We start from the raw sequence: 55,215 nt of genomic DNA, 5'->3' as shown, positions 1-55,215 counted from the left end.
TCGAGGGGACTGTCCGCTGGCAGGCTCACGGTCTCAAGTGCCTGCACCGAGACGTCGATGTCTGTGTTTTTCGTGATGCGCGGGCGCGAGTGCCTCGTCGCGCTTTACGGCGGAGGACGACCTGTTGACCCTGCGCACCTTGCACTGGGCTGATGAGATCCGCAACCCCCACCAAGAGGTCCCCGCACCTGCCCAGGCGCGCCTCGGTCTGGTCCGTCGGCGGGGCCGTCAGTCGGCGACCGGCGGTGCGGCATGGGCTGCCGCCTGCTGCAGCGCGGCCTCCAGCTCGCCGCGGTCAAGGCCGAGCGTCTCCGCGTGGTAAGTCAGAGTGTCGTCCAGCTCCTCCCAGGGCACGCGCCAGTCTTCCCACGCGTTCTGCCAGACCACGTGCTGCTCATCAGTCTGGGGCCAGTACGGTCCGTTCTTGCTGAACTCCTCTTGAAGGCGCTCCACCACCGCGTGCGCTTCCTCCTCAGCTTCCTTCAGCTCGAGCAACTCAGCCAGTACCTCAGACAGGTCGATTTCCATTTCATGATCTTAGTGCTCGCTTCTCCTCCTCGAGCCCGCAGAAGGCGCCTCCGGCCCCGACCGCCGGGGCCGGACGGCTGGTGACCTGCGTCGGAGATCTCCGGGTGCACATCGCCGGGTGGCCCGCTCGGGGCGGCTTTCTCTGGCCCCACTAGCGGCCGCCGGGTGGTGACGTCGACAAGGAGGGTGCCGCAGGTGTCACCCCAGAACGTGCAGCCCCCGCATCCGAGGTGTGACCAGCGGCGGAAGCGGCTCCCGCAACAGAGGGGAGTACATCTCGCTGGTTCACCGGATCTCGTGAGGGCGTGGACCACCATGGGATCGGAGACCTCGACCGAAATCACCAGCACATCAGACAACTTCGGTTACCCCAGCCGCCAGTTCAGCGGCATGTCACAGGCTGCCCGTGCTGCGGACCGACCGACCGCGTCACCGAGATGATCTCCGGCTACGAAAATCCTGCCAGAGCCGCGTTCGGCCCAGGCACGCATTCCGTGAGCCGTCGATCAACGACGGGATGGTCATACGGCGTGCCCACCAGGCGGGATTCATGGCTGCGGGACCTATCGAGGGCTTCCGGGTTCAACATGACACACGACCGGTCTGGCGCCGTTGATGCGGACCATCTGACGCACGTCCGGAGTCCCGCTGAGTTCGCTCCGGATGGACCGTGGCACTTCGTCCTTGAGGTACTTGCCTATGCCGCCGCCCATGGAGCGTCAACCAGTCCAGCCGAGGGCACGCCTGATGCCGACATGTCGTGCGCGGTCGTTTTGGTCCCTTACAGGCTCACCCTCCGCTCCGGTACGCCGGGGGTTCCGGAGCCTACGCGCGAAGGCGGGCGCACAGCTCGTGCACCGAAACTCGCCCCACCTCGCCCCACGCGGCCCCGGTCCCGGCTGCCCGCTCGGCTCGAGAACCGGCGACGCGCCACGCGCTACGACGTCGGACGCCTCCTCGCCACCGTAGAGGCCTACACCCGCCCCGCACACCACAAGGCCGACCGCGAGTCCCGGCGAACCGGATGAGCGTCAGGCTGAGTCCGCGCGGCGGCCTCCGTACGAGGCGATCAAAGCGTCAGCAACCGCGGTCGCGTCTGCCTCGGCCACATCGGCCGGGTATTCGGGCAGGAGGTCGTCCCAGACGGGCAGCCACGACCCGTACAACTGGGCCTGTCCCTCGGGCCGGGCGAAGAACCACACGTGCAGGTGCGCGGCTCCGTCCCCGATCCGGTAGACGTGGGCGCGGCTGATGTGCGGCAGTGCCTGCACGTGGCGGACGACGTGAGTGGTGAGCACCCCCAGTTCGGCAGCGAGATCGTCCGGCAGATCGGCCATGTCGTAGTGGTCGCGCGGGTACAGCATCAGCACCAGTGGCACACCGACCCCCGGTATCCGCGCCAGTCGCCAGCGGTCGTTGAGCCAGATGCCTTCGTCGCGGGAGCGGCACTCGCCGCAATCCGCCGGGTCTTCGCCGTGCCGCCCCGGCTCGGGCAGAACGGGCGGCCGGAGTGCGGAGACACGCAGGCCGTCCGCCTCGAACGGACTGATGTCCCATCCGGTCATCCGTGCCAGCGGAAGCCGAACTTCAGCATCGGCAGCCGCACGTGCGTGGTCGTAAAATTCATCGGGTCGCAAGGCCATGATCCAAGACTATGCCGCAGCACTGGCACGGTTGCGCACGTCATCCACACCAGCGGAGCCCGCTGCCCTTTCAGGACCTGCCTCCGTGAACCAGAGTCGCTTTCCTTTGTACGCACGAGCAGCCTCCGATCAGCGCTCAGAGTGTGCTCGCGGACTTGCCGCGCGGGGTCGTGAGGAGGGGTCAGACGTTGGCTTCTTCCCCGATTGCCGCCGGTGCGGCCGGGGCCGTCTTCGGTGCCCGGCGTCCGGGCATCCACCAGTTCGCCTTGCCGCACAGTTCCATCACCGCGGGGACGAGGATCATCCGGACGATGGTGGCGTCGACGAGCACGGCGACCGCCGCCCAGACCTCCTGATGTAGACGTTCACCGCGGTGTCGTCCTTGCGCGCCAGCTGTCGGACGGCGGCGTGCCGCCCCAGGCTGACGCACGCCCCCGAGAAGGCCAGATCGAGCACCGCCGGCCGCGTCCCCGCGATGCGGCTCAGCACGGTGTCGGCCGCCTGCGCACCGAGGGGTCCAGCGGCATAGCCGCTCATCCGCAGGGGCCGGCCCGACCGTGCGGCGGCGTCCCCGGCGGCAACGACACGGTCGTCGTCGACGATGGTCAGCGTCTCGTTGGTGAGTAGACGGCCGAGCGGGTCGGTGCGCAGCCCGCTCGCCACCGCAAGATCCGGTACGCCGAACCCCGCGGCCCAGATGGTCAGCGCGCTCGGACGCACCGCACCGCCGGCAGGGCCGTCGGCGGAACCGTCGTCGAGGATGACCGCGTCCTGCCGCACCTCGCTCACCGACACTCCCGCGAGTACGGCGACACCGTGCCGGGACAGCCATGTGGCGATGTAGCAGCGACCGGCCGCGCTGAACGCGGGCGCCGGGGTGCGGCCGCACACCAGCGTGACCGCGCGTCCCCGCTCGGCCAGTTCGACGGCCGTCTCGATGCCGGTCAGCCCGCCGCCGACGACGACGGTGACCGGAGCGTCATGGGGCAACTCCTCCAGCTTGGCACGCAACCACGCCGCGTCCTGGAATTCGGCGAGGGGCAGGGCACACGCGGCCCCGGCGGGCACGGACGACAGTGTTGCCCCGGTGCTGCCGACCGCGTATAGACGAAGTAGTCGTAGTCCAGGGCACGGCCCGACGCCAGCCGCACGCGACGTGCGGCTGGCGTCGATCAGCGTGGCACTGCCGACGACCAGCTCGATGCCGTCACCAAGCAGGGTTCCGTAGTCGAGCGTGGCGTCGCCGCTACGGGCACACAGCAACCTCAGCAAGGTCGTTGTCATCGGCGGCGGCTACGCCGGAACGATCGCGGCCAACCGTCTACGGAAGCGCGCGGACGTCGACATCACGCTGGTCATGCAGTCGTGCCCGCAAGACACCGCGGGCCCGCCGAGACGTGACATCACGAAGTGCGATCCACGCCACCCACCCCCAGGCTGGATTCGATACCGGATCCATCACGGTGTTTCGGCCACGCGACGAAGCGCCGTGCCAGGCGGGTGGGCCCAGCCATGATCCACCGGACAGACTCACATGTCAGGTGGGGAAGGAGAAGTAGAGCGCCTCGCTGTAGAAGGACGCGAAGTGCCTCTGCCAGTCGGCTCGGACCGAGGCCAGCCAGTCGTCGTTCTGGCCGGCGATCGCCGCCTCGGCCTTGGTGACGGCGTCGGGGATGTCCTCGGAAGCCAGACGCCGCACGCTCGCTGTCGGATCGTCGCCCGACATCGAGACGATCTCCCCGGTCTCGAGGACGAAGTACTTCGCCTGCTGTTTCTCGAGGTGGGCCGTGGTCCTGGCAACGCATTCGGCGAACTCGGCATCGTCCTCCAGGCCCTTGCCGACCGCGCGCAGGAGCTCGCGGAGCAGGGCCGCCCCGTCGGCGTAGTCCGCGGCGATGCCGATCGGAGGGTTCCAGATCATGGACGGGACGATCGTCGTTCCGCGCCCCACCATGAGCTTGTGCGCGAGCGGGATGTCCCAGTTGTGCTCGGATATGCATCGGATCCGCTGGGGGAGCTCTGCCTCGCTCGGCATCGAGTCTGCGGAGTAGAGATATGAACGGTTTGCCATGGTGGTGACGCTAACACCGCGGTCCGACAACGCCGACGCCGTCCGACTCCTGCCGCGCGGTCACACCGCGCGGGGGCCTCGGGCGGGAGGGGCGGATGCCAGCCCACTCCTGTTGCGGCAACTGGTGGGCGGTGCCCCCAGGTGCCGTGCACCGCGTGGCGCCTGGAAGGCCGCCTGCCGCCTCGGCCTGCACGGGGTCGGCGGCTTCGCCGGATTCCTCCGGCACGACCTCGACGCCGTCACCGCCGATCTCATAGGTTCGCACTCGTAGCGAAGTTCGCAGTAAAGCCGTACGTACTCTTCGTGCTCGCCCTCGCTGTCAATGATGTCGAACTGTCGCGTGAAGTCCACAGTGAACATCGGTCGCTCGCTAAAGGCGTACGTGCCCGCGTGTATTGGAAGAGTAGGCCGTCTGAGTCGGGTGCGGGCGCGGCGGCAAAGCGCTGCCGAACCAATCCAGTCCTGACCAGCGAGGCAGCCACCCCCGGGGTGCAATGCTCAGTCACTGTTACACGGAACCTGAGCCACAGCCCTTCAAGCGGCAGTGCTTGTCCAGCAGTCCGGGAGGCAGTTGGTGATCCACTGGCTCGCCTAGGTTCACGAGAAATGGTTCTGGCTCAACTTCTGTGGAGTCGGGGTACCGCACCTGCGGTGGACGAGGTGCTCGTCTGGGCGAAGCGACGTTCTGACACCCTTCTCCCATGGACACAGCGGGCACGGCGAAGGACGTCATCGAGACCGCATGGACGAGGCTTCTCGCTTCAGACCGCGTGGACGCTGGTGTGGTGCGCGCCGCCTACGCCGAGCCCAGGCTGCGACAGCTCTTCCCCTGGGTGGGCATGTGGGAGCTGCACTTCAGCCGGTGCACCGGGCATCCCTGCACGTGGGACGTGCCCTACATTGCCCCACGACGGGGTGGGGGCTTCGTCGTGGCGGGGCCGTCCAGGGCGGAGTACGTCGGTGACGCTGACACTGCCGAGGCAGCCGTGGCCATGGTGGCGGAGCGTCTGCCTCCGGGCTGTGGTCGAGCGATTGTCGGCAACCGACACGACCTCGCAGTTTTGAAGGAGGAAGGCTGACGATCCGGTCGCGATCTTCCCAAGCGACGGCTCTCCTCCTGATCAGATAGCCCCAGGGTCGCGGATACTGGTGCAGTTGACAGGCCAGACGCAGGGGCCGGTGTGGCCGGGCACCCAGGTGGCGGGCTGGGGTCTGGCAAGGGTCGGGGCGGCCATGGCGGGCGCCTGGGCGATCTGAAGAGGTCGCTCGCATGAGATCGCAGGTTCGGATTTTCAGCGCGAGTGCGGCGCACGTCCTCCAGGGGCGTTGTGACGGCCATGAGTTGATGTCATCGAAGTCTCCTCGCTGCTCTTCACAGCTCAGCCGGGTCGACGCGGACCTCCTGTGCCGCGCGGCACAGGACAGTTGAGAAGCTGAGGGCGAATCCCGTGAACGGGCCGTTGTCGGCCGGGGTGTGTGGGAGCGGTGCGTTGGCATGGCCAAGGCCGTAGCTCAAGTCTTGCTCTGAGATGTCGGGAAGAGGGTTGGTCGCTGTGCTGTCAGGTGACACTGCCGACAGAGCAAGTGGGCCGAAACGGGGGCGGAACTGGTATGCGGGGGGTGTTCCGGTGGATCGTGAGGGGCTCGGGGGAGACGCGGACTCTGGATGTGTATGACATAGCGTTCCTGGCGGGCGGGGCCCGGCGGGTGGTGGACAGCGCGGTCATCGCGTTGAACCGGCGCGGGCTGCTCGTGGTGCACGCCTCTCAGGTGCGGACTGTGGACGTGGAGCAGCCCCTGCACGCGATCGAGCGCGCTGTGATCGCCTTCTGCGAGCGCACCAAGAGCATCGACACCGTAAGAGCCGGCCTGCAACGCTCCCCGGAAGTCGAACGGATCGGCCGTGGGCTGGCCGCATGGGGCCTGGTGGCGGGCGCGGACCGTCAGGCGACCCGTGCGGGCCGGCGACACCTTCAGCAGGCCGAGTGCGATCCGAACATGCCTGAGTACGTCCTTGGCGGGGTCGCCGGCCTCCTGGACGGGACGGTGCGACGTCCGGTAGGCCGCGCGCCGGCGGTTCCACCACGTCGCGGCCCCACTGCGAGGCGCAGCGGTCAGGGCCCGACGTCGGGGCGCAGATTCCCGCGCCTCGACGTCGACTCCGGTCCACACTTCGACGGAGGCGGAGGCGGAGGCGGAGGCGGAGGCGGAGGCGGAGGTGGTGGAGGCGGAGGTGGTGGAGGCGGAGGTGGTGGTGGTGATGGAGGCGGTGGCGAGTGAGTGCTCGGGCCAGTCCGCTACGCGGCGGCTCGTTCAAACCCTGATGGCATGTGCTCACGCCCCGCCGGTCGACTTCGACGCTGTTGAGCCGTTCGCCCGGCGGTCTACTTGACCCGACACCGCCACGACCGCTCGATCGCGTCCACGATGTTCCCCCCTGGGGCCGACGTTGGCGTACGCCTGGGGACTCCGTTGACCGAGCGCTCGTCGTCGTCTTCAGCCGTCGGGGAAGCGTTCTCATCACGTAGGCACGTCCGCTGCAGGGAAGGGAAGTCAATGAGCTTGATCAGCGCAGCGCTCCCCCTCGTCGGTGTCGTCGTGGGTGCCGCAACGTCGTATCTGGTCAGCAGCGCGAACGAGCGCACTCGATGGCGTCGACAGCAGGCTGTTCGCTGGGACGAGCGGCGGCTGACTGCCTATGCCGAGTACGGCCACGCGGTCAAGGCATTGGCACATCGCTACCTGCGCATCGCTGTCTTCCGTGGGATCGCGACGGGATCCGCCGCGTTGGAACCCACCGATGAGGTACTTGCCGAATTGGGGGAGGCCGAGAGCCATCGCTCGGCTCTGAGCGAGGGACTCTGGCTGTTGGGTGACGCGGCGACCAACACCGCCACGGTCCGAGTGAACCACTGTCTGTGGCATCTCGAGTGGCTGGCCCGTGGTCTGATCCCCGCGGACCCCGGAGCGTGGGAGACAGCGTTCGCGGAATATCGCACTGCCCGCCAGGAATACCTCGAACTGGCGCGAGCAAGTCTTGGCCTACCGACTGGGGAAACACGGTCGGATGTCGTCTGGCCGCCGCCTTGGCGGACTCCGCCGGACCCGGCCGTTAGGCATCCGAGACCATGACGCCCGTCCGGCGAGCAAACGATTCCGGCCGGTCGGTTCCGTCCGCCTCTCAGGTCTGGCCCAGCAGTCTGCGTCTGCGCTCCGCCGTGGTTTCCCCAGCACGTACGTACTTCCACTCACGTACCAGCTCGGCGGTGGTTATCCGGCAGAGAATTGCTTTGTGGTCGATTCCCCGGACCTCGACAAGCCAGGAGCCGTCGGCGACTCGGAACACCTTGCGTGCCGGCGTGTCCCCGGCCGAGCCCATGTTGACCTCTCTGGGGACGTACTCCATGGCGAGCTTGCGTGCCAGTCCGTCAGCCGCCGCACGACCTCCGTCCGGCACGGCATGCTTTGCGACGAGCTGCCAGCGGTGGTCCTCCTCGTACCCGGGGCAGGTCTCGGCCTCCACGAGGACGACCCACCGAGCTTCCTTCTGCGGAACCGCGTCATTGATCACCGCCGCAACGTAGCGCCTGGTGCCGTCGCAGGTGAAGGTGAAGGTGGAGGCCCGGCAGGGGCGCCGGCCTCGACTGCTGAGCAACTCACCTCCTACATGCTCGCGCCTGGCGCCGAGGCGGGCCGGTACGAGGCCTCAGGGAGGGGTCTTCGCATGCCCACCGCCAAACGAAGCGCCGTCCCTGGCGCTGGGCAGAGGCACCCCGGCCAGGGCCGGCCGCAGCCAGGCGACGTCGATCCGGCCCGGTGCAGCCCGGAGTACAGGGCGCCGTGGCCCCTCCTATGCTCGGGCACAAGGACCAGGTCCACGAGAGTACGGACCGGCCCATCGGAGCACAGCAGTGCGTCGCCCAGCTCAAACAGCGCGTCGCATCTGGAGACCATGCACGCGCACAGCTCCGATCGGAACTCCATCACCGTTGTGCACGAGTCTCGTTGCACCCTGAGCTCGACCGGTTCCGCGATCCCGGCCTCCGTGCCGCAACAACCTTGCCCGCGTGAACAGGCCCTGGCCCCTGCAACGTCCGGTGAACTGAGAAGATGCCGGACACGTTCGAGCCCGTTCGATGCCGGGACGACAAACGGAAAGCTCACCGGCCGCCGAGGAAGAAGCGGGCCGGGACGAAGACCTCGTGCCCGGTTCGGAAACGGAGGCGCAGCCCTGACTCCGTCCACGTGGCGGTTTCGACCCCCTCCCGCGCGACGGTGGTATCGAGGTCCACCCAGTGCCCGTAGGAGGGGGCCGGATACCTGCCAGTCACCATCCTGTAGGAGTGCCGCCCGGACGGAGTCCACTCGTGCACCACTCCCATGTGGTGCGGACCGTCCTCGCCGTAGGCGACCGAAGAGGGTGCGGTGCTGCGGTACACCACTTCGCTCCGCGGCCACCACAGTGCGGTCAGCACCGCGGCGGTCAGCAGCACCCCCGCCGCGCCGCCCAGCAGGGCGGCGCCGATCCGGGCCCTGCGGTGGGGGCGACCGGTGCGGGCGGCGGCGGTGAGCGTGTCGATGTCGGCCTCCGGGCTCCGGGCGCCCGCCCCACTCCGGTGCGGCGGCGGTCTCAGGGAGAAAGGACGCCGGGAGGCCCTATTCGGTTGTGCTGGACCGCTGCCAAGTTCGCGCGCCCGTGGCCATCGGCTCGGACCCGTCCAGGGTGGGCAGCGGCACCTCACCGCCGCCGGCGCCTCGAGGCCCACCGGGCCGTGATTGAACAGCCCGCAACCAGGTCCTCCTCGGAGAGCGCATCCCGGTCGAACAGCGACCAGCCTTGCGGCATGCTCTCCACAGTCGGCAGCGCCCTTTCGACTTCCTCCGCGGACAGCAGGCGAGGTCCCTGGCTGCCGCCCCGAGTCGTCGTCCTGCCGTCCGCCACCCAGGTCTGGGGCCTGCTGTTGCCGAGGGGCCGGGGAGTCAGGTGTGCCGGGCGCTATCCTCGCTCAGCACGGGCATTGCCCGGGTACTCAACGACCTGTACGCGGCCCCGGAAGGCCGACGTACCGGCGCCCGGCCGGGCGCTGCTGCGCGAGGTGTTGCGCCGGGCGCAGGAGGAGGCAGGGGCGACCGGGGTGCAGCTGGAGACCGCCTCCGACAACAAGGTCGCGCAGGGCAGGGCAGGGCAGGGTCGAGGCGGAGGGCTCCGTACGCGAGGAGTTCCACGTCTGCTTCCACGAACTCGGGTGAAACATTTCCGGGCCGTCGTCGCGTCGATGGGGTGAGACGACACGAGGGGGAGTAGATGCGGCAGGGTCGCAGAGACGGGTTCCGTGAGTTCGCGGAAGGCAGATCGGGGCACCTGTACCGGTCGGCCTGCCTGCTGGCCAGCGGAGACACCCATCTCGCGGAGGATCTGGTGCAGGAGACCCTGGGGCGGATGTACCTGCTCTGGGGGCGGATCTCCCGCATCGACAATCCGGCGGCGTACGCGCAGACGGTGTTGGTCCGGGCCTTCCTGACCCACCAGCGCCGGCGGTCGGCGAGCGAGCGCCCGGTCCGGGAGTTCCCCGATTCAGGTTCGATGGCCACCGGTTCCGGCGATCCGGCACTGCGGCTGACGCTGCTGGAGGCGCTGGGGCGGCTCGCGCCCAAGGACCGGGCGGTGCTCGTGCTGCGGTACTGGGAGGACCGCAGCATCGAGGAGACCGCCAACGCGATGAACACCAGCTCGGCGGCGGTCCGCACCCGGACCTCGAGAGCGCTCGGCCGCCTCAGGGAGCAACTGGGCGGCGACATCGGCGAGTTCGCGGACCTCTGAAAACGGAGATGGTCCGGCCCGGCCGCGGTGGGCGGCGTCGGGCCGGTTCGGTCCTCTGCACACTCCTGAGAACGGAAGGTTTAGTTCCCCATGTCCTTTGAAGACGAGCTCGGTGAAGCCCTCCGGCGTGCGGGGGACGGTTTCACGGCCGACCGGCACGCCCTCGTGGAAGCCGGTGAGCGGCGCGGACGGCGGCTCGTCGCCCGCCGCCGGGCTTCCCTGATCGGCGGATCGGTGCTGTCCCTGGCCCTGATCGGCGCGGCCGGCGCCTACGCGGGGGGCCTGCTGGGCGGAACGGGCCGGGTCGAGATCGCGACGCCGCCGACACCGTCGGGTGGGGGCGGGGACGGCGCCCCGGAGCCGCTGCCGCAGCCGCCCCGCGGTACCGGCGCGGTCTCCGCCTCACAGATGGTCGAGGTACTCAAGGGGCTGCTGCCGGAAGGGGCTCTGTCCGTAGAGCATGCGAACGGTACCGGCGGTGGCGGCGCGGGGGTCAGCGGCGTGTACGACGACGGCAAGGGTGGAGCGGCGATCAGGCTCGTCCTGAGCCGGGTCGACCCGAACGGCAGCATGGCCAACACCACGACCCTTTGTACGAAGAAGGCCACGCGGCCGGACGACGACTGCACGACGGAGCAGCTGGCCGACGGCTCCAGGCTGCTGATCCAGCAGGGCTACGCGGCGCAAAACCCCGACATAGACATCAAGGAATGGCGGGCCGCGCTCGTAACCCCGCAAGGGTTCCTTGTCGAGCTGTCCGAAAAGAATGCTCTGCCGATGGAGACCATGAAGGCCTCCCGCCCCAACCCGCCACTGAGCCCCGCCCAGTTGAGGGCCGTGGTCCTCTCGGACAAGTGGCACCCGGCGCTGAACGACCTGCCCGGGGCCGCGCAGCAACCGCGAGGCTGGACGCCCGCGAATCCGAACGCGCTGCGGGATCTGAAGGCCGTGGAGCAGCTGGAGAAATTGGTGACCAAGATGAACGTCCCGGTCATCTCCAAGGGCGGGGAATCAGGGTCCGGCCACGTCGTGGTCGACGACGGCAAGGGCAAGTCCCTGGTCCGGCTCGACGTCGTCAAGGAGACCGGCGCTCCGGACTTCGAGGGCAACGTCCCTTCGCCGAACGACGGCATCCGCACCAAGGTCACACAGGGTCCTGCGGAGAACGGCAGCAGGGTGGTCCGGTGGACCGTGGACACCCGGTACAGGAACGGGCTGCGGGTGACGGTGACCGCCTACAACGCCGCTGACCAGAGCGGCACGGCCACCCGTGAGACGCCTGCGCTGACGCTGGAGCTGCTGCAGCACATCGCCACCGACCCCATGTGGCATGAACTGGACTACTTCGCGTCTGCGTAGCACTCCACGACGGCCGTGGTGAACGGGGACCGGACCGGGGTGTCGCCGAAGGCGGTCCGCCCGGCCCGGTCCCCGGCGGCGCGGATAACCTCGGCGACGGCCGCCTCGGCCTCCTCACCCCGGGCGGTCTGGGCCCGCACGCCGGCGAGTGACTGCCCCAGGCCGGTGAGGAGCAGCAGAGCCCAGTCCACGCCGCTGCCCTGCACGACGAAGTTCCGGGCGAAACGGCCACTGGCCCGGAGGATGGCCGAGGCGTACCTCGGGGTCCAGCCCTCGTCCTGGTCCTGCCGGATGCCAACAGCTTCGCCCAGGTCCCGTCCGCTATTCAGCGGGCGAACCGCTCATAGACGGTCTGCCAGGGTCTGTACCAGCGGCGGCGGTGTCATCCTCCTGGCTTTCGCTCGCTGGCGCGAGAATCTGGCAGTCGGGGAACGTCTGGCTCCCTGGGTGACACCTCCGGCTTGATCGGTCTCGTCCCTGTGCGGCCGCCGTACCAAGGGCTTCATCCGAAGGCGGGAAAGCCGCGAATTCCTCAAACAGCCGCCGGTTCTTGCGGCAGTGGTAGAGCTGGCCGAGCAACCGGTTGAAGAGATCGAACCTGCGTCGTGGCGCCAGACGGCCCGAACGACGCAGCAGGCAGCTGCTGCCAGGGACCGCCCGACGTCGCCGCGTGAGGGGCCCTGCCCGATCGTGTGATCGGGCAGGGCCCCTCATCGTGTGCGGACCGGAGGATCAGTACGCTTCGTAGGCCCCGAAAATGTCGACGATCAGGTCGGCGTCTTTCCAGCCCTGGTTCCAGAAGTTCACGATGCCGTGCTCACCGCCGCTTGCCTGTACGAGGTTGGGGACGGTCTTGCCGGCCGTCCAGTTCAGCGTGGACGCATCCGGACGAGGCGGCACGGGTGCGTCGGGCCGGTCGTTCTGCAGCCAAGGGAACGGGCTGGGCGCGACGGAGAGGAAGCCGGCCTCCGTCGTGTTGGTCACGGTGGTGTTCAGGACGTATGCCTCGCCGCCCCTGGCCTCGGGGTTGGCCCACTGGGAAATGTACCCGCGGGCCGGCAGGTGCCCACCGGGCCACCAGCTGCCCGGATCGCGAGTGTCGAGCATTCGGTAAGGCCCGTACGGCCGGTAGGCCGCTTTGCCGTCCTTGGCGTAGTGTCCGACGACGTCCACCACGACGTCCGTGCCCGCCCAGGCGCCGTTGAAGACGCTGATCTTGCCGTCGGGGCCAATGGGCACGATGACTGCGTTGGCCACCGTCTCCCCGGCCGCGAAGTTCAGGCTGGACGCCGTCGGGGGCTGGCCGCCGCCCGGGTAGACCGACAGGTGACCGGCCTGCTTCGGGTTGGTCACCGTCACGTTCAGAGCGACTGCGGTGGCGTCCGCGGGCACCCCGTTCAGTCCACTGATCTGCGTGGAGAAGGTGCTCCGCGCAGCGAGCTGGCCCTTGGCGGTGCCAAGGCCTGCCCGGGTGTCGGCGAAGCGGGCCGGGGGCATGGGCGTGTAGCCGCTGGACGAGGACCGGGTGAAGTAGCCCGTGACGTCGGCGATGAGGTCCACCGGGCCCCAGCCGCCGTTGAACAGCTCCACATAGCCGTCGGTGCCGACCGGCACGATCACCAGGTTCGGCACGGACTGGCCGGCCGAGTAGTTGAGGTTTGACGTGATGGGCTGCGTGGAGCCCTTGCCCGGGAACACCGTGACGTGGCCGTCGGTGGTGGTACTGGTGACGGTGACGTTGAGGACGACCGCGCGGACATCGGCGGGGATCTGGGCGTTCTCGGCGATCTTCAGCCGGGTCGTGCCGCGGGCGGCGACCTTGCCCGCCTTCACGCCGGTGCCGTCACGCGTGTCGAGCAACCGGGTAGGGGCGTGCGGGGTGAAGTCGGAGCCGGGGGTGAGGTACATGAAGCCGTTCTCGGCTACGACGCCGTTGACGGCGTCGGTCACCGTCACCGACACCTGATACTCGCCGACCTCGGCGTAACTGTGTGCGAAGGCCGGCTCGGCGGAACCCTTGACGGTCTGCTTCTCGGTCTTCCCGTCGCCCCAGTCGACAACGACCTCCAGCGCGACGTCCACACTGGTGATCTTGGTGTTGAGTTCGAGCCCGAGCGCGGAATAGCTGGCGCCGCCCAGGCTGATGGCGAGGTCCGGGTTGCCTTCGCCGATGCTTGCCGCCTCCGGAGCGAAAGCCTTGCTCTTGGACGTGCTCTGCGCGGTGCGGACGGTTCGTTCGGCGGGGCTGTGCCAGGTCTGGACGGCAGCCCGCTCGGTCTTGCTCTTGCCTGCTCCGGCAGGCGTGGCCGGCCCCTCGGTGGCCGAGGCCATGCTCGGGACAAAGCCGAGACCCGCTGCCACGAGGGCAGCGGTCATTATGAGTCGGCGATTTCGCACCGGCCCCCCCATTTTGGTTATTCCTATAACGAACTGATCTGATCTGATCTGATCTTGATCAGAGTACTCGGAGTGACCAACCCCGCTGCCATGGCTCCCTGCGTACGCCCGGACACCGGCGAGCTGCCCCGGCACGACGAGCCATACGGCCGCGGCCGGCGACCGCCGCGGGGGCCGCACGCTCCTCGCCCGCCCCGCACCTCAACGCGGACGTCACGGGCGTCGCATTGCCGCCCCGTCTCTCTCGAGGACGCCCTTGCCGTCGATGCCTCCCAGCTCGGTGACATTTCCACCGCAGTAGCTGGGAAGTCGTGCCGGACCCGAAGGCCGGAGGCCCCATGGCGGAGCCACGAAGATCCTCGGAACCGCGACGCTCGCAGCCCTCGTCATCTGGCTCCGTGCATGATCGGCCGGGCACGTCCTGGCCTCGCTGGTGCCGGATGCGGTGGGTGTCAGCGGGTGCGTACGGCGGTGACGGTGAAGCGTTCGACTTCCGCCAGGTGGCCGCCCGTGGCGGCCACGACCGTGAGCACCGGATCGGTCGGGTGCGTGTACGAAACGGTCGATGTCCAGGGGGTGTGCTCGCCGCCTGCGGAGGTGCAGCAGGCGGTGCCGAGGGGGAGTGGCGACGACGGCTCGCGCACCTGGACGCTGATGCTCTCGTCCACGCCGGTGATGCGGCCCCCGACGGCCAGTGGGGTGCGGGCCGGGGAGCCGTAGGCGGGGGCGGTCAGGGAGAAGGTGGTGTCGTCGGTGCCCACCACTTCCCAGGGGGCGTCCGGTTCGGTTCCGTACCGCACCAGGTGGAGGACGGCTGCGGTGCCGCGGCGGGCCTCCTGCGGGTTTCCGAGGCCGACGCCGATCCGGGCATGACGGCCGCTGACGGAGTGTGAGGAAATCCGGTCCATCTCCCGGAAGCCCAGGTAGCCCTGGACGAAGGCCAGTGCGGTCTGGTCCGCGTCCAGGTGCCAGGGCTGGTGGCCGCCCTCCCGGTGGGAACGCTGCCAGGCCCGTGCCTGCTCGAGAGTGGTGAACGGCCAGAGCGGCTGGAGGCCCGGACCGAGTGCCGGCTCGGCGGCAGGGGGTGTCGAGGGGGCCACGGCGGGGCCGGTCGGGCCGGCCGTGGACCCGGGTGTGGGCGACGCGGTCCCGGCGCTCGTACGTACGGGGCCGGTCGGCCGGGCCGTCGACGCCGGGGAATCGGTGGTGGCTTCACAGCCGACCAGCAGCAGCCCGGTCACCGCCACGGTGGCGAGGAACCGGTGGCATGGGACGGGCCGGAGCCGGGTTTTCATGGGAACTCCAGGGCGGTGCTCCGTACGGGCACTCCCCCCTGTCGGTGGGTGCCGCCGGTGGGCACATGGTGCCACCGCCGCGGTCCGGTGGGAAGCCGCGGCGCCCCATGCCGTGCGGCGCGGACACGACGGTGTGGTCGACCCGTGGCGGGCCGGTCGGCACGGCTCAGTCCGATCACAGCGCGGCCGTGCAGGTGACCCTTCCGTCGGCGAACGTGCCGCCGTCCCCGCCCCAAGCCAGGGTGCCGGCGGGCTCGAGCACCTTGGCGCCGGCCTTCACGCCTCTGCCGTGGTCTCGCCGACCCGCGTCTCACTCCGCACGACGTACGTCAGGGCCAGCCCGCTGAAGGCGCTGCCCTCCTGGTCCGCGCCAACGCCGTGGCGGCGAACGACACATCCGGAGCGTCCGCGCCGGCGCCTTGGTGCTCGGGCTACGGGCGGTGCGGGGGAGGACCACCGGCGGGCCTACCGGGCCCGCGGCTGGTGCACGCCCTTCATGGTGACACCGTTGACTGCGCAGCCGGTGTGCTGCGTACCGGCATCCCCGCCTCCTCCGCGTCGGTGACGGCCCGATGTACTGTCCCGCGGCCGCTCGGTGCCCGCAGGGATCGGGCGTAGGCGGCGATGTCGTGGTCGACGACCTTGGGATGCCCGCCGTGCCGGCCGCGCTCGCGAGCGCAGGCTTGGCCCTCCAGGGACTTCTCCCGGATGTATTCGCGCTCGGACTCGGCTATGCCGGCGAAGAACGCGAACGGGTCGGCGCCGCGCCCGAAGGGGGCGTAGACCCCTTGGAGGGGGCCGGTCAGGAGTTCGAGCTGGATGTCGTGGTGTCGCAGGTCCTCGGCAATAGCCAGGAGCTCGGCGGCGCCGCGGCACATGCGTTTCATCTCGTGCACTGTGAAGATCACCCGATGGTGAGGGACGGCCTACTTGATGATGCGGGCGAAGACCGTCGCCTTGACGAACTCGGGCCGAACCCTGACGCGGGTGCTGGTCTTCTGGCGCGTGTGTCAGAAGTGTTTTAGGTTGGCTGACGTGAGTGCGAGGGGGCGGAGTTACAGGTATGTCGGACCGGTTGAGCTGAAGGCTGCGGTCCGGCCTGGCAGCGGCGGGTGCCGAATCGGCTCGGCGGCTGACTTCGACCGCTGGATCACTGAGCGATCTGCAGCAGAACTGACCGAACCGTTCACTTTCGTGGTCGGCATGGATGGTGTGCTTCGACTGGCGCCGCGGCGAAGCGAGCACGTGGCCTGCGCTGGCGGGGACATGGTTTTGAGTGCTGGCGAGATCAGCTTCATGCGCGAGGCAGACCGGTGGACCGTGGGCGAGGTCAGCAACCAGTCCACCGGATACTGCCCGGACCTCGCCTCCTGGTCGGCAGTCGCTCATGCTCTGGACGACGTAGAACTTGGGCGGCCCTCCGGCTTCACCCATGAGGTGGTGTTCCGGCGCTGTCCTGACTGCCAGGAGCACAACATCGTGCGCGAGGACGACTTCGTCTGCGTCTTCTGTGGTAGCGATCTGCCGGAGACGTGGAACGTGGATCCCGCCGTATGACGGCCGGGGGTTTTCTGCGAGCACGAAGCGCGGCGGCCTCCGGGCCATCACGCGGTGGAGTCGTCCCTCAAGTGGCTGCGCCGTAAGTCCTTCGGGGGTTGACTTCGAGGTAGGGCGTCGGCGTGCTGGTGGCCCGGGGGCCGGGTGGTCCGGCATGCGGTGCCGAGGGCGTTCTCGGGGGTCCGCTGGGACTGCTGGCGGGCAGGAGGGCGTCTGATCGAGGGCGGGCTGGCTCGCCCGGGCCCCGCCTTGTCCCGGCCGTGCCCGGGACGGGACGGCGGGGGATGTCATCAGCGGTCAGGCATCGGGCCGTGCTGCGAGGAATGCGAGGGCTCTGGCCACGAACGCGTCGTGGAACTGGAATATTCCGCCGTGCCCGGCGTCCGGGTAGAGGGGGACGAGTTCGCCCCGCGGCAGCCGTGAGGCGAGGTCTAGGGTGTTCTCGCTCGGCACCATCCGGTCGCTCTCGCCGTTGGCCTCCAGCACGGGGTGGCGGATGCGGGACAGGTCGGCCGGCGGCTGGAGGGCCCATCGGTGGATGGCCTTCAGTTGGGCACGGAACGACATCAGCAAGATGGCTTTGTCGCGGTGGTCCGTGCGCTCCATCAGCCGTTCCAGGAAGGCGCCTGCTTCGCGTCGCCCATGTTCGGTGTCGGTGAAGAAGAGGAACTGCTTGGGGTCCTTGCGGGTCAGGAAGGCCTTTAGGATGTACCGGAGGGTGAGTGCGGTGACTTGTCGATGCCCGGGCCTCCGGCGGGGCCGGTGCCCGCGAGGACGGCCCTGCGCACCAGCTGCGGTTCCTCGGATGCGATGACCTGGGCGATGAAGCCGCCCATCGACAGGCCGAGCAGGTCGACGTGGTCGAAGCCCAGGGCTCGGATGAACAGCACCGCGTCGCGGGCCATCGCTTCGACGGTGTCGGGGGTGGAGCCGCCCGACGCGCCAACTCCGCGGTTGTCGAAGGTGATCACCCGGCGCCATGCGGCGAGTCCGTCGATGACGCGGGGGTCCCAGTTGTCCAGGACCGCGGTCAGGTGGTGGAGCAGGATCAGCGGTACGCCGCCTCCTTCCGGGCCGAGCTGCGGGTATACGAAGTCGACGCCGCGCACAGACACCGGACGGGTCGGCACGTCCTTGTGCGACGGCGGGGCGGGCGTGGGGGTGGGGGAACTGCGCGGTGCGTTCATGACCGGTTCCTGGTGGTGTGGAAGGTAGGGGTGGTGGCAGGCTGGGTCCTCTCGCTGCCCGGGGTCACCGCGTCCTGCCTGTTCCGGGAACAGGGGACCCACGTCAGCGTCGCCGACATCATGAAGGCGGCCGGTATGACCCACGGCGGCTTCTACAAGCAGTTCGCCTCCAAGGAGGCACTCATCGACGAAGCCACCGCCCGTGCGTACGGCGAACTCGCCCAGCACTACAAGGACGGGCTCGATCAGTACGCCGGGCAGCGCGACGCCGCCCAGCGGGCGCTGATCGACGCCTGCCTCTCCGCCGAGCACCGCGACAGCGCGGCAGAGGGGTGCCCCGTCGCCGCACCCGTCACCGACATGGCCCGCGATGGCGGAGAAAGCGAGGCCCGCCGCGTCTACGCCCAGGGAGTGGGCGACTTCGCCGACTGGCTCGACACCAAGGACCAGGACGGTCCCACCCGGCTGTGCGCCATGCTCGGCGCACTCGTCCTGTCCCGGGCCACCAAAGGCTCGCCGCTCTCCGAGGAGATCCTCACCACCGGCACGCGAGGCACTGACGGCCACCAACTGACCGGAACCACCGTGCAGGGCGGCACGCCGCAGGGAAGGGTGCGCTTCTCGCACCCTGACGTCGTCCAATCTCGTGAACGGCGCTCCCGCGTTGCCTCTCGCTTCCGCACGCCCGATCTTTCTCACCGCCTCCGAGTACGAGCGGCTGAAGAAGACGGCCTACGGCCACAAGGCCGAGCACCGACTGCGCCAGCGCGCCCGGGCTGTCCTGCACGCGTCGCGCGGCCGCTCCGACGCAAGGGCGTCGGGGGGTCGCAGGGGCGCGCGTCCTGCGGATACCGGCGGAGTTCGAGGGGGTGGGTGTCCGGGTCCTGGATGTGGATGGAGGTGGCGGTGCCGCACCTCCGGCGCACGGCCGAATGGTTGCGGCTGACGACCGGGCGAGTGAGCCCCTGCTCAGGTCAGGGCGGCGACCAGCAGGGCGAAGGCGGCGATGAGGACGGCGACGCGGACGTAGTGGAGGCGCTCCCAGCGGTTCAGCTGCTGCTTCCAGTCGGCGGGCCGGTTGTCGGGGGTCCACGTCTTGTTCCGGTTGTTGATCGGAACGAGCAGCAGAAGCGACATGACCACGCTGAAGATCAGCAGCGCGCCGGCGGTGACGACGAGGCCGGTGCCGTGGTGGTTCCACCCGGCGACAGCCCAGATGCCGACGAGGACGAGCGAGCCGATGTACCAGACCGGCATCACGGCGCCGAGCATCCGGCCCCCGTGGGCGTGGCCGAGCTGGCCGCTGTCCTCCGGGAGGGCGTTGAGGATCCGGTTCATGACGAAGGCGACGGAGAACTCCACCCCCACCATCACGCCGACGACCACGGTGGTAACGACCTCGAGTGCGCTGAGCATGATGACCTTCTCGGTATCTAGTGCTGCTAGCTGACAAAGCAACGCTAGTACTGCTGCCGCTCTCTTGTCTAGCGGTGCTAGGATCGAATCATGTCGGTACAGCAACGCAAGGAACGCGAACGGGCGGAGCGCGAGCGCCTCATCGTGGCGACAGCCCGTGAACTCGCCGAGCAGCAGGGCTGGGACGCGGTCACCACCCGCCGGCTCGCCGAACGCATCGAATACAGCCAGCCCGTCCTCTACAGCCACTTCCGCGGCAAACGGGAGATCATCGGCGCCGTCGCCCTCCAGGGCGCCACCGAGCTGGCCGCGGCGGTGCGGGCCGCGACCGCCGCCGCGGACGGCCCGCGCGAGCGGGTCGCCGCCCTCGCCCGCGCCTACCTTGACTTCGCCGAACGCAACCCGGCGGTCTACGACGCCATCTTCCAGCTCGACGGCGGCCTCGCGTACGCACAAGAGGAAACCCCTGAGCCTCTCAAGGACGCTTTCGCCGCGCTGCTGGACTGCCTCGGCGAGGTCGCCGGGGACGGCGTCGCCCCAGGGCTGTTCACCGAGGTGTTCTGGGCGTCCCTGCACGGGGTGGCCACCCTGACCCGGTCGGGACGGCTGCTGCCGCAGGACGCCGAGCCGAGGGTGAAGCTGCTCGTGGACCGGCTTGCCATGGTCTGACACGCCATCGCGGCAGCTTCACGCAGCCGGGGGCTCTCGGGCCCCGCCGCTGCCTGCCTGCATCATTCGCCGGTGCCTCGACAACCTGCGCACCGCCCAGGCCGAAGCTTTGCGCTCCCTTCCCACCCCCATCACCGTCTTCTGACGCCGATTCCGCAACTGCTTCCGTTCCCCGTGCCTGTGGAGTCCACGGGCAGGGCCGCGCACCGGCTCACTCCTGCACGACGCCGTCGCCGTCCTCGTCCAGCTCGATCGCCTCCAGGACGCGCAGCGGGCGCAGGGCGCGGGCGGCTGGGGCCGAGACGGTGCAGCTGTAGCGGCCGAGCAGGTTGAGGTTGCGGTGCTCGAGCGGGGACGGGCGGGCGATGTCCTCCTCCCGTCCGGCCCGCCGTCCTGCTGCCCAACCGGGAAGCGACCGACGTCGCAGCCTGGCTGGCGAAGCCCGGCCGGAAGACCTCTTCGCTGACCAGTGGCACAACGAGACGTCCGCCCTGGACGAGTACAGGCCCAGGAGGAACTCGAGGTGGAGGCCGACGCCTTTGGCGGAGCGCCTGATCGCGTGGTCGTCGGTGACCTCGTGCAGCGTCCAGTCCATCGCCTGGCCCCAGAACCGGGCCATCGCTCGAGGGCCGGTGCGGTCAACCACCACCGCGGCAATCGGGCCGGTTTCCCGGTAGCCGGTAGATCGGGGGGAAGGACGCAGAACTCGTTGCCCTCCGGGTCGGCATGACCGTCCAGGGGACGTCGCCCTGCCCCACGTCGTATCGGGGGTTCCCTTTCGCCTGTGGGTACGGCGCGTTGGCGGTTGCCCTGGTACACCGCCGGATAATGTCTTGTCCGCATAAAGACCTGTATTGACCGCCGAAAGGGGCGGCGGCCGGCGTTCGAGATGAGCGCTGCGTGCCGTCGGTATGCGGGCAATGGAAGAGGAAGGACGCTACGTGCATCCGAACGGCTGTCAGCGGTCCTCGCGGCGTCCGGCAGGGCGGCGACTCGTGCGTGTCCTGACCGTGGTTCCAGTCCTGGCGGCCGCTTCCGGTTGCACGTGGCGGGACTTCCCGCGGCTGGGGATGCCGACTCCGGTCACGGAAGAGGCACCGCGGATCCTCTCTCTGTGGCAGGGCTCGTGGGCGGCGGCTCTGGCCGTCGGCGTGCTGGTGTGGGGGCTGATCATCTGGGCCGTCATCTTCCACCGGCGTACCAGGACCAACATCGAAATTCCCGCGCAGACCCGGTACAACATGCCCATCGAGGCGCTGTACACCGTGGTTCCTCTGATCATCGTCGCGGTTCTCTTCTACTTCACCGCTCGGGACGAGGCCAAGCTGCTGGACCTTTCCAAAAGGCCCGCGCACACCGTCAACGTGGTCGGCTTCCAGTGGAGCTGGGGCTTCAACTACATCGAGAACGTCGACGGCAGCAGCACCACGGGCAACCCCGCAACCGACCGGAACCTGGACGTCATTCCGGACCGGGTCATGCGGGCGCTCCCTGCGGGTGCCGAGGGCGTCTACGACGTTGGCGTCCCCGGCATGCGAAACCCGCAGACCGGCAACCCCGGCCCGACCCTGTGGCTCCCCAAGGGCGAGAAGGTCCGCTTCATCCTCACGTCCACTGACGTCATCCATTCCTTCTGGGTGCTGCCCTTCCTCATGAAGCAGGACGTCTTCCCCGGCCACAACGTCAATGTCTTCGAGGTGACGCCCACCGAGGAGGGCACCTTCAGGGGAAAGTGCGCCGAGCTCTGTGGCGTCGACCATTCCCGGATGCTCTTCAATGCCAAGGTGGTCTCTCCCGACCGCTACCGGCAGCACCTGAAGGAACTGGCCGACAAGGGGCAGCGCGGCTTCATCCGCGCCGGCATCTCGATCCCGGAGCCGGTCAAGAACCACGAGCCACGCAAACTCTAAGGCTCGTCACGTGACGTTCTCGTACAGGAAGGTCTCAAGCCGTTCGGCGAAGCCCGGTGCTGCGGCGACGAAGTGACCGGCGCCCGGATGCACGCTGCGCTCGCCCCTGAGCGCATCCGCGAGGGCGTCGCAGATACGCTCGTACGCGGCCGCGTGGTCTCCGGACGCGACGAGCACCGGCACGCCGGCGTCGCGGATTGCGTCGAGCTGCGGGCGCGCCTCGCTCGTCAGCCGGCCGCCGTGAGCCCGTCGAACGCCGGCGACCACGTGCTCGGGGAGCGGGCCGTCGTCGATGGGGGCCCCTGTGAGATGGAGGAACTCGCGCAGTTCGGTCCGATCTGTATTCATGCCCTGGGCAAGGACCTTGTCGCCGAGGCATTCGAGCCGTGCCACCGCGGGATCGTCGAGGACAAGGTAGTTGAGCGGCGGCTCGATCAGGGTGAGTGAGCGCACGCTGCCCGGCGCGGCAGCGGCCGCGATCAACGTGCCGAGAGCGCCGTACGAGTGGGCGACCACGTGCGGGCGACCGACGAGCAGCGGTGCCAGGTCCAGGGCGTCCACCGCGAAGTCCTGACCCTCCTGCGGCGGTGGGCTCGGCGGATAACCACGGCGGTGGACGTATGCCAGGGTCCACCGGTCGGCCAGTGGAGCGATAGCGCACCATGTCGTCCGCGGACCTGCACCGCCATGCACGAGCAGGACCTCTGGCCCGGAGCCATCACGTACCACCACGATCTCGCTCACGAGACGAGCGTACCGGCCCACTGCTGAGGCACCGTCCCACGCCCGGGAGCCCCGGCGAGCTCCTGCTCCGGCGTCACCCTGAACCTCGGTGCCGGCATGGCCGTCCGCCGCCTCAGCGGTCCGACCACCGTCAACCTCACCGTCGAACAGATCCGCTTCACCGCGCCCGTCCATCTCAATCACTGCGCTGATCTTCTCCAGGGGGAGCCACGAGAGACATGTCCGCCGGGGTGCCGCCCCCGCAGAAGAAGCCGGTGGAGGCTTCCAGGCCACAGCCGGCCACGAGGCCCACGACCCAGCCGAGTCTGCCCCGGCCGCGGATGCGGATCCGGAACCGTCAGACCGCGGCCCTGCCCTACGGGGCGGATCGGTGGGCCGCGAAGAAGGCCGCCGACCAGGCCCCTGACGACGGTGCGCGGCCGGGGCTACCCGGGACCGGGCGGGGCCGATCTGCGCGCGGCCGTGCGGTTCCTCGTCGACGCGGCCGTACGGGACTGCGGACACCGCGTCCGGACCGTGTTCGACGCCCCCGCGCCGCAAGTCCGCGGCGTCACCACATCGCCGCGACCAGTCCCCACGTCAGGGAACGTGCACCACACCAGGAGCTCGGTGCGACTTCCCGCATCCCGGCGGACGCACCGTCGGCCCGGCGTGGCTGGCGTCGCTCGCGCAGCCACACCGGGCTCAAAGCGAGAATTGGCGGCACCCTCACGGGGCGTTTACGCATACGTCGGCCCCTGAGTGCCGCGCTCGATGGTGAGTCCTACGGCAGGCGCGCGGTGATCACCTGTTGACGTGGTCCCGCACTTGCCCGTACACCGTCGGGTCGGAGCCGAGGGCGTTGTGGCTGAGGCAGGCGGTTTTTGTGTTCGTCGCGCCGCTCAGGGCGACGCTGCTGTCCGGATTGATGACCGCGTCGCACGGTGACCACCACGTGGCATACCTGGGATTTCCTGGACTCTCGTCGCCGGAGTTGAGTGCGCCGAGGAAGGTCGACCCGATGCGCATCTCCACGCAGGAGGCGTCGTAACACCCGTTCGCCCAGTCGGTTCCGTGGTTGGGGCCGCCCAGCGAGACCCAGGCGTCGATCTTCTGGCTGCCGCCCAGGTTCTTGGCGTAGTAGCGGCTCGACAGCCCGCCCATGGAGTGCGTGACGACGTCGACCTTGGTCGCTCCCGTGGCGGCCAGGAGCCGGTCGACCTCCGTTGCGATCTGCTGCGCCGTGGTGGCGTTGGACTGCCGGGTGTCGTAACTCCACTGCCGCAGATGCGTGTACGGCCAGCCGTCCGTTCTGAACTCGTCGGCCATGGCGTTCCAGTACGAACCGGAGGAGTTGTATCCGTGCACGAACAGAATGGGGTTGCTGGCGGGACCGAAGGTTCCGGTGGCCGCGTAGGCCGGACACACGGCGACGGAGGTGAGCAGGAGGCTCACCAGGGCAGCGGGAAACGCACTCTTCTTCATGGAATGCCTCGCGGGATCGGCGTCCGTGGGGGGCGGCGCACAAGGAGGCTACTGGCGAGTAGGGGCGCTGCGTCAAGGGGCGTGCGGAGATTCAACTCCCCTGTGACCTGCGCAGTTTCGCTCCATGTCGTAGCGATACGGTCCGAGCAGGCCTGTGGAATCGGCCGGACCCGAGGCGTTCGACAGTCCTCAGAATGGGTGGCGGAGGCGACGGTCAGCCCCGCCACTGAATGTCGCAGTCTTGGTTTAGTCACGCGGCGAGAGTGGTTCGTCCGCCCCAGCGGATTCCTTTCTCGCTGCGGATGGGGTGAGGTGGAATGGGGCGCCTCGCGCCGCGGGCAGTATGAGAACTGGGGTGAGCGGTGGGGACGATACTCAAGGGCATGAGCCGCGTTCGGTGGCACGAGCTGACGCACGCGTATGGATCGGCGGAAGAGGTTCCGGGCCGGCTGTCGCGGGTGGCGTGGGGCGATGCACCGACCAGCGCTTCAGCATTAAGTGATCTTGGGCTGTGGCTCGGGGAGCTGTCCGTCTTCGACGCGACTGCCGAGGCGGTTCCTTTCCTGTGGGATCTCGCGGTGACTGACTCTGTGGCCAGCCGCTCCGGTGTGATCCAGCTGCTTATGACGATCCTCGAGCAGGTCAATCCTCCTCGGCTCGACGTTCAATGCGCGGCCCACCTGGCCGTGCTCGACGGCAGAGGGCTGGCAGACAGGCTGGCCGGTGAAGGGGATCCCGCCGTGCAGGCAGCGGCTCAGGACTTGATGGCCGCGATGGACAACCACGTGTGTGAGGCCTGCCGTCCCGCCTGACCACACGCCCGTTGTTGCTGACCGGCGCTGCGCGGGTCCTCAAGAAACCGGGATTTGTTGACGGGATCCAGCGCGCCGCGCACGTGGTCGTGAAGCCCTACACCGGTGATAGACGGTAGCAATCGCGACCTTTTGATGTGGTGGAACTGGGAACATCGTCGCGGAAGTCGAAGTGGCCTCGCTGCCCAGCACTGCGAAAGCCCTTCACCGCCTGCTCTGAAATCTCCAGGCAGAAACCTGAGACCAGGGGCTTTGACTTGCTCGCCCGATGGAGGCTCAGCGACCCCTCGTACCGCCCGGGCCGGAGGTTCCAGTCGATTGCGTTGAACAGGATCGTCGGTTGCTGAGGCCTGTCCTGACTGACGATCAGCGGTACTGGGTCTGCCTCACGCCGGTAGGTGAGGTCGCGCCTCTCGTGGTCATAGGTCCAGGAGCCCGTTTCGTCCCAGAAGAACTTGGGCTCGTCGGAGCCAGCGATCGGGCCGGTGGGCCGCAGTCGAAGTTCCGCGTTCAACACCATCTCGAGGTCCTCGGTCTTGACCCGGGTGGACAGAGTCGGTTGAAGGTAGAGCCACACGTCCTTGCCCTGGGCGACTCGTACGAGGTGCGGCATGGCGACGTCCATGTCCGGCTGCTGTCGTAGCTCCGCGAGGTTGTACAGCGATACGAGCAGTGCGACCAGGCCGGTGGCAGTGCTGACCCACAGATGAGTCGACTCGAATCGCCACCTCCGCGGGCGGTGATTGGTTCGGGTGTCAGGAGCGTCAGGGCCAGCGGGCGGGGCAGAGTTCACCATGTCAGTCTGAGCAGATTCAATGACCAGAGTGGCTCGCGACATACCGTTCGCTTCTCCTCCTCTGCGCCTGGACGTAATCCCGTAGGACGGCAAAGCCGGGCCGCCGCCCGCAGTCCACGAATACCTGTGGGAGCTTGCGGGCGTCGCCCGGCCGGTTCGGCGGATCGGGTTCGGCCCGGAACGTCGTGCACGTGCGGTCCGACCGGGTTCGGGCGGCGGAGTTGGGGGGCGGGTGCCTGTGGCGGGTATGGGACGGCCTGGGGGCACCCGAGGAGGGTGTCGTGCGCCACCTCATCCGAAGCCCCGGCTCGCGGACGCGTGCCCGTACGGTCGCCGTGGTGTGCGTCCTGGTCTTGGCGGGCCTCGGGGCCGCCCCTGGCCCGAGTCCGAGCCCGGCGCCGGAGATCCGCTGGGGCGCCTGCCCACTGCCCGCGAAGGCCGTGCTCGACGGGATACAGTGCGGGACCATCGAGCTCCCGCTCGACCACGCCGACCCGGCCAAGGGGAAGACCACGGTGGACCTGGCCTGGATCCGGGCCGTTGATCCCGACAAGCGCCTCGGCTCGCTGCTGCTGAACTACGGCGGGCCCGGCGCCTCCGGCATCGAGGACCTGGCCGCCTACCCCGAGTCCCTCGCCGTCCTGGGCGAGCGGTACGACCTCGTCGCCTTCGACCCGCGCGGGGTCGGCCACAGCGACCCCGTCACCTGCGAGGGCGAGAGCCCGGTCCCCGGCGGAGCTGGTCACCACCGGTGGCTTCGACGCGGCCGAGGTGCTGGGCGAGATCCGCGCCCACGCCCAGCGCTGTGCGAAGGACTCCGGCCCGGTCCTCCCGTACATGGGGACCGTCGACGTCGCCCGACAGCTTGCCCTGAAGGGCAGGATTCGGCCGCGGCCGCGGCCGCGGCCGCGGACTGCGCCGTCGCCGCCAAGCCGGTCACTGCCAGACCGCCAGCGAGTGCCATCGATGCCAACTTGCGCTTCAGCTTCACTACGCGCTTCTCGTGCCTGGTGAGTTCTTCCTTCTCGTGCGATTTGGGAGTCAGCCCGGCCGGTCAAGGATTTGGCCTGGGTTGGATTTCACAGGGTGTAGGCGAGTCCGTGGGTGGCTGCGATCTGTCCGCTGCCGTGGCCGGCGTGGATTTTGACGGGGTTGCCGTCGAGGTTCTTGACCTTGAGGGTGGTGCGGATCTGGGTGCAGCCGCCGAGCTGGGACTTGGTCAGCTTGAGCGTGTTGGTGGCTGCCTGGTGGTGGCGGGCGTCGGTGATGTTCCACCGGGCGACGGTGCTCTTGATCGGGCCCCCGCAGGTGGCTCCGTCCGGCATCTGCGGCTGCGCTTCGATCCAGGTCTCGGCCTGCGTGTATGTGTAGGCGGCCGTTCCGCCGGCACAGATCCGGGAGTCAAGGATGCAGGTGGTCAGGTTCGTGTCCTGGACCACGGTGATGTCCTCACCCGTCGCGGCGGGGGTGTAGGTGTAGCCGAGAGTGGTCGCCGTCGAACCGAGCGGAACGTCGACGGTGCTCTGCGCCGGCAAAGTCCACCGCGCCGCGGCCGGGGTGGACAGTCGGGCGAGTTCGGCGCCGGCGGGGATCCGCATGGTGACCTTCCGCCCGTCCTTGATGATGGTCGAGTAGGCGACCACGGACAGGCGGCAGGTGTAGCGAGCGGTGCTCGGTGCGGTGAAGAGCCAGCGCAGGCCCGGTGTCAGACTCTTCTCACCGGGCGGCACCAGATTCGCCGCCCAGTACGCTCCCGCCTCCACCCCTTCCGCGAACTGAGTGCCATCCCCATACCGGCAGCGGATCGCGAAGGTGAGCCCGATGTTGTCGCCCGCCGAGAGTGTGTTCAGACTGCTGGTGGTCAGATTCCGTGACCACAGATACGACTTTTCCCCCGCCGCCGCGTCGAACGTGATGTCCGTACCCGGTATGTCCCTGTACACGTCCGGTGCGCTGGCCGGGTCGACCGGGTAGTCGAACACTGGCGAAGCCGCTGAGGCGGGCGAGGCCGTCATGATCGCGGTCACTGCGGCAAGCCCGACGGCTGCCCGAACGCTCCCGTGTAACTGGTGCACTCGTACTCCCATTGTTTTGACGCAAAGGCATGTACAGGAGTTTCAACAAAGAATCATCTGCACAAAATTGAGTGTTCATCATAATTACGGCACTTGCGTGCGTCCCTGACACGTGGCCCCCGCGCCTACCTCGGCCAGGTGGGAGTCGGCGAGGCCTTCCCGTACTGAAGACCTGGACACCCGGGGCGGCGGTTCGCCGGAACAGCCTGCTTTCAGAGGCGGTCCCGACGAGACCCAAGTCAGCCGCACACCGTGACAGAAGGAGGCAGCGCCCCACCTAGATGCAGGTTCACGGGTTGCCGCCTCCTCGCTTCCAGTCGACGGTCATCCGCACGACTCACTGCCCAGCTCCGCTCAATACCGAACCTGAAGCACCCAGCGCTGCGCTTCTGCCAATGACCCGACTGGACGCCGGAGGGACGGTTCAGCTGCTACAAGCCAGCGTTGGGGTCGACGCCGCCGGTACACACGGCACCGCGCTCGCCGAACTGAGCGAGCGTCCTGGAGTTGCTGCTGGAACCGCCGGGGCGGATGGTCCCGTCCAGGTAGAACAGCTTCTTGTCCCCGTTGTAGTGGTAGACCACGGCGTTGACCGGCAGGTTGTTCACGTACGAGCCGATACCGTCGAAGAAGCCGGTCTCGCCGCGGTTACCGAGGAAGATGCAGGCCTTCGTGCTTGTCGAGGTGACATCCAGGTCGATGAAATACGCGTCCTCGTACAGGCACAGCTTGCCTGACGGGCATCCGCCCACGGCCGCGGCACTGCTTGCGGTAGCCGCCACGCCACCCGCTGCGAGCGCAACCGATGAAAGTATCACTGCTGCCATGCGCTTGAGGTTCACTGTTTCCTCCGAGATTCTCGTTGATGGTGTACGGAGCCTGTCCGTAACGACTGCGGTGGTCATGGCTGGACGGCCGAGCGGCGCCGCCGGTGTGCGAACGATCTGGGCAGTGATGTGACGCTGGTCGGGGTCACGGCCCGTTCGAACCGGCAGAAGGCCGATCAGCACGGCTACGTGGATGCCTGCCCCGGCGGTGCACTGCCGGTACATCGGCGAGTGGCTGCCGAGCCCGGTGGGGTCCGGCGGTGGACCAGGCCGAGCGTGAGACGCTGCTGCGGTACGCGGCCAACTGTCCCCGCGAACATGGCCTTCGAGCGGGCAGGCTGGCGGGCCCAGTCCATCCTGCGGCCGGCCCCTCGGCCTGAGACCCCCGGGACGACTGCGGCGCGGGCCGCCACCGCATCTGCTTGCGGCGAGCGGAAGAATCACGTCTACCGCCTCCACGCGGCGCGCTGACCCGGGCTCTTGCGCGGAGCTTGCGCTCTGCGGGGTTGGTGCGGGGTCAGTTCACGATGAGGCCTTGGGTGTTGGCGGGGCCTATCAGTTGACGTAGGCGACGCATTGGCTCGGGGTGCCCGAGCAGTTACCGCTCTCGCGGCCCGCGCTGCCCCCGCCGGGATTCTTGTAGCGCTCGAACGTCACCTCGGGGTTCACACCTTGCGACTGCGCTTTACGCAGAGCCGGGTTGCGACCACATACAACGGATGTTGACGTTGTCCTTCACCAGGCAAATCTTGATCCAGACCACCGTACCTTCTGCAACATTCTGTGTGTTGGTTCGACAATTCCCCTTCCCGCCCGCATACGCGGACTTGATGAAGGTGCCCGAGCCGTTGTACACAAACTTGTATAGGCCAGCCCAGACGCCCATTCCATCCGCCCTCGTATCGCAGACGTTCAATTCATCGCCATACGACCTGAAGCAGGACTTCCCGCTGACGTTCCACGAGCTCGGCATGTCCTGGTGATAGATGCACGTATCGCTGGCTGCAGATGCCGTTTGCGGCGCAAGGAGCATTCCGCAGACAGTGACAGCCGACAATGCCATTACCCGGCCGAGCCCCGCGAATATGCGCAAAGTGAGATCCCTTCCCATTCGAGTGGAACGCTGAACGTTCCGGGTCGATATGCAGCTGCACGGCCGGCAAGCCGCGTATCCGCTCAGCTCCTCGACGCAGGCCGTCCGCGCTGTGCTGTTCGCTTCGGAATAGATCCTGGCAGCTGGCACTCCGAGGGTCCAAGCCCTTTCGGTCGTGGCCGAAGTGGCTAGCGCGGTGGGCTCTTCACGGGAACTTGGCGGCATGTCCGCGTCGGACACGACTGATGTGATGACGGCGTCGTCCCGGACAATGTGAGTTCCCATCGAACCGCCGCTGCCGCCCGGTGAGGCTGCCGGAACCCGGCTGGCGACGGACGGCTGGGCTCGACGACGCCTTGACCGCTGACAGCAGGCCATGGTCTTTGGCCAACTACACCGCATCCTGCGCGCCGAGCTGAACGCTGGCGAACTCGTGCCTGCGCGACCATGATCGTATTACGAGCTCAAAGAGACCTTGGCGCGGTCTGATGGCGACAGAGAGGATGACACCCTCACGCCACATCAGGAGGGCATGCCGTGCTGCGCATCAACTTCACACCCGATGACTTGGCCAGGACGCGCATCGCTGCCACCTGGGGCCCGCTCGGTGAGACGTTTTGCGCCTTGACGACCATGCAGCAGCCTCAGGGAAGAGCTCTGTTCGGTGGGTGGCGCCAGAGAGTCCACTCCGTGTCAGCCGCTCGCACGCATCCAGCTTCTGCACTCTTCCACGAGGCGTTTCTGGATCTATTCACCGTGACGGGAGCATCAGCCTCGATCGAGGAAGGCATCGAAGCCCTGCGTGCAGCCCGGGCGGAGCACCTACACGCCGAACTCGTCGGAGCGGCACAGAACCACGCGCACTACTTCCGCAGCACGGAGCAATGGGCGGGTGCTGCATGGGGAGACATTGCTCACGACCGCGCGGATCGCAACGAACTGTTGGTCTATCTCCAGGACTCTCACCGAGCCGCAGTGGCCCCCTACTGGCCGCGCATACTGCCACGACTGCAGGCCGAGCAAACCAGTCACGCCCGCACACTCGCCGAGTACGGAGTCGAGGGGATGCTCGACCGGTTGCCGCCGGGGTTCCGCTGGCGGTCCCCGACGCTCGAGGTCGGCCGGGGAAAACACATCAGAACCGTCGAACTGGCCGGCAGAGGCCTGCTGCTGATCCCCTCCGCCTTCTACCAGACCAGACCCATGGCCTACACGAGCCCGACGGACGACCAGGCACCCGTCCTGCTGTTCCTCCCCGTCATTCGCAGCGTCACCGACGCCGCCACCCTGCTCACAACCCCGGAAGGCGGTCTGGACAAAGCCTTGTCCGCCTTGCTGGGCCGCACCCGGGCACACACCCTCGATGCCATTGGCGATGGACCCTGCACGACCGGGCAATTAGCCGAGCGAATCCGTGCATCCCTTCCCACCGCCAGCGAGCAGGCCACCGTCCTCCGCCGTGCCGGCCTCGTCACCACCACCCGACACGGCAGCGCCGTCATGCACACACTTACCCCCCTCGGCCACGCGCTGCTGACAGGCCAACACTTGTAGCCCTGATCGACATACAGGCGGTGGGGCTTGCGGCGGGGGCGGGCGTCCTCGCAGGCCCCGAATCGCTGGGAGGGCGTCCAGCAGCCGCTGGAACAACGGGCCAGGCGATACCGGCCCCCCAGCACGTACATGCGCCCGCGAGAGCCGCCCGGTCCGGAACACGCAGTCGACCCGGACGGCGGCAGCGGAGCCACCCGCTTCCACAGGTCATCCGGAACAAGGTCAGTGAAGTGAGGCCTGTAGCACCGATTGCAGAAGCTGCAGGTAGGGCCCGTCGGGCGCGTCGGGAGGGACGGGGCCTGTCGTCGGCTCAGTTGGGGATGGAGCAGTTGAGGTCGGGCGCGCGGCCCGCGGGCCACGCGATGCCGTCGAAGACGGCGGTCTTGGTCGTCGGGTCGAGATGGACGATGGAGACGGCCTTGTTGTACGGGTTGCCGTACTGGTCGAGGCAGATCCAGCCGCTGGCGCCCTCGACCCGGTTGTTGCCGTGCAGCCGCAGCCAGCTGTCGGCGACCTCGGAGAGGGACGGCATCTTCACGCTGCCCACGGCGTCGTTGCGGATGCCCGCGATGGCGGTGGAGACCGAGTCGTAGGTGATGATGACGCGGCCGTCGAAGAGGTTGGCGGGGCCGATCGAGTCGGGTTCCTTGGTGCCGAGCTTCTGGACCAGGTCGGTCAGCTCCTTCAGCGCCGCCTTGGAGCCGCCGGTCGGCGTCGTGCTTCGCTCCCCCCAGGCATCGGGGTGGGCCAGGCCCGGGTAGCGCAGGGTGATGCCGGCGCCATTGGTGAGGGCGCCCCACTGGTCTGCGAACTTCTCGTCGACCGTCAGGGTGGAGGCGTGCGAGCCGCTGATGACGGTGTAGGGCTTGTTGCACTTACGGTTGCTCAACTCGACAAGGAACAGTCGCAGTTGCACCGGACGGCCGGCGAAGTAGATGGTCTTCGCGTCGGAGGAGCAGATGTCCGGCACCATCTGGTGGAAGTCATTGGCGAGGTTGCCCTCGTCGTTGGAGTCGGGCGGCGACCGGAAGGTCTCCGGGGCGTTGGGCGCGCCCTCGGCCAGCTTTTCGAAGGTCTGGCGCAGGCTGGCCAGGTAGTTGTCGCCCTCGCGGATGTCCTCGACCACCAGCGTCTCTGCGGGCTTTATGTCCGACCCGTACGAGGCGAGGGCGTCGGCCTGGTCGGTGTTGCCGGGGGCGATCCGGGCCAGGCCCGGGTAGCGGTGCGGGTCGGCTGCGGTGTTCTTGATGTCGTCCGCGGTCATGGGGCCCGCGACGACCGGGATCCCCTTGTCCTTGGTGAGGTAGCGGACCGCCTCCTCGGTCTCGGTGATGCTGATGTTGATGCCGGCGACGGCGCGCAGGTTGTCCTTCTTGTCGGCCGCGGCCCGCGCGAGCTGGTCGGCGACGGTACGCCACTCCTTGTACCCCCGGCCGGGGTTGGCGAGCACCAGCCGGATGGGCGGCTGCTTGCCGTTGGCCTGGTGATTGGCGCGGTACTGGGCCAGATAGGCGCCCTGCACCTGCTCGACGTATTCCTGCTGCTCTGCTTGGCTGTCGGAGATCATGGGGATCATCAGGGCGATCGTGGCGGGCGACTTCCCGGCGACGCTGTCGTTCTCCGCCTTGATGCGGTCGGTGACCTGCTTCAGCGACGGGGCGAATACGTAGCCGCCGTCGGTGACGCCGACGCACTCGTGCCGCGGGCCCCGCTTCGCCACGCCGGGGGCGCAGGCCGGGTCCTCGGCGAGCCACTGGTCGTAGGAAACGTAGCCGCCGGTTGCCAGGACGACGGCGACGGAGGCGATGAGCAGGGCGCGGTTCAGCGGTCCGGCGGGCCAAAGTGTCATGGGCGGTGCTCTCCGTAGGTCGGCAGATCGGGTGCCTGGATCCAGCGGTTCAGAAACCGGGGCCACTCCTCGTAGGCCTGGTAGAAGACCTCCTGGGGGCCGACGGCGCTGTTCTGGGCCAGGGTGAGCAGCTGCAGCCGGACTGCGTTGACCTTCCTCGGGTCGGGGTGCGCGAGGGGGTGCGACTGCCGCCACAGGTTGAGGACGAGGAGCTGCACGGCCTGGCGCACCGGGTCGTTGTCGGCCGCGAGCCGGTCTTCCACGGGATCCGCAGCCGGGACGGCCGGGTGCTCCGGGGGATGCGGTGCGGCGCAGACCAGGTTGAGAGTGGCGAGCCACCCCGGCGCGTCCTGCTCGGCCAGGCGGCGGTGCAGGGCGCGCACGACGACGTCGGTGTCGCCGATCGCGAGCGAGTGGTGCAAGTAGCAGGCTTCGCGCGGGTCGGCGGCGCCCGGCGCGTACAGGAGGCGCAGCCGCCGGTGGCTGCCCCGCCAGTCCCCGCCTCCGGGCGCCACGCCGGTGCGGGTGCGGAGGTCGTGTACGAGCAGGGCCCGCAGGGTGGGATCACCGACGAAGGGCCCGCCGGTGCCCGGCCAGGGGTGATGGCTCCAACAGTCCTTCCGCAACAGGCGCTTGGTCTGCGCCACTGGAACTCTGCCGGTCGCCGCCACGGGCTGTCCGTCGGCTCCGTGCGGCACGTGGTCGGCATCGAGTGCGTGGGCGGCCGCGTCGTCGAGCGCCGGGGTGTAGGCGGCGAGGCGGGCCCGGGCCTCCCCGTCGGGGACCAGGAGCCGGAGCAGCCGTTCGTACACGGGCAGCGTCGGTCCGTCGTCGAGCGGCAGGTCGAGCGGCAGGTCGAGCAGCGCGCCGTGGTCGACGGGCTCACGGAGGCCGATCTTCTGCCGGACGGACAGCACCAGGGCGTGGGCTATCCCGGCGCGCCCGGCGCTGAGCCGGTGGATCACGTGGGCGGTGTCGGGCTCCGGACGGTCGTCGCCGAACATCTCCTTGACCTCGTCGAGGTCGAGCTGTGCCATCGGCAGCCTCAGCACCCAGCCGGCCGCCGTCTGCGGCCGGTCCTGCCGCCAGTACGGGCCCGCCGCACTCCTCGTCGACGGGGCGGTGCCCTCGGTGTCGGGCACGGCGGGCTCCTGGGCGAGGGCCGCCGCGACGACGCCGGGGTGCGTCCGCGTGGGCTCGTCGTGCCAGGCGCGGGTCAGCGCGTCCAGGACCGTCACACCCAGCGGGGTGTGGACGTTGTCCAGGAGCAGCAGCGGGCGCGGCACCCGGTTCTTCAGGCGCATCCAGGTGTAGTGGTCGGCCATGTCCTCCAGGAGGGCGGCCACCAAGTGGTGCTCCGCCCGCCGCCGGTCGCCCCCGTCGCCGCGGAAACACATGGCGAGATCGGTCAACTGGGCGTGTCCGTCCCCCTGGGGGCCGACCCGACGACCGGCCCACCAACCCAGGCCCTGCTTGTTGGCGCGCGGGCCGAGCAGTTCGGTGGTGACGATGTCGGTGAGCGGCCCGACGAGTTCGCTCACCCCGGGTCCCAGCCCCGCTGCGGCGGTGATGCCCTGGGTGACCTGTCCGATCCAGCCCGACACCCGCTGGTTGCGCGCCTGGAGGTCGGGCTGGCTCTCCCGTAACAGCCCCGCGAGGCGGCGACGGGCGGCCTGCAGCTCGGCGGGCTGGACGCTCTCGGACTGCCAGCTGGTGACCGCGAGCAGCCCCTGGGTGAGCCGGGGGAAGGACAACTTCCCGGCGAACTCGTTCGGCTTCCGGCTCAACCCGTCCATCAGGTAGAAGAGCAGGTCCGAGGTGCGCGAGGCGTTCGCCGTGGTCTCGTCGGCCAGGGAGGCGAGCCCCGGCTGGCCGAAGTCCGCCGCCCCGAGGTCGGCGTACGCCTGCGGTATGCGCTGCGCGTACCGCTTCGAAAGCTCCTTCAGCAGCGCGGTCTTGCCGGTGAGCCGCCCGCCGCCGCACTCGATCAGCAGCGGACGCCCGCCCGGTATCCGCAGCCGGGCGGTCCCCTGCGACTCGAGCCCCACCAATGAAGGCACGACGTCATCGAGCACCGCCGCCCGTCCGTACAGCGTCACCGCGACCCCCCAGTCAAGCGGCTCGATGGTGCACCGCCGCCGCATGGGAAGGAGCGTAAGGGGACGGCTACATGCCGCCACCGACATATGACCAAGCCGCACTTCTCAGTTATGCTTTCGTGACCCACAGTGGGCGGAACGCTCCTTTGGCCCCTTGTGTCGCCTCTCCGAGTTCGGGGGACCTTCGGGCACGGAGCCGCTGACGCCAGGCCCAAAGCCATCTGGAACGCGTCCCTTTGATGGTTGGTCAGTTGATCGATCGCGCCCCGCACGGTGACTCGAGATCGATAGTCGAAGGCGCATGTGCCCTTATCCGCGCACTTCCCGACCCACAGGGTGAATTGCCCCTTGCCGTGCGTTCCCGCCAGGTCGGTCATCGCTAGGAGCGCGGTGTCTCGGGGCGGTCCAGGGTGCCGGAGTAGTCCACGTCCGACTCGGAGCCCGCACCCCACCAAGTCGCCTACCAGCGCGGCGACGGCCGCGGCGGCCACGGCCCGGGCGGGACAGGGCGACGGCCGTTCCAGCGTGGCCGAGCCCGAGGCCGGCAGCGCGACGACGCAACAGACGGACCAAGGACCCCTACCGCGGACACCAGCACGATCCCACGCACCGGGCCGCGCGGTGCGTGAGACCCGCCGCTGCGGGAATCACCGTCCGCCTGAGGGCAACGTCATGGAAGTCCTGGGATGGAGCGCCGGGGGGAGGGCGACTTTGTCTCGGAGGGTGACGTTGCGGCTGGCGGATCGTTTCAGCCGATGTGAATGATGGGTTCCGTTTTGCTGCGGTCACGGGCTCCCGTGGTCCGGACAATGTCAGCCTGCGCGACGTGGGCCCGCCGATTACGCCGCCGCCCGCGCGCTGAGTCCGTGTGAGGGGGCGGTGGCGTGATGGGCCGGTCGTTCTACTGGTGTCGGTCCTGCCGCAAGCCGCTCTATGCCACGAGTTCCCTCGCGTTTCCGGCCGGCTGGGACTGGGAGATCGACCATCAGCAGCCCGGCGATTGCGCCAGCGGGTACCTGATGCCCCTGACCGGCATCGCCACCGTCCCGGAAGAGCTCCCCAACGCACCCCGTGTGCTCCGTGTCTTCGGATCCTGAGCGCCGGACGATGCCGACCACGGGGAAACACGGTCGCGGCCCCCATTGCGGAGCCTGGTGCTGGGGGGCAGCCCGCGACGGCGCCGGGGGTGGCGCCGTCGGTTTGCTCAGTGGCCGCGCGCCGTCTCTCCTGCGGGATCGAGAGAACGTCCAGCGGTGGGGGCGGCGGCGGCACATGCTGATGGGGCGGTGGACTCGGGAGGATGCCTTCCGTCACCCGCTCCGGTTCAAGCGGCTGGGCCTGGACGTGATGCTGGAGGATGCTCCCCATGGGGGCGGACGGCGGGTGGCTGAGTACCGGCGGAGAGGTACCAGCCGCCCTGGCACACGACATGGCGCGGCGCCGACGGGCCGGGCCGATCCAGACCTTGGGATCTCGCGGTGGCCATCGAACTGAACGACGAGCTGGTCCAGCTCCGGCGTGCGGCCGATCAGGCCGGGCCCGCGCGACGGCCGGCCCGTACAGCGCGGAGGGGTGGCGGCCGTGGCTGGAATCCGCGGCGGCGGTGCACGACGCGGTCACCGAGTAGGCGAAGGCGACTGGACAGAACCGCTATGAGGTCGAAAGGGCCCTGGTGACAACGGTGAAGACCGCACAGGCCACTCCAGGTCTGACCCGGTCCGCCCCTTGCCGTCTTCGGACGGAGTCATGACGTGGTGCGGGACGATGAAGTCGGGCAACGTGTTGAGGCTGCCCGCGTCCGTAGGCGCGGCTCCGTGCCCGTGGACGGTCAGGCAACCGGGGCGCGTGGTCTTGGTCGCGGCCACGTTCAGCACGACGCAGAGCTCCCCGGCCGGGAGGCCGCCAAGGGTGAGGTCCCGCTCGGGGCGAGAGGGTCGTCGCTTCGAAGAGCACGCTTGGCTGGAACTCGGGTAGCGCTTCGACGGCCTCGACCAGTTCGGCGAGGAGGCGGTAGTGGCGTTGCCTGTCCAGTGGCCAGGGGCACTGCCAGTCGGTTCGACCGACCGGGCCTGCTGGACTCCGTCCGTTCACGGGAATTCCGGGCGCTGGAGCGCGAGACGAAGTGAAACGACGCCACCGACATCTGTGTCCTGCTGGACTTCTTGTCTGCCCGCGGCCTCGAGTGACAGGCATCGAGCATGCGGACTGGCCGACTTCCGTGACTGGAGCTGCACGGCAGAGGCAAATCCTGACCGGAGCGGCGGCGCGAATTGGAACGGTGAGCTGGCGGCCTTCACGAGCAAGGGATGGACCTGCCAAATGGATCGAAAGAACCGTTTCTTCATCCCTTTGGAGTGACACAGTGGTATGGCTCCCAAACCTGGTGGAGACCACCCCGCGAAACTCGGATCATGCCTGCGAACAACTACGCGGAGATCGTGGTCCCGGTTGTCACCGCCTGCAGCACTGCTGCAATCGGCGCTGCAGGTCTCATGTTCAAAGACTACCGACGAAAGCGAGATTTTGAGCACCGCTACAGAATTCGCCTGGAGAAGGCCGGGCTCGAGGTGCAGTTCATCACCAACTGGATCCAGGCAAGGCAACTACTCGAGCCCGGAACAGCTCGTACGCAAGAGGCTGAAGAGTGGCTGCAACGCTGCTACCAAGTCGCCGAAAAAGCAGGGGAGGAAACTCCAGAGAAGCTCCAGCGGCCCACACTCCGACGGCTTCTCCTGCTACAGCCGCTGGCTGGGCCTGCAGCGAACACCACGCGCGCTGTGTACTGGGTTTCCTTCGCATGGCTGAACCTCCTCGTGCTGGCGTGGGCCCGAAAAATCGCTCAATGGCTAGCACCTGGCGGTAGCTCTGTAGGTGGAGATGTCGTTTTGGCATTGTTTGTGGTTGCGCTATTTGCATTTCTCGCCGCAGGTATTCGAAAGCTTAGCTTGAATCTCGATGCGGCAGCTCGACGAGGGTCAATCTCCTATCCGACCACTTGGCGTGTCGAACAATCAGGTCGCGGACAACAATGGCTCAGGGTTACCGGAATCGTTTTTGTCGTCCTTCTCGTGGTCTGGCTCCTAGCTGCCACGATCCTTGCCATGATTTACGAGAGCTCGTGACAACGATCGACCCTTCCTGCCGGTCCGCCCCATGTCAGTCCACTATGTGCCAGCGGCGCCAAGCCCGCCGGGACCAAGTCCATCCGCCAGCTCGGCGCAGCGTTCCAGACGGGCCTTGAGGCCACTCGCGCCGTCGTCATGGCCCGCGACGGGACCGAGAACGGGCACCGGGATCTGGAGCGGCAACCAGAAGGCGGGCCGCGACCGGCTCGACGCCGCCGAGTGGGTGAGCTGGCCGAGGCGCTCGTTGATGTCCTGACCAGCCCTGTTTCGAGCATGAATCCGTGTCAGTTCATTCCCAATCAGTTGTGACTGGGCCTACAGTTCGGGGCTGTGGATGAGAACTTGCGCGGGCTGGAGGAGTTGCTGCTCCCGCGATAGTGCGTGTTGATCTGCGGCGCACTGCCGCAGGCGCCTGGTGCCTGGGTCGCGGAGCGTGTCCGCGCGGGTTCACGGTTTCTACCTGCGGGCTGGAACGAGGCGTCGTACTCCAGTTGCCGATCCGCCACTTCATTGGCAGGAACGCCGAGCGTGGACGCCGCACGTTCGTCGAACCGATAACCGGCCTAACCCGAGGGCACGGACAGCGGATCGAGCGCTTGAGTTATCCACTGGCCGCGATCGGTCTCGCCCTCGCGGGCCGGGTCGGCGCCCGCCTGGCCGATGTCGTCGAGGTGCTCCTGGATCAAATCGCCGAGATGCGTACGCGAGACGCCGCAGAAAGCAGATGGGGCAAGGCCGCCGTACGGGCCCACTTCTTGGTCATACGCCAAGAACCCGTGCGGGCGCTGTCAGGTCACGAGACGGCAGTCTCTCGCACCGTTGAGAGGTGGTCATGCTTTCGCAGGAGCGCTCGCCATCGCCCCCGGCAGGCGCATCATGAAAACATCGATCGGATCCTGGGCCTCCACGACGAATCCGTGGCGCTCGTAGAGCCCACGGGCAGCACTGCCCTGCAAGACATTCAAACCCACCGTCATGCCGTGCGCGTCCGTCCGCTCCAGCACCGTGCGCAGCACAGCGGATCCGAGCCCTCGGCCCTGACAGTGCGGAGCAAGGTAGAAGTGCTCCAGCCACTCCCTGCCTTCGGCGGGCCGGACCGTGACGCAACCTGCCAGTTCACCGTCGATCACGATGATCGACGTGTGCTGCGGACAGAAAGAGTCCCGCAGCCGCTGCCGTACCCGGTGCTCGTCGTAGCGCCCAAGGCGTTCCAAGTCCGCACGCATGACCGTGGCCCGCAACTCCGCGATCACCTCAATGTCCGCTGCCAGCGCAGGACGCAGCACCCAATCCGCGGCCCGTGCAGGCGTGGCCCGCGCGGGCCACGTCATGTCCGATCGCGCACCGCTCCCCATCACCCCAGCACCCATGGCCGGAACATATCAGTCCGCCCTGACGAGGCATACGGACCCGCGCATCCCCGGGCGATCGGACGCGGTACCCGCGTCGTCGACGAGTCCCATTGGCGCGGCCTGCCCCCGGCAAGGGACGCCGCACCACTACTGGCGACGTCCCGGTCCAGCCTCGCCGCGAACGGCCACGGGGCGAGGAGACCGGACCGCTGCAGGCCCTGCTGAACCGGGCCGCGGCCACCCGGATCGAGGTCGGGCGCCGACCGTTGTCGGTCTATGACGGACTGACCGGCGCCCGCCCGTTCACCACCCATCGAGCGACGAAGGAATCGTCTTGAGCGAGCTGACCGGCAACCGCATCCGCACCACGGCCGGCAAGCTCGGCCTGCCCCACCTCGCGGAAACCATCAACGAGTTCACCCGCCGGGCGGACGAGGCGAAGATGGGCTACCTCGACTTCCTCGACCTGGTCCTCTCGGAGGAACTGGCCGTCCGCGACGACCGCCGCTTCCGCCAGGGCCTGCGACTTTCGCGGCTGCCGCACCACAAAACGCTCGATGAGTACGACTTTTCGTTCCAGCCTGACCTCGACCCGCGCAAGGGCAAAGACTTCGCCACCCTCTCGTTCGTCGAAGCTAAGGCGAACGCCGCTCTCCTGGGTACGCCCGGGGTGGGCAAGACGCATATCGCCGTCGCTCTGGCCGTCGCGGCCTGCCGGGCCGGCTACTCGGTCTACTTCACCAGCCTCGACGACATGGTCCGCAACCTCAAGGCCGCCGAAGCAGCCGGGCGCCTGGCCAACTAGCTGGGCACTTACCTGCGGCCGGGCGTTCTCGTGGTCGACGAGGTGGGTTACGAGATCCTCGAACGCGGCGAAGCGAACCTGGTCTCCCAGGTCATCTCAAAACGGTATGAAAAAGGATCGAGCATCCTCGCTTCGAACAAGATCTTCAGCGAATGGGGACAGGTGCTCGCTGACGAGGTCCTCGCCACCGCCACCCTCGACCGCCTCCTGTACCACTGTGACGTCATCTCCATCAACGGACCAAGCCACCGGCTCAAGAACCGACTCAAGGCCATCGAACGGGACACTGACGTGGCCTGACAGGCCACTTCGTGAAACCGACCGGGGCAGTACCTCTTAGGGTGGGCATCGGGAAAGTCTGTTGATCGGCTCGGAGGTGTCATGCCCTTGCAGATGAAGTTGAGCGCGATAACACTCGATTGCCCTGATCCACTGGCTCTGGCAGCGTTCTATCAGCAGGCCACCGGCCTTGAACCCCACCCGAAGTCGGACGCCGACTTTGCCGGTCTCAACCGTGAGGATGGACTCCTCATCGGCTTTCAACGAGTCGACGACTACCGTGCGCCGACCTGGCCTGATCAGGCCGTTCCCCAGCAGCTTCACCTTTGCTTCGACGTTGCGGACCTGGACGAGGCGGAGGCCCGGCTGCTGGAGCTTGGCGCAGGCAAGTCGGATCACCAGCCTCATGAGGACAGGTGGCGGGTCCTCACCGATCCAGCTGGTCATCCCTTCTGCATCGTCAGGGGCTGACTCGGCCGTGCTCCCGCACACGACATAGCTGGGGACGTTCATCCGCACGCGGTTGGGGAGGTTAGGTAGTACGCCGACACCAGGCCGAGCGGCTCGCGGCCGGCCGCCGGCAACGCCGGGTCCTCGCGGTCCCCGACCCCCTGCGACCTTTGGTGGAGGCCTTCTTCGACTTCATGATCCGCTCGCGTCAGTGATCCCGGCGTGCCGGAATGCTGCCCCGCACCAACGGCACCATCGACGCCGCACTGGCCATCGTGCGTGACCTCGCCCTGTTCCTCGCCAGCTGCCGCGCCCGTACCTGGAGTGCAGGGCACTCCTCGAGGAGGCGTTCACCGGGCACGGTCTGCCGGCCCCGTGGACCTGTGCCCGATGACCACCGTCCTGGCCACGGCGCGCGAATGGCTGGAGTCCTGGACGGATGTGTCCGGGGTCGAAGGCATCTTGCAGCCAGGTTTGGCATTGACCGATTGACCGCTATGTTGCCGTGTCGACGGTCAGCGTCGAGCTCAGGTCGATGCGGTGCGCGCGCGAATGCGGTGCGCGGTCCGCAGTCCCTGCTTGGCGGCGGTTGCCACGAGGCCGCCGAGGGTGGTTCTGGCGAGGTCGTGGGCGGCGAGGCGTTCCAGTGCCGGCAGGGCCCGGTCGTCGGCGGTGGAGCCGAGAGCGCGACAGGCCAGTGCTCGGAGGTCCGGGTCGGGATCGGTGGTGAGGGCGATCAGGTCGTCCACCACCGCCGGGCCGAAGGCAGCGATCGCTGAGGCGAGATGGCCGGCCTTCGAGTTCCGGCGTTCCATCATGGCCTGCCAGAGCACAGCGAGTGCCCGGTCGCCGCCGATTTGGCCGAGCGCCAGGGCGGCCCTGCTGCGTACCCGGGTGGTCTCGTCGTTCAGCCGGGCCGTCAGGGCGGGAACGGCGGCGTGTTCCTCAAGGAGGCCGAGCGCCTCGCAGGCACCCTCGCGGACCATCGGATCGGGATGCTCCAGCAGGGCGGTGATCAGCGGAACGGCCCGGCGGAAGCCGAGTTCGGCACAGGCGAGCGCCGACCACCGCACCCCGCGGTGCCCGGTGTCGGCGAGTGCGCGCAGTAGGCCCGGTTCGAGGCTCGCGTCGCCGAACAGGGCGATCCGGTTGAGTGCCTTGGTCCAAACGGTGACATCCCGCGTTTGGTGGTCGGAGGCGACCTCGGACAGGGCCGCCCGGGCCTGCGGATGGCCGAGCTCGGCCCACTCCAGCAGGGCATCGATCGCCCGCAGCCGGATCGTGCGGTTCCAGCTCAACTCGGCGGCGTGGACGGTGACGAGGGATGTCGGCCCGTCCGGCGGGTGGCCGAGTGCGTCCCCGAGCGGGCCGGCGAGCGGTGGTTCGACCTCGCCCAGCCACAGGGCCAGTGGGCCGATTCGGGTGCCGACGTCCGCGTCGTAGCGGCCGTCGCCCCGCAGGTTCGCGGCCAGCTTGGCGACCGTACGGAACAGCAGCCATGCGCGGTCCGATGGGGAGTCAGCGAGGGCGTCGAGTCGGCCGGACATCGCCGCGGTGACGGCGGTCGGCGGGCGACCGGTGGCCTCCAGGACCGCCTCCGCCCAGGCGAGGGGCTCGCCCTGACGCTCGTAGAGCTGGCGACCCCACAGGCGGAGGACGGCGTCACGGTGGTCGGTCATCCCAGGATCGTTCCAGCAGGGAACACCGACAGCCAACGGCTTTTCCTCGCGGTCGGTCGGATACCAGATCATCTCGGCATTACTCCGGCAGTTTTTTGTTACGAGCACCCTCAACGGGCAGCGTCCCCCTGGAGAATCGTGACCGCCAGGGTGGGAGGTACCTGACGCTGATCATGCAGATCGCGGGGAAATACTTGATCGTTGACATGCCGGTCTCCAGCTCTACCAGTCACGACCGCCGATGTCTCAAAGTCCTGCGCAGGTCACGCCGAATCCTGTGGCAACGCCTGTGTTCGGTCTCTACAGTCGCCGCGTGGCCACCGAAGACGAGAATCCAAGCCAGCGCGACATCACCGCGATGCTCAAAGGCCAGACCAGTGCCTGCAAGGCAGCGCGCGACGCCATCGCCGCCGACGGCGAGGTCATGCTCTACGGCGGACAGCCGCCACAGTGGATGGTCCTTGGCGTCGCTGCGACAAGGCTGAGGCGGTCGTTGAAAATCGGCCTGACAACCCTCGGCCTCGACGAGACCGTTGAGATCCTCCGTGCTCGGCACTGCGAGGAGCAACTGCGTACGGGCAACATCGTCGCTGCAGACCGGTCCTGGTTCTTCACCCTGTACTTCGACGCGACCGGGGCCGAGCTCCTGGCGTGCAGCGGCGTCAAGAACGAGCGCCCCTCGCGGAGGGACGGTCAGAAGCTCCAGCTGTAGAGGCCGCCACCCGTATTCACCGCTGACGCTGCGAGGCGGGCAACGCCTTGCAGGACAGCCAGCAGGTCGTCGTCGGTCATGTCGTCTCCGTCCTCGGATCGGAGGCGCGTGGTCCAGCGGGCTGCAAGCTCTTCCAGCTCGGCGGGACTCGCGTTGGCCAGCGCCCGGGTCAACCGCTGCGGCAGAGCGAACACCTCGACGCCGTCGTTCAAGGGGGCAGTGACCCACTCTGGCCACGCCCACCCAAGGAGCTGCTCAACCGGCGGGGCATCGGCCGAAGGCTCCTCGAAGTAGATGTCCCATTCGGCGATGGCACTGTCCGGCTCAATGAAACGGCAGGTCACTGACTCAAAAGCCTCGCCAGGTCCCCGCGGGCGCGTCGCAGCAGCGGTCTTGTCGTCGGCGGCGAGGAAGAACACTATGTCGTGGGCCATCTGAGCATGATGGCAGCCCGCCGAACCGACGCGGGTCGGCTTTCAGTCCCACCAAAACGTCCAGTGGGGGTTACCCACCAGAGCTTCCTCCGCGTAGACGCGGATGCTTTCGTACCCCTGCCAGATGTTGTCAGGGCAAAACGCAAAGTGCTCCGCGGCGACCGCGAGAGCTTCATCCAGCGTCTGGGGAGGGGCTGCTACCGACAGGTCCAGCCGCGCGTACGACAGGGCAACCACCCGGACTCCGAAACGGTCCTCCCAGGAACGGAGAACGGCACACAGCCGGGCCACATCGTTTTCGTAGTTGACCGGCCCTGACCAGCCAATTGCCGCGAGGAGGTCCGCAGCCCGGCCCACCGGGACCAACGCCAGCCGAGGGCTCTTGAGCGAGTGCCCGACCAAAGCCTTGGCCACGTCCGCGGCAGTAGTGTCCGGATCTGCCGCTGTCCTCCCTGGCGGCGCAAGCCCAGGCCAGCTACCGGTGAACGGGGCTATTGTCTCGCCCGCGTCCTCGTCGTCTTCGTTCTCCTCGGTTTCCGATGCTGCAGACTCCCAAAAGTCCTTGAGGACCTCCTCGGCATGATGGCCGCCGGGGTCCGATATCATGCCGGGATCCAGCGCGCCGTCCCACCACTCCTCGATACCGGATTCATCCTGGAGAAGTACAGGCTGCAGTCCCACGTCCCGGGCCGGCACGTACTCGGCCCACGTACCGGGCGCTGCCACCCCTTCGGCCACCCAGAGCAGCGGCTCAGGCCAAGGACCATCGTTGGTCTCGGTCACGAGTGAGCCCGGCGGCAGGCTAAGACCCAGGCTTCCGCCCATGGGGTCGGTCAACATCGCCGTCAGCGGCTTGGAATGTGTCGTCATGGACGGTGAAGGTATCGGCCCCCACCGACAGACCTCAGCTGGCCCAGGACGACAGCTCGCTGGCGCACCTGGTTGGTGGCGACGGAGTCGGTCATCCGGGGCGGCGGGGCAGTGGGGTGGCAGCGCGGGCATCGTGAAGGGCGGCGCGCAGGAGACCGTTGTCGATGCTCAGGCGTTGGATGGCGGCCATGGCGAGTTCGAGCTGTTCGGCGAGGTCGCGGTTGTCCCGTCGCAGCAGGGCGTTGTTGGCCTGGACCTTGCTGTGGGCGTCGGCTGCGGGCGCGCCGCTTGGCGTGCGCGCGATGGCGGCGAGCTCAGCACGGATGTCTGGGTAGTTGCGGCGGAAGGTCGTGTTGGCGAGGCCGAGGCGAGTGGCGAGGGCCAACACGCTCGGACGTCGGCCCGTCCCGGACGTCAGGCTGTCGATGGCGGCGTGGACGTCGGTGCGGCTCGGCAGTGGGTCACGGTGGGCGGTCACTGGGCAGCCCTGTTGGCGGTGAGAAAGGCGTGGCTCGCGTCGCGGCGCCGAGCCAGGCCGGCGTTCAGCAGAGGTGGGAGGACGGGCTGGCGCGGAGTCGGTGGTCGATGCGGTCGGCCTCGGCGGCAAGGGTGGTGGTGTTGTCGGCGGTCAGCGCGACGTTCGGCATTCCAGCGGTTGGCAGTCGTGCGGGACTGGACCCGCTCGGCCTTCGGGGGCGGAGCGGGGTCGACACAGTGCCTTTTCCGGGTTGAAGACGCAGGTGACGTAGGTGCCGGGGTAGACCTCGGGGTCGTGGCGGGCCAAGACGCGGCGCAGGCGGGCCGGGTCGGTCACGACGGAGCCGGTGAACCCGGTGCGCGCCACACCCGGTAGGAGACCGGCGGCAGCCACTCCACCCGCACGGCCCCGGTATCCCGCGCGTACGTCGCCGGCCGCTGCTCGTCCGCCGTCCGGCGCGACAGCTGCGCGCCAATCCGCAGGCGCCTGGCCACCTGCTGGATCGGGCTCGTCGGTACGTGCCCGGCACGCACCGCCCACCTGTAGAAAGCGTCGACCCCCGCCACTTCGCGGTTCCACGTCGACCCGGCGATGCGCGGCCCGTCGCCGTCCCGGCGCCGCCAGGCCAGGTAAGCGAGGTGGTCCTCCTCGGCCGCGTCCCGCCAGCCCCTACCGCGCCGCGATACCCACGGGAAGGTCAGGAGCGCCGCCAGGTCCCGGGCGTAGCCGAACTGGCGTTCACCGCGTGCATCCGCATACCCGGCGATTGAAAGAAGCGGTTCAGGACGACGTCGTATTCGAACACCGGCGAGATGAGGAACGGCGTGCCTGCCTCCAGGCCTGCCTCGCGCAACCACTCTGCCCGGTTCGCCGTCAGCAGCCGTACATCGAAGGGAAGTCCGTCTGGAGGGAGGTCGAAGTCCTCCGCCGTGGCCCGCACTCGCCACGCGTTCACGACCATGGCGCTAGGCATATGGTCAGTGGCCGATTGTGCACAAGGCATCGTGGCCAAGGGCATGAACCAGCCCTACAGGCCCTCGGCGCGGCTGGACCGAGGTCCGCCGCCGCGACAAGAGGCTCGTACACTGACGAAAATGGAGGACCATACGGCCACCGGGATCGGTGCACGTCCGGCGCCCGCATTGCGGCAGTACGTCGACTCGTATATCGGTTTCGACCTCCGCGGGATCCCGGCGGGGGTGCACTGCGGCCCGCCGAGCCGCGCGCTCACTGCGGTGATCAGCCTGTCAGACCCTTTGGAGGTGGCGGCAGGCGTTGACGACGGGTCACCGGTGACCGGATTCAGCAGTGTGGCCGGCGGTCTGATGTGCCGGTCCGTCGCGATCCACCACGACGGGCGCCAGCATGGTGTGCAGGTATCGCTGACCCCGCTCGGGGCCCGGGCCATCTACGGCATGCCCGCCGCCGAGCTCGCCCACCGACTGGTCCCACTTGACGAGCTTCTCGGAGCGCTTGGCGTCGAGCTGGTCGACCGGCTCCGAGCGGCGACGACATGGGCGGCGCGGTTCGCGGCGCTGGACGAATTGCTCCTCCGAGCTGTCGGCCGTGGCGCCGGCGGCGACCGTTTGAGCCGGGTGCGCCCCGAGGTAGGCGAGGCGTGGCGCCGCCTCGTCGGCGCGCGGGGTTGCGTCCAGGTTGGTGCGGTCGCCACGGAACTCGGCTGGAGCCGTCGGTACCTCACCGAGCGATTTCGCGGTGAGGTGGGTCTGTCGCCGAAGACCTTCGCCCGAGTCTTGCGCTTCGAGCACGCGCACGAACTGGCGGCGGCGCGCGACCCGCTCCCGTGGGCCGATGTGGCAGCCGTCTCCGGCTACGCCGACCAGGCCCATCTCGTGCGGGACTGGCGTGAGTTCACGGGCCGATCGCCGACGGCCTGGCGTCGCAGCGAAATCCTCCTCGGAGCCGGGGAGTAGCCAACCGTCCGCCCGTCGCGTCGGCTTCTCTTCCCTTTTCTTCAAGACCGCCCGATCGCTGCCGTGGACGATCGTCGGTATGAGACTCGTCAACGACGCACGCAATGCCATGGACCTGCGGACCACCCCCGTGCACCTCGGACTGGGATCGAGAGCGAAACCCGTCGAGGGCTTCGCCTGGGACCCGGAGGTGCTCCAGGCCTACAGCGCCGCGGTCGCGGCAGATGGCGCCGAGGGCCGGATGGTGATGATCTTCGACGGTGACGGCCCGGGTGACCATTGGGAAAGCCACCCTGCAGGCGACGAACTGGTCGTTTGCCTCAGCGGGGCTGTGACGGTCACCCGCGACGTGGACGGGGTGCCCGACCGTGTTCTGCTCGGGCCGGGCGAGGCCACCATCAACCCGGCCGGGGTATGGCACGTGGTCGACATGGAGGGACCGACGTCCATCCTGGCCATCACCGCGAGCCTCGGCACTGACCACCGTCCTCGGACCGACACCCGCCCGACCGAACGCATCGGCACGCCCGGCCTGGAGGAAGCGCCGTGACGACACGCATCGCGTGCCTCGGGGACAGCCTCACCCGCGCGCAGTTCAGCGTCGACTACCTGGATCTTCTCGGACGACGTCACCCTCCCGGTGACGTGCAGCTTGCCCGTTTCGGCGCCAACGGCGACTTCGCCTACAACCTCTTGCAGCGCCTCGATGCCGTCGTTGCGGACCCGCCCGATGTGGTCACCGTGTTGATCGGGACTAACGACGCCCGAGCAAGCCTTGCCGGCTACCCCGTCGAGCAGGCCATGAAGCGCAAACAACTCCCGGATCGCCCGTCAGCCGGCTGGTTCCAACAGTGCCTGGGGGCCGTCGTCGCACGGCTGCGAGCGGAGACCGACGCGACGATCGCTCTGCTGTCGCTACCCGTGCTCGGACAACAACTCGATGGCGCAGCGGCACAGGCATCGCAGGCATACAGCCAGATGATCGCCGAGGTCGCAGCCACCAACGAGGTGGCCTACCTTCCGCTCCACGAACGCCAGCTCGGGGAACTGCGCCAAGCGGACCCGCCGCCGATTCCATACCGGGAGGTGACGCCCGCGGCGGTCGCCGGCGTCCTCGTCCAGCACGCAGTGCTGCGCCGCAGCCTCGACACGATCTCGCGGCGGCGAGGTCTCGTGCTCACGACCGACCACATCCACCAGAACAGCCGCGGCGCCACCCTTATCGCTGAGGTCATCGACGCCGGTCTGCTGACCCAGAGCGCATAGCTGGTTCCGGCGTCCGGCCAGTCGGATGCCATCTACCGCCGGCGGTGCGCCGGCGTCGGCGGGGGAGAGGGTGACGTTGCAGTTCCCGGATCGTTCAGCCGATGTGAATGATGGATTCCGTTTTGCTGGGGGTCTCGGGCTCCCGTGGTCCGGGCAAGGTGAGCCTGCGCGGCGTGGGCCCGCGTGACAACGACACGCAACGTCGTGGCAGGGCGCCGGGTGTTGGTGCAGACCCACCGCGGGTCGCTGGTCCGGGACCGGTTTTCCCGACCTGGTCAAGGTCATGACCAGTGGGCTACCTGCCCGGATACCGTGGCTGGTCTGTTGACTGCACCAAGTTGGTGAACCGCTGATCCTCCAGGTGGTGGGTGCCGACGAGCTCGGCTTCAGGCCGCCACCCCGGTCTCCACCGCCACCGGTGGAGACCGGGGTGGCGGCGTCCCCACACTGTCACCGGAGCCAGCAGACCACGCAGATACCCCCGCATCCGCCACCGCAGATCCACCCGGGGAAACCGACCCGCCACCCGAGCGAACACAGCCCCCAGCTCCGCCGCCCACGCCTCGGCATCCATCCCCACCATGATCCGGATAGCGACAGAAGCCAGCTCAGGACACGAAGTCTCACTGGAGTATGAGCGAGGTCGACTTCGGCGAGATCGAAATTCTTCGCATCGCGCCACGCCGCAGGGGTGGGCGGCGGCATCACGTTCATGGCGCGAAACCACCGCTCACCCCTCCAGCCCAGCCCTTGTTGAATCTATCGAGATTCGATAGATTCCAGTCGTAACTCGATGGAAGGACGGGGCATGGGAAAGCTGACAGTGTTCGCGCTGCGTGCTGTGCTCGTGGTGGTGCTCACCGGCACGGTGTTCGTACAGGTCTTGATGGTGTGGGCGCTGGTCAGTGGGAACGACCCGGAGGACGGGTCACTCCCACTGACCCCGCTACGCGTGATCACGATCCTGGGCATCGGGACGGCCCAGGTCGCCCTGATCTGCGTATGGCGACTGGCAACGATGGTGCGATGCGGAACCGTGTTCTCTCACGCCGCCTTCCGATACGTGGACGGCATCATCGGCGCGATCGTTGCAGCTGCCCTGGTGTGGTTCGCGGTCACGGCCATCAATGCGCCCGGCCAGAGGGACGACCCGGGCGTCACCCTCATCATGGGCGGGATCGGCGTGGCTATCCTGGGAGTCGCGCTCATCGTGCTCATGCTGCGGATGCTGCTCGCCCAAGCCGTCGCCCGCGACGTCGAAGCGGCGCAGATGCAAGCCGAGTTGGACGAGGTGATCTGATGCCGATCGTCGTCGACATCGACGTGATGATGGCGCGGCGGAAGATGTCCGTGGGCGAGCTCGCGGACCGCGTGGGGATCACGCCCGCCAACCTGGCGGTACTCAAGAACGGCCGCGCCAAGGCGGTGCGCTTTGCGACGCTCGCCGCGCTCTGCGAGGTACTCACGTGCCAGCCAGGCGACCTGCTTCGCTGGGAGGCTGAGGACGCCGCGGGCGAATGAACGGTGCCCGCCGTTCGCTCTGCCCGGCAAGGCCGTTCCTTCCGCTATCTCGCGGCCGGGCGACTAGTCTAGAGCCGGTCTCTTTGACCAGTGAGTGCCTCGTGGTGGGGGCTGGTCAGTCTGCTGCGATGACGGATAGCGAGCTGGTCGTTGACCTGCGTGGTCGGCTGATCGCGACACTCAACGACTTCTGGGATGCGGTGAGTGAGCCGTGCGGGCTGCCGGAGTGGTTCGGCCGGAACCTGGACGCGTGGTCGGACATGATCGAGACCCGGGGCATCTCTGAGGTGATCGACAGCCACGACCGGCATCTCTTCGGTGGGGACCGGCGGGAGGCAAACGTCTTGGCCGGCATCGTTGACAGAGAACAGAACCGGCTCGTCGTGCATGGGTTGACCTGACGAATCCTTCGGAGCCTGGCTCAGCGCCGGGTCCAGGTGAGGATGGCAGCAAGGTGGAGTGCGGCCTGGTAGGCGATGGCGAGCTTGTCCGTCCGCATGGCGAGGACGCGCCACTGCTTGAGTCGGGCGATGCACCGCTCGACGGAATTGCGCTCCTTATATGTCTCGGCGTCGGAGCCGGGCGGCCGGCCTCCGGCGCGGCCTCGCCGCAGGCGGTGGCCGATGTGGTGGGCGGGCTGCGGGATGACCGCACGGATGCCGCGTCGATGCAGGTGCCCGCGGATCGCGCGGGAGGAGTTGTCGGCATGCGGACTCTTCTCCCGACGCGGGCCCCGCGGCCGATCGCCCGCGGGTGGGTGGCCAGCAGCGTCTCACCGTTGGCGTCCGCGATGGTGGAATGCAGCATGACCTGCGATTGCGTGGCCCAGATCTCCACCAGCTGACGGGGTCGGACCTTGCGGGCCGGCACCGAGTAGAGGTTGCCGCCGAAGGCGACCAGGCAGTCCTTGCCGACCGGCCGCAGGTGCCGTTCGGCCACCAGATACGGGGTTCCGGCAGAGGCTTTGTGACGGAGCAGGCCAAGTCACGCTCGGCTGTGTAGCCGGAGCCCCCCCTTGGCGGGGCGCTGAAGCCTGCTACATTCTCCATACAAAACAGTATGGTACGGAGCGGATGATGACGGACACCGGTAAGGAACCGTGGCTGGCGGAGGGCCTCGCCCTGCTCGCGGAACAGGGCGCCCAAGCACTGACGCTCGAGCGGCTCTGCGAGCGCCTCGGCAAGACCAAAGGCTCCTTCTACCACCACTTCGGCTCGGTGCCGAAGTACCGGACGAGCCTGCTCGCGTACTTCGAAGCCGGGTTCACCGCCGCGATCATCGAGGCCGTCGAGCGGTCCGACGCCGGATCCGGGCGGGAAAAGCTGGAACGGCTCCTGCTGAAGGTGGCCTTGCGGGACGGCCCGGAGCTGGAGATCGCCATGCGGGCCTGGGCCAAGCAGGACCCTGAGGCCAAAGCCGTCCAGGCGCGCGTCGACGAGACCAGGACCGCGTACCTGCGGACCTTGTGCGAGCAGGCCGGCTTCGCCGATCCGGAGCGCATGGCGAAGTTGCTGTACGTGGTCCTCATCGGGGCCGGGCATCTGACGCCGCCGCTACCGCCGGCCGAGGTCGTCGCCATGTACGAACTCTTGTTGTCGTCCAACCAACCGGAAATCGGTTGATACGCCGGATCCCTTGAAAGGAACCAGCATCATGACTCTTTCGGTCCATTCGGAATCCCCGATGCCAGCTGCGAGCGGCCTGCTGAGGTGGGTTCCGAGACTGCTGCTCGTCGCCGCCGGGATGCACTCGATCGTCGCCGTCGTCGGCGCGTTCAGCGTCTGGGGCGACATCACGAAGGCCGGCGTCATCGGCGCGGTCGGCTCCCACGACGACCGGGCCTTGGTGCTGTGGTTCACGGTCTGCGGCCTGGCGCTCGCCGCGTTGGGCACGCTCACCCAGTGGATCTTGCGGACTGTAGGCAGCCTTCCGCGCCAACTCGGTTTTTGGCTGCTGGCTATGGGTGCACTGATAGCCGCGCTCCAACCGGCGTCCGGCGGATGGCTCGTCATCGGGATCGGCGGGCTCGCACTGGTCGCAGCTCGGCAGAACGGGGAGAAGACAAATGTGGCATGAGGTCGTGGGTGCGATCCCCGCGGTGGCTCTGGCCGCGATCGGGGGTGCTGCACGTTATCTGAACCCCCGGCGGTCTGCCGATATCAGGCGCGCCACCGAGACGCCACGTCGTCGGCCCGGCCGTCCGGCCCAATTCTCGAAGCCACGGGCAACCTCCCTCTGCCGGGATACTGGTGCTGACCCTGGAGCGTGCCCTGGACGCCGCGCAGCAGCCAGGGACTCGGCTGTGCTCCCTGTGCGGCGTGGGCCTACGAACTGACCCCCGTTGCCCGGATGCTGGCTCTGGCATGGCGAGAGCTGGCCAGCGATCAGATCGGAGTCTCGTCGGGCAGCGAAGGTACGCCGCACGGACGGAGGGTCATGAGTGAGTCTTCCAAGGTCGCCACCATGGCAAAGGGGAACCGGTCAAGCTCAAGACAGAGTGCGACGTCGTCAGGATGGACTCCTTGACGCACACCGCCCGCCAGCTCGGCGGCGGCGCGCGACTCTGCAGCGCGGCGGAGGAACTCAGCTGCATCCGTCCCAGCTTCGGTGGCCCTCCGAGCGATGTATTGAGCGCACGCCAGGTCTTCATCGGCCTGCCCATCCTCGCCAGTGACTACGAACGTGACCCTGTCACTCTTGCGTGTCCGCAAGAGCCGAGCCGTTGCCTCCGCCACCACGAAGCCGGCACACAGCACCAGTGACGCATCCTTGACCGCGAGGGCGCCGACTGTCCCTGCCGTGGTTTTCTGCACAACGGTCCGTCCGCCAAGGTCAATAGACTGCAGCAGGCCCGGCGAGTTGACGGTGTCGAACCCAGGTGCAGGCGGACCGTCTTTGAGCGCCACCCAATCCGGGTGGCGAGCCTTGAGCGCCAGGGCTTCGTCCAGCGACTCAGCAAGAACGATCTTCTCCGCTCCTTGGCCAAAGGCCCAGGCGGCCACCGTGAAAGCACGCATGACATCGACTACGACTGCCACGGGCGGGGCTTCGACCAGCTCAGGGATGCCAAGGAAACGAGCGTCCATCCGGTCATGATCGGGCATGCCCGACCCGAAGCAGCCGGACAGTGGTGCGTATCACATCGGCAGTGAAGGTGGGGGAGTCACCGCCTGAACCTGCTGCTCACCCCAACGGGAAGAACAGCGTTGCCATCGCCGTCAATGAGTCGTTCGGAGGGGTGGACCGGGACGTTCACCGATCCGCGGCTCTGTGCGGCGATCGTCGACCGGCTCGGCTTCGGCGGGAACCTTATGGAGACCGGCACGGAGTCCTACCGGCTCGCCAGCACCCGGGCCGCCCAAGTCCAGGACGCAGCCGCAGACTGACGTCGACCACCATCGTCCGCCTCAGCGGGCGTGCCCCCTGGCCACAGTTGCTCAGCCGCCCGCTGTCGGCCCACAAGTCTTCTCGAGGAGCGTGAACGACTTGGGTGCACCGCCCGGCTGCGGCTTGCCTGCTTTGTGGCCGACGACCCGGTAACCGGCCTCCAGGTAGTAGGCGTTCAGGCGCGCGTTGCCAGCCAGGCAGTCCAGACGCACGAACGCTCGCCCCGCCGCAGCAACGCGGCGCTCCGCAGCACGCAGCAGAGAACGCCCCGTCCCCGGCTTGGCGCTGCTGCGGTCCACCATCAGCCGATGCACATAGCCGGCCACCGGCGGCTGCGGTCCCCAAGCATCCTCGTCTTCCCACCACACTTCCCAGGCTCCGGCCACGCGGCCATCGGCCTCGGCGAGCCAGACCTCACCATTCGCCATGGTCTTGCGGAAGTGGTCCTCGTCCAGCTGGCCGGGCTGCCACTGGCCGGTGATTCCCTCGGCGAGCATCCAGCGGGCAGCGTCGTCGCGCAGACGAACGAGAGTGGCGAGGTCGGCGTCGTCGGCGAGGCGGAAGTGCAGATCGTTCACGTCGCGATCTTCGCACGGACCCGTACGAGCGCTCGACGCTATCCCTCCACGTTGAGCGCAGGCGTTGTCGGTTCTCGGGTCTGGCACAGATCTTGGGAGCCGTCGCGGAGCGTCATCTCGGCGTGCGATTGCGGGGTCTCGGGCTCCTCACGGGCATCGCTCAGGGCCGCCACTGCCGTGCATCCCCTGGTGCAGGGGCGGGTCCCCGACAGGGGAAGTCCGCCATGCCAGCCATTTGTCCCCTGATGCAGGTTCAGGCGCCAGTCCCATGTGGGTGCAGCCCCTGGACCAGGGGATGGTGGCGAAGGAGGCCGATCGTGATGCCGGCCGCCGCGGCCCGTGACCGGCCGAACTGGCTGCCGTAGACGTGTCACTCGGGCGACGACGGCATGTCCGGACCGCTGCTACGTCGAGTAGACGGGGCCAGCTCCTCCGCGAACTCCGCCGCTGCGCTGGTTCGTTCCTGGCCGAGCTTCTGCCTGCTCAGCCGCTGGCTTCATTGAAACGGCGGCCGCCTGCAGAGCAAGTTCACCCATTAGCCCATCTGGATTCATCTTGATGCGGACATGGCCAGACGGTTACTCATGTTCTACCTCACCGTTAGGTAACGCTTAGTCAGTTCCATGCCGCATACCTAATGATATGTCAGATTTGGCCACTGCCTCTGGTCGTATGTTTTGACTGCGCTATGAACCTCGAGCGCTTAGGAACATTCCCTGGGGGGATTGTGAATCTCGTAAGCAAGTCGAGAACGCCATGGAGGCGCTCTCGACCAGGTACTTCGGCCAGCCTCGGGCTCACCGCAGCCGGGCTTGCCGTCGTCATGTCGGTCTCGATGCTGCAGGGTGCCGAGCCGGCGATAGCCGCGCCGTCAGCCAACGCCGGTACGGCGGACGCAACGGCGGCTGCGGACATTGCCTCCGCGCGCGTGGCCGCCCGTCTGTCGGGCAAGCGGGTCGAGGCTTTGTCCGAACGAACAGAGACGACCACCACGTGGGTCAACAAGGACGGCTCGCTGACGTCTGAGGTAGCTGCTGGTCCCATTCGCTTCAAGGACGCGGCTGGCCAGTGGCGTGACGTAGATGTGGACCTCACCAACGCCCCCGACGGCTCGGTGGTGTCCAAGTCACACCCGCAGGGTCTGCGGCTGTCCGGGAAGAAGGGGACGAAGGCCCAGTC

At 68.2% G+C, this 55,215-nt stretch carries 52 protein-coding genes and 9 pseudogenes; 26 read left to right on the top strand and 35 right to left on the bottom strand.

Features of this window, described 5'->3' with window-relative positions:
- Positions 1-228: 228 nt before the first annotated feature.
- The 5 genes from AB0D44_RS09205 to AB0D44_RS09185 form a co-directional block, all read right to left on the bottom strand.
- Complete coding sequence (locus AB0D44_RS09205) at positions 229-528, bottom strand: hypothetical protein (protein ID WP_362586746.1); 300 nt, start codon at positions 526-528, stop codon at positions 229-231.
- Between the two features lie 1,031 nt (positions 529-1,559).
- Positions 1,560-2,171 carry a hypothetical protein gene (locus AB0D44_RS09200; protein WP_362586744.1) on the bottom strand — a complete coding sequence of 204 codons (612 nt, stop codon included), beginning with the start codon at positions 2,169-2,171 and terminating at the stop codon, positions 1,560-1,562.
- A gap of 181 nt (positions 2,172-2,352) precedes the next feature.
- The gene (locus AB0D44_RS09195) at positions 2,353-2,475 is read right to left on the bottom strand and encodes a hypothetical protein (RefSeq protein WP_362586957.1); all 123 of its coding nucleotides are present in this window, start codon (positions 2,473-2,475) and stop codon (positions 2,353-2,355) included.
- Complete coding sequence (locus tag AB0D44_RS09190) at positions 2,472-3,455, bottom strand: FAD-dependent oxidoreductase (RefSeq protein ID WP_362586741.1); 984 nt, start codon at positions 3,453-3,455, stop codon at positions 2,472-2,474. Before AB0D44_RS09190 ends, AB0D44_RS09195 begins: the two co-directional genes overlap by 4 nt.
- Before the next feature lie 253 nt (positions 3,456-3,708).
- Positions 3,709-4,242, bottom strand: coding sequence for a hypothetical protein (locus tag AB0D44_RS09185; protein WP_362586738.1), 534 nt, complete (start codon positions 4,240-4,242; stop codon positions 3,709-3,711).
- Between the two features lie 701 nt (positions 4,243-4,943).
- Between AB0D44_RS09185 and AB0D44_RS09180 the strand changes: the two genes are divergently transcribed.
- From AB0D44_RS09180 to AB0D44_RS09170, 3 genes are all read left to right on the top strand, one after another.
- The gene (locus tag AB0D44_RS09180; protein WP_362586735.1) at positions 4,944-5,321 is read left to right on the top strand and encodes a DUF6193 family natural product biosynthesis protein; all 378 of its coding nucleotides are present in this window, start codon (positions 4,944-4,946) and stop codon (positions 5,319-5,321) included.
- Positions 5,322-5,853: 532 nt separating this feature from the next.
- Positions 5,854-6,522: a TIGR04222 domain-containing membrane protein gene (locus AB0D44_RS09175; RefSeq protein WP_362586732.1), complete on the top strand. Its 669-nt coding sequence runs from the start codon at positions 5,854-5,856 to the stop codon at positions 6,520-6,522.
- 276 nt (positions 6,523-6,798) lie between these two features.
- Positions 6,799-7,374 carry a hypothetical protein gene (locus AB0D44_RS09170; RefSeq protein ID WP_362586729.1) on the top strand — a complete coding sequence of 192 codons (576 nt, stop codon included), beginning with the start codon at positions 6,799-6,801 and terminating at the stop codon, positions 7,372-7,374.
- A 49-nt stretch (positions 7,375-7,423) separates the two neighbouring features.
- Here AB0D44_RS09170 and AB0D44_RS09165 read toward each other — a convergent pair whose 3' ends face one another.
- From AB0D44_RS09165 to AB0D44_RS09155, 3 genes and pseudogenes are all read right to left on the bottom strand, one after another.
- Positions 7,424-7,813: a hypothetical protein gene (locus AB0D44_RS09165; protein WP_362586726.1), complete on the bottom strand. Its 390-nt coding sequence runs from the start codon at positions 7,811-7,813 to the stop codon at positions 7,424-7,426.
- A gap of 189 nt (positions 7,814-8,002) precedes the next feature.
- Positions 8,003-8,226: pseudogene (locus AB0D44_RS09160) on the bottom strand (transposase); the annotation flags it as partial.
- Between the two features lie 176 nt (positions 8,227-8,402).
- Entirely contained in the window at positions 8,403-8,735 is a 333-nt protein-coding gene (locus tag AB0D44_RS09155; protein WP_362586724.1) for a hypothetical protein, read from the bottom strand.
- 812 nt (positions 8,736-9,547) lie between these two features.
- On the opposite strand from AB0D44_RS09155, the gene AB0D44_RS09150 reads away from it, so the two are divergent.
- Positions 9,548-10,063, top strand: coding sequence for a SigE family RNA polymerase sigma factor (locus AB0D44_RS09150; RefSeq protein ID WP_362586721.1), 516 nt, complete (start codon positions 9,548-9,550; stop codon positions 10,061-10,063).
- A 90-nt stretch (positions 10,064-10,153) separates the two neighbouring features.
- Positions 10,154-11,422, top strand: coding sequence for a hypothetical protein (locus AB0D44_RS09145; protein ID WP_362586718.1), 1,269 nt, complete (start codon positions 10,154-10,156; stop codon positions 11,420-11,422).
- Here AB0D44_RS09145 and AB0D44_RS09140 read toward each other — a convergent pair.
- The 4 genes and pseudogenes from AB0D44_RS09140 to AB0D44_RS09125 form a co-directional block, all read right to left on the bottom strand.
- A pseudogene (locus AB0D44_RS09140) lies at positions 11,404-11,700 on the bottom strand (bifunctional 3'-5' exonuclease/DNA polymerase); the annotation flags it as partial. The gene AB0D44_RS09145 and the pseudogene AB0D44_RS09140 overlap by 19 nt on opposite strands.
- A gap of 454 nt (positions 11,701-12,154) precedes the next feature.
- On the bottom strand, positions 12,155-13,753 hold the full coding sequence (locus AB0D44_RS09135; RefSeq protein ID WP_362586716.1) for a PKD domain-containing protein: 1,599 nt from the start codon (positions 13,751-13,753) through the stop codon (positions 12,155-12,157).
- 518 nt (positions 13,754-14,271) lie between these two features.
- On the bottom strand, positions 14,272-15,114 hold the full coding sequence (locus AB0D44_RS09130) for a hypothetical protein (RefSeq protein ID WP_362586713.1): 843 nt from the start codon (positions 15,112-15,114) through the stop codon (positions 14,272-14,274).
- A gap of 494 nt (positions 15,115-15,608) precedes the next feature.
- The gene (locus AB0D44_RS09125; protein WP_362586710.1) at positions 15,609-16,010 is read right to left on the bottom strand and encodes a recombinase family protein; all 402 of its coding nucleotides are present in this window, start codon (positions 16,008-16,010) and stop codon (positions 15,609-15,611) included.
- A 139-nt stretch (positions 16,011-16,149) separates the two neighbouring features.
- On the opposite strand from AB0D44_RS09125, the gene AB0D44_RS09120 reads away from it, so the two are divergent.
- Positions 16,150-16,671 carry a hypothetical protein gene (locus tag AB0D44_RS09120; protein WP_362586707.1) on the top strand — a complete coding sequence of 174 codons (522 nt, stop codon included), beginning with the start codon at positions 16,150-16,152 and terminating at the stop codon, positions 16,669-16,671.
- Between the two features lie 297 nt (positions 16,672-16,968).
- Here the strand turns inward: AB0D44_RS09120 and AB0D44_RS09115 are convergent, their stop codons facing one another.
- A complete protein-coding gene (locus AB0D44_RS09115) occupies positions 16,969-17,277 on the bottom strand; it encodes a hypothetical protein (RefSeq protein ID WP_362586704.1) in 309 nt (102 codons plus the stop codon).
- Between the two features lie 95 nt (positions 17,278-17,372).
- The gene (locus tag AB0D44_RS09110) at positions 17,373-17,858 is read right to left on the bottom strand and encodes an alpha/beta hydrolase (RefSeq protein WP_362586701.1); all 486 of its coding nucleotides are present in this window, start codon (positions 17,856-17,858) and stop codon (positions 17,373-17,375) included.
- 120 nt (positions 17,859-17,978) lie between these two features.
- Here AB0D44_RS09110 and AB0D44_RS09105 point away from each other — a divergent pair.
- A pseudogene (locus AB0D44_RS09105) lies at positions 17,979-18,432 on the top strand (TetR/AcrR family transcriptional regulator).
- A 395-nt stretch (positions 18,433-18,827) separates the two neighbouring features.
- On the opposite strand, the gene AB0D44_RS09100 reads toward AB0D44_RS09105, so the two are convergent.
- Complete coding sequence (locus AB0D44_RS09100; RefSeq protein ID WP_362586699.1) at positions 18,828-19,274, bottom strand: DUF1772 domain-containing protein; 447 nt, start codon at positions 19,272-19,274, stop codon at positions 18,828-18,830.
- Between the two features lie 90 nt (positions 19,275-19,364).
- Here AB0D44_RS09100 and AB0D44_RS09095 point away from each other — a divergent pair, with 90 nt between their 5' ends.
- Complete coding sequence (locus AB0D44_RS09095; protein ID WP_362586696.1) at positions 19,365-19,943, top strand: TetR/AcrR family transcriptional regulator; 579 nt, start codon at positions 19,365-19,367, stop codon at positions 19,941-19,943.
- A 511-nt stretch (positions 19,944-20,454) separates the two neighbouring features.
- On the opposite strand, the pseudogene AB0D44_RS09090 reads toward AB0D44_RS09095, so the two are convergent.
- Positions 20,455-20,704, bottom strand: a pseudogene (locus AB0D44_RS09090) (VOC family protein); the annotation flags it as partial.
- Positions 20,705-20,884: 180 nt separating this feature from the next.
- On the opposite strand from AB0D44_RS09090, the gene AB0D44_RS09085 reads away from it, so the two are divergent.
- Entirely contained in the window at positions 20,885-21,853 is a 969-nt protein-coding gene (locus AB0D44_RS09085; RefSeq protein ID WP_362586694.1) for a cytochrome c oxidase subunit II, read from the top strand.
- Positions 21,854-21,859: 6 nt separating this feature from the next.
- Here the strand turns inward: AB0D44_RS09085 and AB0D44_RS09080 are convergent, their stop codons facing one another.
- Together AB0D44_RS09080 and AB0D44_RS09075 are read right to left on the bottom strand one after the other, a co-directional pair.
- The gene (locus AB0D44_RS09080; protein ID WP_362586692.1) at positions 21,860-22,597 is read right to left on the bottom strand and encodes an alpha/beta fold hydrolase; all 738 of its coding nucleotides are present in this window, start codon (positions 22,595-22,597) and stop codon (positions 21,860-21,862) included.
- A gap of 783 nt (positions 22,598-23,380) precedes the next feature.
- Positions 23,381-24,061: a triacylglycerol lipase gene (locus tag AB0D44_RS09075; RefSeq protein WP_362586689.1), complete on the bottom strand. Its 681-nt coding sequence runs from the start codon at positions 24,059-24,061 to the stop codon at positions 23,381-23,383.
- Between the two features lie 383 nt (positions 24,062-24,444).
- On the opposite strand from AB0D44_RS09075, the gene AB0D44_RS09070 reads away from it, so the two are divergent.
- Positions 24,445-24,873, top strand: coding sequence for a hypothetical protein (locus AB0D44_RS09070; protein ID WP_362586686.1), 429 nt, complete (start codon positions 24,445-24,447; stop codon positions 24,871-24,873).
- A 97-nt stretch (positions 24,874-24,970) separates the two neighbouring features.
- On the opposite strand, the gene AB0D44_RS09065 is transcribed toward AB0D44_RS09070, so the two are convergent.
- The 3 genes from AB0D44_RS09065 to AB0D44_RS09055 form a co-directional block, all read right to left on the bottom strand.
- Positions 24,971-25,498 (bottom strand): hypothetical protein, encoded by a 528-nt coding sequence (locus AB0D44_RS09065; protein WP_362586683.1) that lies wholly within the window; start codon positions 25,496-25,498, stop codon positions 24,971-24,973.
- 1,250 nt (positions 25,499-26,748) lie between these two features.
- Positions 26,749-27,651, bottom strand: coding sequence for a hypothetical protein (locus AB0D44_RS09060; RefSeq protein WP_362586680.1), 903 nt, complete (start codon positions 27,649-27,651; stop codon positions 26,749-26,751).
- 524 nt (positions 27,652-28,175) lie between these two features.
- On the bottom strand, positions 28,176-28,754 hold the full coding sequence (locus AB0D44_RS09055) for a hypothetical protein (RefSeq protein WP_362586678.1): 579 nt from the start codon (positions 28,752-28,754) through the stop codon (positions 28,176-28,178).
- Positions 28,755-30,201: 1,447 nt separating this feature from the next.
- Between AB0D44_RS09055 and AB0D44_RS09050 the strand changes: the two genes are divergently transcribed.
- Positions 30,202-31,218 carry a winged helix-turn-helix domain-containing protein gene (locus AB0D44_RS09050; RefSeq protein WP_362586675.1) on the top strand — a complete coding sequence of 339 codons (1,017 nt, stop codon included), beginning with the start codon at positions 30,202-30,204 and terminating at the stop codon, positions 31,216-31,218.
- 310 nt (positions 31,219-31,528) lie between these two features.
- Here AB0D44_RS09050 and AB0D44_RS09045 read toward each other — a convergent pair whose 3' ends face one another.
- Both AB0D44_RS09045 and AB0D44_RS09040 read right to left on the bottom strand, forming a co-directional pair.
- Complete coding sequence (locus AB0D44_RS09045) at positions 31,529-33,067, bottom strand: ABC transporter substrate-binding protein (RefSeq protein ID WP_362586672.1); 1,539 nt, start codon at positions 33,065-33,067, stop codon at positions 31,529-31,531.
- Positions 33,064-35,211, bottom strand: coding sequence for a hypothetical protein (locus tag AB0D44_RS09040; protein WP_362586669.1), 2,148 nt, complete (start codon positions 35,209-35,211; stop codon positions 33,064-33,066). Before AB0D44_RS09040 ends, AB0D44_RS09045 begins: the two co-directional genes overlap by 4 nt.
- Positions 35,212-37,577: 2,366 nt before the next feature.
- On the opposite strand from AB0D44_RS09040, the gene AB0D44_RS09035 reads away from it, so the two are divergent.
- Positions 37,578-38,288, top strand: coding sequence for a hypothetical protein (locus AB0D44_RS09035; protein ID WP_362586666.1), 711 nt, complete (start codon positions 37,578-37,580; stop codon positions 38,286-38,288).
- Positions 38,289-38,854: 566 nt separating this feature from the next.
- Here the strand turns inward: AB0D44_RS09035 and AB0D44_RS09030 are convergent.
- Together AB0D44_RS09030 and AB0D44_RS09025 are read right to left on the bottom strand one after the other, a co-directional pair.
- Positions 38,855-39,043 carry a hypothetical protein gene (locus AB0D44_RS09030; RefSeq protein WP_362586663.1) on the bottom strand — a complete coding sequence of 63 codons (189 nt, stop codon included), beginning with the start codon at positions 39,041-39,043 and terminating at the stop codon, positions 38,855-38,857.
- A 78-nt stretch (positions 39,044-39,121) separates the two neighbouring features.
- The gene (locus AB0D44_RS09025) at positions 39,122-39,622 is read right to left on the bottom strand and encodes a GNAT family N-acetyltransferase (RefSeq protein WP_362586660.1); all 501 of its coding nucleotides are present in this window, start codon (positions 39,620-39,622) and stop codon (positions 39,122-39,124) included.
- 84 nt (positions 39,623-39,706) lie between these two features.
- On the opposite strand from AB0D44_RS09025, the pseudogene AB0D44_RS09020 reads away from it, so the two are divergent.
- From AB0D44_RS09020 to AB0D44_RS09010, 3 genes and pseudogenes are all read left to right on the top strand, one after another.
- A pseudogene (locus AB0D44_RS09020) lies at positions 39,707-39,981 on the top strand (IS21 family transposase); the annotation flags it as partial.
- Positions 39,978-40,748: pseudogene (gene istB / locus AB0D44_RS09015) on the top strand (IS21-like element helper ATPase IstB). The pseudogenes AB0D44_RS09020 and istB, both read left to right, overlap by 4 nt.
- A gap of 81 nt (positions 40,749-40,829) precedes the next feature.
- Positions 40,830-41,198: a VOC family protein gene (locus tag AB0D44_RS09010; RefSeq protein WP_362586657.1), complete on the top strand. Its 369-nt coding sequence runs from the start codon at positions 40,830-40,832 to the stop codon at positions 41,196-41,198.
- Between the two features lie 506 nt (positions 41,199-41,704).
- Here the strand turns inward: AB0D44_RS09010 and AB0D44_RS09005 are convergent.
- Positions 41,705-42,856 carry a HEAT repeat domain-containing protein gene (locus AB0D44_RS09005; protein ID WP_362586654.1) on the bottom strand — a complete coding sequence of 384 codons (1,152 nt, stop codon included), beginning with the start codon at positions 42,854-42,856 and terminating at the stop codon, positions 41,705-41,707.
- Positions 42,857-43,169: 313 nt separating this feature from the next.
- On the opposite strand from AB0D44_RS09005, the gene AB0D44_RS09000 reads away from it, so the two are divergent.
- Positions 43,170-43,568: a hypothetical protein gene (locus tag AB0D44_RS09000; protein ID WP_362586651.1), complete on the top strand. Its 399-nt coding sequence runs from the start codon at positions 43,170-43,172 to the stop codon at positions 43,566-43,568.
- Here the strand turns inward: AB0D44_RS09000 and AB0D44_RS08995 are convergent.
- From AB0D44_RS08995 to AB0D44_RS08975, 5 genes are all read right to left on the bottom strand, one after another.
- Entirely contained in the window at positions 43,550-44,002 is a 453-nt protein-coding gene (locus tag AB0D44_RS08995; protein WP_362586649.1) for a hypothetical protein, read from the bottom strand. The two genes, AB0D44_RS09000 and AB0D44_RS08995, sit on opposite strands and share 19 nt — an antisense overlap.
- 42 nt (positions 44,003-44,044) lie before the next feature.
- The gene (locus tag AB0D44_RS08990) at positions 44,045-44,872 is read right to left on the bottom strand and encodes a DUF4253 domain-containing protein (RefSeq protein WP_362586646.1); all 828 of its coding nucleotides are present in this window, start codon (positions 44,870-44,872) and stop codon (positions 44,045-44,047) included.
- Positions 44,873-44,963: 91 nt separating this feature from the next.
- Positions 44,964-45,350 carry a hypothetical protein gene (locus tag AB0D44_RS08985; RefSeq protein WP_362586644.1) on the bottom strand — a complete coding sequence of 129 codons (387 nt, stop codon included), beginning with the start codon at positions 45,348-45,350 and terminating at the stop codon, positions 44,964-44,966.
- A gap of 332 nt (positions 45,351-45,682) precedes the next feature.
- Positions 45,683-46,051, bottom strand: a complete 369-nt coding sequence (locus AB0D44_RS08980; RefSeq protein WP_362586942.1) for a site-specific integrase — start codon at positions 46,049-46,051, stop codon at positions 45,683-45,685.
- Positions 46,048-46,311 (bottom strand): hypothetical protein, encoded by a 264-nt coding sequence (locus AB0D44_RS08975; protein WP_362586954.1) that lies wholly within the window; start codon positions 46,309-46,311, stop codon positions 46,048-46,050. The genes AB0D44_RS08980 and AB0D44_RS08975 overlap by 4 nt, the downstream gene beginning before the upstream one ends.
- Before the next feature lie 133 nt (positions 46,312-46,444).
- Between AB0D44_RS08975 and AB0D44_RS08970 the strand changes: the two genes are divergently transcribed.
- The 6 genes from AB0D44_RS08970 to AB0D44_RS08945 all read left to right on the top strand — a co-directional run bounded on the left by AB0D44_RS08970 (position 46,445) and on the right by AB0D44_RS08945 (position 50,472).
- On the top strand, positions 46,445-47,284 hold the full coding sequence (locus AB0D44_RS08970) for a helix-turn-helix domain-containing protein (protein WP_362586641.1): 840 nt from the start codon (positions 46,445-46,447) through the stop codon (positions 47,282-47,284).
- Positions 47,285-47,363: 79 nt separating this feature from the next.
- Positions 47,364-47,834: a cupin domain-containing protein gene (locus AB0D44_RS08965; RefSeq protein ID WP_362586638.1), complete on the top strand. Its 471-nt coding sequence runs from the start codon at positions 47,364-47,366 to the stop codon at positions 47,832-47,834.
- Positions 47,831-48,550, top strand: a complete 720-nt coding sequence (locus AB0D44_RS08960; RefSeq protein WP_362586636.1) for a GDSL-type esterase/lipase family protein — start codon at positions 47,831-47,833, stop codon at positions 48,548-48,550. The genes AB0D44_RS08965 and AB0D44_RS08960 overlap by 4 nt, the downstream gene beginning before the upstream one ends.
- A gap of 808 nt (positions 48,551-49,358) precedes the next feature.
- On the top strand, positions 49,359-49,850 hold the full coding sequence (locus tag AB0D44_RS08955) for a DUF2975 domain-containing protein (protein WP_362586634.1): 492 nt from the start codon (positions 49,359-49,361) through the stop codon (positions 49,848-49,850).
- Positions 49,850-50,071: a helix-turn-helix transcriptional regulator gene (locus AB0D44_RS08950; RefSeq protein ID WP_362586631.1), complete on the top strand. Its 222-nt coding sequence runs from the start codon at positions 49,850-49,852 to the stop codon at positions 50,069-50,071. Before AB0D44_RS08955 ends, AB0D44_RS08950 begins: the two co-directional genes overlap by 1 nt.
- Positions 50,072-50,199: 128 nt before the next feature.
- Positions 50,200-50,472, top strand: a complete 273-nt coding sequence (locus AB0D44_RS08945) for a barstar family protein (RefSeq protein WP_362586628.1) — start codon at positions 50,200-50,202, stop codon at positions 50,470-50,472.
- Between the two features lie 20 nt (positions 50,473-50,492).
- On the opposite strand, the pseudogene AB0D44_RS08940 reads toward AB0D44_RS08945, so the two are convergent.
- Both AB0D44_RS08940 and AB0D44_RS08935 read right to left on the bottom strand, forming a co-directional pair.
- Positions 50,493-50,768 (bottom strand): annotated as a pseudogene (locus tag AB0D44_RS08940) (transposase); the annotation flags it as partial.
- Positions 50,769-50,794: 26 nt separating this feature from the next.
- Positions 50,795-51,022: pseudogene (locus AB0D44_RS08935) on the bottom strand (IS21 family transposase); the annotation flags it as partial.
- 125 nt (positions 51,023-51,147) lie between these two features.
- On the opposite strand from AB0D44_RS08935, the gene AB0D44_RS08930 reads away from it, so the two are divergent.
- Both AB0D44_RS08930 and AB0D44_RS08925 read left to right on the top strand, forming a co-directional pair.
- Complete coding sequence (locus tag AB0D44_RS08930) at positions 51,148-51,693, top strand: helix-turn-helix domain-containing protein (RefSeq protein ID WP_362586625.1); 546 nt, start codon at positions 51,148-51,150, stop codon at positions 51,691-51,693.
- 61 nt (positions 51,694-51,754) lie between these two features.
- Entirely contained in the window at positions 51,755-52,147 is a 393-nt protein-coding gene (locus AB0D44_RS08925) for a DUF6463 family protein (RefSeq protein ID WP_362586622.1), read from the top strand.
- Between the two features lie 308 nt (positions 52,148-52,455).
- Here the strand turns inward: AB0D44_RS08925 and AB0D44_RS08920 are convergent, their stop codons facing one another.
- A complete protein-coding gene (locus AB0D44_RS08920) occupies positions 52,456-53,157 on the bottom strand; it encodes a 2-phosphosulfolactate phosphatase (RefSeq protein WP_362586620.1) in 702 nt (233 codons plus the stop codon).
- A 110-nt stretch (positions 53,158-53,267) separates the two neighbouring features.
- Between AB0D44_RS08920 and AB0D44_RS08915 the strand changes: the two are divergent.
- Positions 53,268-53,457, top strand: a pseudogene (locus AB0D44_RS08915) (ATP-binding protein); the annotation flags it as partial.
- Positions 53,458-53,508: 51 nt separating this feature from the next.
- On the opposite strand, the gene AB0D44_RS08910 reads toward AB0D44_RS08915, so the two are convergent.
- Positions 53,509-54,036 carry a GNAT family N-acetyltransferase gene (locus AB0D44_RS08910; protein WP_362586617.1) on the bottom strand — a complete coding sequence of 176 codons (528 nt, stop codon included), beginning with the start codon at positions 54,034-54,036 and terminating at the stop codon, positions 53,509-53,511.
- Positions 54,037-54,859: 823 nt separating this feature from the next.
- Between AB0D44_RS08910 and AB0D44_RS08905 the strand changes: the two genes are divergently transcribed.
- On the top strand, positions 54,860-55,215 hold a 356-nt coding region (locus tag AB0D44_RS08905; protein ID WP_362586614.1), incomplete at its 3' end, for a hypothetical protein.

The organism is Streptomyces sp. NPDC048349 (assembly GCF_040651925.1).
In the GTDB taxonomy this organism is placed as follows: Bacteria; Actinomycetota; Actinomycetes; order Streptomycetales; family Streptomycetaceae; genus Streptomyces.
Note: the sequence above shows the minus strand (reverse complement) of the source record. Positions and strands in the feature narration are given on the sequence as shown.

Excerpts from the sequence above, each read along its gene's own strand:
- AB0D44_RS09205 (WP_362586746.1), bottom strand. The coding sequence starts at position 528 with ATGGAAATCGACCTGTCTGAGGTACTGGCTGAGTTGCTCGAGCTGAAG.
- AB0D44_RS09200 (WP_362586744.1), bottom strand. The coding sequence starts at position 2,171 with ATGGCCTTGCGACCCGATGAATTTTACGACCACGCACGTGCGGCTGCC.
- AB0D44_RS09195 (WP_362586957.1), bottom strand. The coding sequence starts at position 2,475 with ATGATCCTCGTCCCCGCGGTGATGGAACTGTGCGGCAAGGCGAACTGG.
- AB0D44_RS09190 (WP_362586741.1), bottom strand. The coding sequence starts at position 3,455 with ATGACAACGACCTTGCTGAGGTTGCTGTGTGCCCGTAGCGGCGACGCC.
- AB0D44_RS09185 (WP_362586738.1), bottom strand. The coding sequence starts at position 4,242 with ATGGCAAACCGTTCATATCTCTACTCCGCAGACTCGATGCCGAGCGAG.
- AB0D44_RS09180 (WP_362586735.1), top strand. The coding sequence starts at position 4,944 with ATGGACACAGCGGGCACGGCGAAGGACGTCATCGAGACCGCATGGACG.
- AB0D44_RS09175 (WP_362586732.1), top strand. The coding sequence starts at position 5,854 with ATGCGGGGGGTGTTCCGGTGGATCGTGAGGGGCTCGGGGGAGACGCGG.
- AB0D44_RS09170 (WP_362586729.1), top strand. The coding sequence starts at position 6,799 with ATGAGCTTGATCAGCGCAGCGCTCCCCCTCGTCGGTGTCGTCGTGGGT.
- AB0D44_RS09150 (WP_362586721.1), top strand. The coding sequence starts at position 9,548 with ATGCGGCAGGGTCGCAGAGACGGGTTCCGTGAGTTCGCGGAAGGCAGA.
- AB0D44_RS09145 (WP_362586718.1), top strand. The coding sequence starts at position 10,154 with ATGTCCTTTGAAGACGAGCTCGGTGAAGCCCTCCGGCGTGCGGGGGAC.
- AB0D44_RS09135 (WP_362586716.1), bottom strand. The coding sequence starts at position 13,753 with ATGGCCTCGGCCACCGAGGGGCCGGCCACGCCTGCCGGAGCAGGCAAG.
- AB0D44_RS09130 (WP_362586713.1), bottom strand. The coding sequence starts at position 15,114 with ATGAAAACCCGGCTCCGGCCCGTCCCATGCCACCGGTTCCTCGCCACC.
- AB0D44_RS09115 (WP_362586704.1), bottom strand. The coding sequence starts at position 17,277 with ATGGAGCGCACGGACCACCGCGACAAAGCCATCTTGCTGATGTCGTTC.
- AB0D44_RS09110 (WP_362586701.1), bottom strand. The coding sequence starts at position 17,858 with ATGAACGCACCGCGCAGTTCCCCCACCCCCACGCCCGCCCCGCCGTCG.
- AB0D44_RS09100 (WP_362586699.1), bottom strand. The coding sequence starts at position 19,274 with ATGCTCAGCGCACTCGAGGTCGTTACCACCGTGGTCGTCGGCGTGATG.
- AB0D44_RS09095 (WP_362586696.1), top strand. The coding sequence starts at position 19,365 with ATGTCGGTACAGCAACGCAAGGAACGCGAACGGGCGGAGCGCGAGCGC.
- AB0D44_RS09075 (WP_362586689.1), bottom strand. The coding sequence starts at position 24,061 with ATGAAGAAGAGTGCGTTTCCCGCTGCCCTGGTGAGCCTCCTGCTCACC.
- AB0D44_RS09070 (WP_362586686.1), top strand. The coding sequence starts at position 24,445 with ATGAGCCGCGTTCGGTGGCACGAGCTGACGCACGCGTATGGATCGGCG.
- AB0D44_RS09065 (WP_362586683.1), bottom strand. The coding sequence starts at position 25,498 with ATGGACGTCGCCATGCCGCACCTCGTACGAGTCGCCCAGGGCAAGGAC.
- AB0D44_RS09045 (WP_362586672.1), bottom strand. The coding sequence starts at position 33,067 with ATGACACTTTGGCCCGCCGGACCGCTGAACCGCGCCCTGCTCATCGCC.
- AB0D44_RS09040 (WP_362586669.1), bottom strand. The coding sequence starts at position 35,211 with ATGCGGCGGCGGTGCACCATCGAGCCGCTTGACTGGGGGGTCGCGGTG.
- AB0D44_RS09035 (WP_362586666.1), top strand. The coding sequence starts at position 37,578 with ATGCCTGCGAACAACTACGCGGAGATCGTGGTCCCGGTTGTCACCGCC.
- AB0D44_RS09025 (WP_362586660.1), bottom strand. The coding sequence starts at position 39,622 with ATGACGTGGCCCGCGCGGGCCACGCCTGCACGGGCCGCGGATTGGGTG.
- AB0D44_RS09010 (WP_362586657.1), top strand. The coding sequence starts at position 40,830 with ATGCCCTTGCAGATGAAGTTGAGCGCGATAACACTCGATTGCCCTGAT.
- AB0D44_RS09005 (WP_362586654.1), bottom strand. The coding sequence starts at position 42,856 with ATGACCGACCACCGTGACGCCGTCCTCCGCCTGTGGGGTCGCCAGCTC.
- AB0D44_RS08995 (WP_362586649.1), bottom strand. The coding sequence starts at position 44,002 with ATGGCCCACGACATAGTGTTCTTCCTCGCCGCCGACGACAAGACCGCT.
- AB0D44_RS08990 (WP_362586646.1), bottom strand. The coding sequence starts at position 44,872 with ATGACGACACATTCCAAGCCGCTGACGGCGATGTTGACCGACCCCATG.
- AB0D44_RS08975 (WP_362586954.1), bottom strand. The coding sequence starts at position 46,311 with ATGGTCGTGAACGCGTGGCGAGTGCGGGCCACGGCGGAGGACTTCGAC.
- AB0D44_RS08970 (WP_362586641.1), top strand. The coding sequence starts at position 46,445 with ATGGAGGACCATACGGCCACCGGGATCGGTGCACGTCCGGCGCCCGCA.
- AB0D44_RS08965 (WP_362586638.1), top strand. The coding sequence starts at position 47,364 with ATGAGACTCGTCAACGACGCACGCAATGCCATGGACCTGCGGACCACC.
- AB0D44_RS08955 (WP_362586634.1), top strand. The coding sequence starts at position 49,359 with ATGGGAAAGCTGACAGTGTTCGCGCTGCGTGCTGTGCTCGTGGTGGTG.
- AB0D44_RS08950 (WP_362586631.1), top strand. The coding sequence starts at position 49,850 with ATGCCGATCGTCGTCGACATCGACGTGATGATGGCGCGGCGGAAGATG.
- AB0D44_RS08945 (WP_362586628.1), top strand. The coding sequence starts at position 50,200 with ATGACGGATAGCGAGCTGGTCGTTGACCTGCGTGGTCGGCTGATCGCG.
- AB0D44_RS08930 (WP_362586625.1), top strand. The coding sequence starts at position 51,148 with ATGACGGACACCGGTAAGGAACCGTGGCTGGCGGAGGGCCTCGCCCTG.
- AB0D44_RS08925 (WP_362586622.1), top strand. The coding sequence starts at position 51,755 with ATGCCAGCTGCGAGCGGCCTGCTGAGGTGGGTTCCGAGACTGCTGCTC.
- AB0D44_RS08920 (WP_362586620.1), bottom strand. The coding sequence starts at position 53,157 with ATGGACGCTCGTTTCCTTGGCATCCCTGAGCTGGTCGAAGCCCCGCCC.